A 57,671-nucleotide genomic window follows, 5' to 3' on the forward strand; every position below is an offset into this window, starting at 1 on the left:
CGACCCCAACCCGGCCGAGGTCTCCGAATGCGCCTGGGCCGACCCCGCCGAGCTGCTCGGACATATCTCGACGGCACCCGAGTCCTATACCCCTTGGCTGCGAGGTGTCCTCGAGATCGCCACGCATGCAGCTGATTTCACTCATGTGGGCATCAAGAAGCCCTCAACCAGGGGCTCGGTTGGTGGGTTTCCTGATGGCATAGGCAGCACCAGGAGACGCTGAGATAACGAGCAGCGAGCTCGCCGGAATCCCGACCGAAGCGATGCAATTGCAGAACGCATATGCCCGTACGACCGAAACGCGCGACTGATACCTCCTCCGCCCACCGCCCAGACAGCACCTTGCGGACCACCAACCGAAGTATCGGACGAGAATGCGCTGATGGAGAGGCGCTCTCGACATCTGCCGCCACGATTACATTCTCGACCGATAGCGGCTCGGGGGACACCTTAGTCGGCTTCCGGCCAACTGTCCTCGATGATCAGGTGGCCGGATCGCATTGCCTGCGTGTACTGTTCGGCGACCGCGGGGGTGGGGTAGGTGGGCCAGTAGGAGATGGCGCCGGTGGGTTTGTCGATGACGCAGACCGAACCGCCGATGGTCGGGGGCAGCGGGGGGTTGTGTGGGTCGATACCCGGTGGGGGCGCGAAGATGGCGACGACGGTGAACCCCGCGTCGAATTCGGTGAGCAAATTGCTGATGCCGTCATCGGTGGACAGGTAGTGGTCGGCGAGGCGTTGTGCCTCGGCGAGATCCACGGGGGTGCTCGCCTCGGTGGGGTAGGCGTGGATATCCATGTCAGAGAATTTACGGCCAAAGGCGAACGGGCCGTGGTCATTCGAAGTGGACGGTGGCGATCATCCGGCGGGCCAGGGTTTCGGGATCGGAGCTGTCACCGAGTGTCGAATCCCGTAGTGCTCCTTCGCGCCACAGTGCCGCGAAGCCGTGGACCAGTGACCAGGCGGCGAGGCGGGTGGCTTGTTGCTGCTCAACGGTGTTGTCGGGCTGCATGACCGAGACTCCGGAGCGCAGCGCCGCACCCGCCGCCGTGCGGGCGGCGACCAAACGTTCGTCGTCGGCATGCAGGAGTTCGCGCCGGAACATCACATCGAAATGGCCGGGATGTTCGCGGGCGAAGCGCGTGTAGGCGACCGCGACCTCGCGGAATTCCGGTCCGGCCGCGGCCAGTTGCTCGGCGAGCAGGTCGAAACCTTCGATGGCGAGTGCGGTCAATAGCCCCGCGCGATCACCGAAGTGGTGCGCGGGGGCCGCGTGCGAGACATCGGCCCGGCGGGCCAGCCCGCGCAGGGATACCGCGTCGACGCCGTCGGTCGCGATCTGATCGGCGGCCGCGGCCAGGATGGTGGCCCGCAGATCGCCGTGGTGATAGCTGCTCTTCGCCATGCCTCGATGGTCGCCCATAATCTAGGCATTGACAAGTTTCCCGCTCAGACCTAATTTAGTCACTGTCAAGATTTGGTGCTCGACCCACAGGAGACTCTGATGGCACCGCTGGTTGTACTCATCGTCATCGCCGGACTCGCTCGGTTCATCGGCTGGCTCGGCAACCTCGGTTGGCTCGACTCCTGGCCGCACGCCGCCGCACTCGGGCTCGCCGCGATGTTCGCCCTCACCGCGAGCGCACACTTCGTCGAGCCGAAGCGCGGCGCACTCATCGCCATGGTGCCGCCGCGGCTGCCCAACCCGGCGGGCTGGGTGACTTTCACGGGCTTGCTCGAAATCGGCGGCGCGATCGGTCTTTTGATCCCGCCCGTCGCCAAACTGGCCGCTGCGGGCCTGATCCTGCTGCTGATCGTGATGTTCCCGGCGAATATCCGTGCGGCACGGGCGGATATCGGCATCAAGACCATGCCGCTGCCGCTACGCACCATCGTGCAGGGCATCTTCCTCGGCGCGGGCGCGCTCGTCCTGCTCGGCTGATCCGCGAAACCCGCGTCGGCACACCGAATTCCGATGTGCCGACGCCTGTGGTGCCAGCGCCTCACGGGTTGCGTGTTGCGGTTCTGATCGGCAGCACCGCGAAGGTCCCTTGATACCGACCTGCGACAGCTGCACGCTGGCCGGTTGGGATCGCGACGCTCGAATCTATCGCCGGCCGCTGTGGCACGACCGCACTGCGGTCCCAGAGATCGTGCTGCCCGCCGACGCGCGACACGGTGCGGATTCGATCACCCGGCTGTTCCGCATGACCGTGGAGATCCGCGATGCACTGCCGCACCTCGGTTCCTGCCTCCCGGCCGAGACCCTGCCACCGCACAAGGTTGAATAGGACTGGGAGATAACCGATTACGCACACCGACTGGCACACACCGTGCGTGCCGGAAGGGCTGGCGAACGGCCCGCCGTGGTCGGATCCAGCCTCCGGCCGCCCAGCACGGCACACGATTTCGCCGCCGAACTCCGGCATCTGCTCGGCCCCGCCCGCGCCTGGCCGAAGACCGCGGCGCGATGAAGTTCGCACCGGGTGCCGCGGGCCCGGAACGGCCATAGGCTGTGTCCATGACCTACACGATCGTCTCTCGGCAGTTCGACCTCGATGTGGACGGCTCATCGCTGACCGGTTATCTGGCACGACCGGAGGGCGACAGCACATTTCCGGCCGTCTTGGTCGGCGCCGAGTTGTGGGGACTCACCGAGGACGCGCGCCGGATCGTCGATCGGGTCGCCGAGCTCGGCTATGTGGCCTTCGTGGTGAACGTCTATCACCGCTCGGGTCCGGAAACGGCCGCGGGACTGGCCGAGACCGACGAGAATCGGACGCGTGCCTTCGGCCTGCTCGGCGAGCTCACCCGCGACGGTGTCGAGGCCGACTTCCGGGCCGCCATCGCCTACGCCCGCGAGCACGGCGGCGCCACCGACAAGACCGGTGTGCTCGGCTTCAGCCTCGGCGGCCATCTGGCCTACTTCGCAGCTACCCGACTGGACCTGGATGCCGCGGCAATCTTCTACCCCGGTTGGCTGACCACGGCGGGCACCGCGCTGAGCAGGCCCGAGTCGCTGCTGGCCGCGACCGAGAACATCGCCAAGGGTGATGTGCGGCTGCTGCTGTTTTTCGCCGAACTCGATCACGTCATCGATGCCGAACAGCGCGAACAAGTCGAGGCGGCCTTGAATCAGGCCGGTGTGCGGCACGAATCGGTGGTTTACCCGGGCGCGAAGCATGCTTTCTTCTTCCCCGGCCGGGAACCGTACGACGAAGCCGCCGCCGCGGATTCGTGGCAGCGCACCGCCGACCTGTTCGCCACTGAATTGGGCTGAGCCCGAACCGGATACGACGAGAGCCCGATCGGCCCTGTCTCCCCCTCCGAAGACAGGCCCGATCGGGCTGTAATAAATATTCCTCGGAGAGCTTGACAGGGCCTTAAAGGAGCCTTAATGGAGACGTGGCAGCCGGATCAGTGCCGCTTGGCGCCGAGCTGGGCCAGGAATTCCGCATTGGTCGGAGCCTGTCGCAGGCCCTCCAGCAGCAGATCGGTGGACTGCTGACCGTCCACCGCGGCGAGGGTGCGGCGCAGCAGTTGGGTGGCCGCCAATTCGTGCGGGGTGAGCAGCAATTCGTCCTTGCGGGTGCTGGACTGCGCGATATCGACGGCCGGGAAGACCCGGCGGCTCGCGGTCGCGCGGTCCAGTTTCAGCTCGGCATTGCCGGTGCCCTTGTACTCCTCGAAGATCACGGTGTCGGCTAGCGAACCGGTCTCCACCAGGGTGGTGGCGATAATGGTGAGCGAGCCGCCGTTCTCGAAATTGCGTGCGGCGCCGAGGAATTTCTTCGGCGGCGCGAGCGCCGCGGCATCGACGCCACCGGAAAGTACCCGCCCGGAGGACGGTGCGGCGTTGTTGTACGCGCGGGCGAGGCGAGTCAGCGAATCGAGCAGCACGACGACATCCCTGCCCATTTCGGCTAGGCGCTTGGCATGGTCGATGGCGAGTTCGGCCAACGCGATCTGCTCGCGCGGGGTTTGGTCGAAGGTGGCGGCGGCGACGTCGGCGGGTACCGACCTGGCCAGATCGGTGACCTCCTCGGGACGCTCGCCGACCAGTACGAGCATCAGTTCGCACTCCGGGTGGTTCTTCGCGATACCGTGCGCGATCGCTTGCAGCGCAGAGGTTTTGCCTGCCTTCGGCGGTGCGACGATGAGTGCGCGTTGCCCCTTGCCGATGGGCATGACCAGATCGGTGACCCGGGTGGTCATGGCATGTGGTTCGGTTTCCAGACGCAACCGCTGGTTGGGATAGATGGGGATCAGGTCCTCGAAGTTGGACCGGGCGCGCTCGGGATCCTGACCGTTGACCGATTCGATGCGGACCAGCGGATCGAGCTTGCCGCTACGTGCGGGTTCGGCGGTGCCGATAATGAAATCGCCACGGCGCAAACCGAATTCGCGGATGAGTCGGGGTGGTACGTGCACGTCATGCGGGCCGGGGAGGTAGCCGTCGACCCGGAGGGCGGCGGCGCGATTGTCGGCGATATCGAGGATGCCGCTGACGGATCGTACGGGGTGCTGAACGGTCTCGGCCGCCGCGTCCCCGTCTTGTGATACGGGAAATATGTTGTCTTTCATGGGTTTTCCTTTGCAGGGGGTACGGCGAACGGCCGTGTGAGGCAGCGGCGAGTTGGCGCGCTGCGGTGAATGTCCCTGTGGGCTCCGGGAACGAGGTGGACCACTATCATGGTCGGGAAGTCGAGAAATCTTGCGGGAGTTCGGCTCTGATCGGCCGGGATACCAACATCCACAAGGACAGGGCCGAGGATACATCGTCCAACTGGTGGTACGCAATGGTCACAACTCGGTCACGGCGAACGGAGCAGGTCACGTTTCCGTATCGGTAGCCGCACCCGCGAACGGCTCGGCGGTGTGTCTCGTATCAGTCCATATCCGGCCAGACCGACCGAAGGCAGGAGCTGCAATGGCCGACCTCGAACCGTTCTACCAGCAAGTCCAATCGCACTACGACGTCTCCGACGACTTCTACCGGCTGTTCCTCGACCCGTCGATGACCTACAGCTGCGCCTACTTCGAGCGCGACGATATGACCCTCGAACAAGCCCAACTCGCCAAGATCGATCTCGCGCTCGGCAAACTGGACCTGCGACCAGGGATGACTCTGCTCGATATCGGATGCGGTTGGGGCGCAACGATGTTCCGTGCGGTCGAGCTTTACGGCGTGAAGGTCGTCGGGCTCACGTTGAGCCACAATCAGTACGAGCACGTCCGCTCGGAGATCGGTCGGCGCGGTGTGGCGGGCGTCGAGATCCGGCTGCAGGGCTGGGAGGAGTTCGACGGGGGTGTGGACCGGATCGTCAGCATCGGTGCGTTCGAACATTTCCGCCGCGAGCGGTACCAGGCATTTTTCGAGCGCTGCTACCGCATGCTGCCGCCCGATGGCCGGATGCTGCTGCATACGATCATCGGCCATACCCTCAACGACCTGCGGCGCATGAATATTCCGGTGACCAGGGAGGCCGCGCTTTTCCACATCTTCATCAGGCGCGAGATCTTTCCCGGCGGGCAGCTGCCCCAGCCCGCCGAGGTCACCCGCCTGGCCGGGCAGGCCGGATTCGGCACCGAGTGGATCCAGCCGCTGCGGCTGCATTACGCACGCACGCTGGATCAGTGGGCGCACGCGCTGGCGGACCAGCACGACGAGGCGGTGCGGATCGCCTCGGAGGAGGTCTACGCCAGATATTTGAAATACCTCACCGGATGTGCCCGGTACTTCCGCAGCGGGCACATCGATGTCATGCAGTTCACATTGGCGAAGTGAGGGATCAGAGGACGGCTTGGGTCTGGGTCACCTTGGCGACGAGTTTGTCCGCGTCATCACGGATTTCGGTCTCCACCACGATGAACGACCGTCCCGCGTGCAGCGGTCGCGCCGTCGCGGTCGCATAGCCGGAACGCACGGCCCGCAGGAAATTCGTCTTGGATTCGACCGTCGTCGTGCCCTGCCTGCCCTCGGGCAGATTCAGGAACGCACACACCGCGGCGGTGCCATCGGCGAGAGGCCCTCATAGTGTGCTCAGCTCATCCGGGTCACGACTGCGCCGGGCAGATGCGGCAGCACCACATCGATGAGCCGCCACGGCCATCCCGGAACGCAGGCGCGAATCTTCTCGCGCTCGATCGCCCGCACCATCCCCGCCACGCCCTTCGCCAATGGCGTGACCATGCGTGCGTCACCGGCCTTCGCCGCCATATCGGTGGCGATGAATCCGGGAAGCAGTGTGGTCACCGCGATCGGTGAGTTGGCGAATTCGACGGTGAGCGCCGCACCGAGCGCGGCCAGTCCGGCCTTGCTCGCGGAATACGCGGCCTTCTTGCCCGGCAGTCCGCGCACCGCGCTCATCGACGACACCAGCACCAGATGCCCCGACTCCTGGGCACGAAAGATCTCCAGTGCCGCCTCGGTCTGGGCGAGGGCGCTGACGAAATTGGTGGTGGCCGTCGCGATATTGGCATCCGCGCGGCCGGTGCCGATCCGCGCGCCCTTGCCGATGCCGGCATTGACGATCACCCGATCCACTCCGCCGAGTTCATCGCGCAGTTCCGCGAAAACCCGTGGGACGGCCGCATGGTCATCGACGTCGAGCGCGCGGACCGCGACGGTAATGCCCGGGTGCGCGGCGGTGAGTTCGTCGCGCAGGGCCTCGAGCGCGTCCAGGCGCCGGGCGCATAGAGCGAGGTCACGGCTCATGGCGGCGAAATCTCGCGCCATGGCCGCACCGAGTCCGGCGCTCGCGCCGGTGATCAGGATTTTGCTCCGCGTCATGGTTGCGAACCTAGCGGCTACTGAACGCGAGTCAATATCCCGGGGGTTCGACTCAGCCGCCGAATGAGCCCGTGCTCGGTGGCACCATGTGCCAGGCGCCGCAGTTCACCGTTTTGAAGGCGACATCGGTCGGCGCGATCTCGGCACGGACCGGACGGTTTCTGGTGAAGTCGTTATTGATGATGTAGTGCTGATCGGTGTTATCGCCGTCGACCTTGCGCAGCCGCCGCCAGTCGCAGCCGACCGCCGGGTCGGGGGTGCCCTGGCCCTCCCAGGTACCGGGGAAGATGTCGACGCCGACCAGATAGACACCATCCTCGGTGATGGTGTTGCTGGGCTGGGCGGCCGCGGTGCCGGTGCCCAGCAGTGTCACGGTGGACGCCATTGCCCCCGCGATCACGAGCGTGCTTGCACGCATACTGCTGTCTCCTCGAATTGCGCTCTGGCCGCCACTGGCGGCTGACCTGCGGAAATCCCCGTATCTCCGGGGCAAAGGTCTACCAGACTCGGTGGTCGATTTCGGTGGAATCGCCAGATTCCGCCTCGGGCGTGATTCCACTCGCCCGGATTCCGGCGATATCTCTTATATGAGTGGTATTTGTCCGGTGGTCGATGTCGCGGGCAGGCGGTCGACTTGCGGGGTGGCATGTGCTGGGCTCTGTACCGACGACGGGCTCGCCTCCGTGCTAGCCGCGGACCGGGCGCTACTACATTGGCGCGCCATGCGCGGACTCGGCGATTCGGGCCTCGCCGAACACGCGGTGCAGGAGACGTTGTTGCGAGCTTGGCGCTCGTGCTCGGGGTTCGATGAACGCAAAGGCACGGTGCGCACCTGGCTGCTCGCCATCGAACGCAATGTCATGATCGATATCGCCCGCGCCCGCGCCGCCCGGCCCGCCGATACCGGATGGGATGAGATCACCGAACTCAGCGATGTCCGCTTCGCGAATCCGGACTTCGCCGAACGTCTCGTCGACGGTCTGCTCGTCGCCGATCTACTCGCCAGGCTGCCCGAACTGCAGCGTACGGCCGTGGTGGAGGTGATCCTGCGGGACCGGGCCTATCAAGAGGTGGCCGATGACTTCGGCGTCCCGGTCGGCACGGTCAAGACCCGGGTGCACTATGCGCTGCGGTCGTTGCGCCGCTTGCCGATCGGGGCCTGAGCCGGCATCCGGCTGGCAATTCCCGTTTCACGGCGGTGTAAGCCGAATTTTGGTCGTCTGATCAGGGGTAATGCGCTCGGGCACATCAATAACATTTCGATAACGTAGCTTGCTTTGCTGATGCTGGCGTTGTCAGAGTGAACCACTGGGTTTGGTGTTACTAGTGGGAAGGGAGGGGTGCTCCGTCCCGGGGCACCGACACCGCACATGAAGCCAAGCATCATCAGCACCGGTATCTGCGGCGCCGTCACGGCCGCCGTGGTGGTGACACTGTCGGGGCTGGCCCCGGCCGCGATCGCCGATCCGGCAGCGCCGGATATGTCCACGAAACTCGCAGGCAAGACGATATTCCTGGACCCAGGTCATCAGGGTCCCAACCACGTCGAGAATTTGGCAACGCAAGTGAGCAACGGTCGCGGCGGCACCAAGGACTGCCAGACCACCGGCATGACCACGGTCAACGGCGTGCCGGAGCACACCATCAACTGGAAGGTCGCCGACCTGGTCCGGGCCGCCCTGCAGGATCTGGGCGCCAAGGTGGTACTCAGCCGTCAGGACGACTCCGGATGGGGCGGCTGCGTCGATGAACGCGCGCGGGCCGCCAATGCCTCCGGCGCCGATGTCGCGGTGAGCATCCACGCCGATGGTGCACCGGCGCAGGACCACGGCTTCCATCTGATCGTGCCGCAGCTGCCGATCCCGGATCCGAAGGCCGATCAGGTCCAGTCCGGACTCGGTCTCGCGGCGACGAAGGCGGTGCGCGACGCCTATCTCGAGGCCGGATTCCCGGCCGCGAATTATGCGGGCGCGCAAGACGGTCTGCAGACCCGCGCGGATGTGGCTGGTCCCGCACTGACCACGGTGCCCGATGTTTTCATCGAGATGGGCAATGGCGCCAATGTCGAGGACGCCGCACTGCTGGAGAGTCCGGAGGGTCAGGTCAAACACGCTCTGGCCATAACGACCGGCCTGGTGGGCTACTTGCTCGGCGCACCGCAGCAGGCGACGGCAGCGCAGGGGGCGGTTCCGGTGCAGACCGGGTCGACCGATCAGCCTGCCTCGGCTCCGCAGGCTCCCGCTGCACAGCAGGCTCCTGGTGGAGCGCAGGCTTCGGCTATCCCGCAGTCGCAGGCCGTTCCCGAACCCGCGGTGGCCCCGAATTCCACGGGGACGGTGCCGACCGCACCCGCATCATCGAATCCGCCGCAGGGGTACAGCCAGTCACCGGGCTACGCGCAGGTGCCGAGCTCACCCGATCCGCAGACACCGGGATCGGCGCGGTCGCCCAGTACTCCGCAAGCGGATTCACCACAGGGCTACGGGCTCTCGCCCAACACGCCACAGTCGCAGGGTTTCGGGCTATTGCCGAATAGCCCGCAGTCGCCCGGTTCTCAGTTGTTGCCGGGCCAGACCGTGCCGAGCACGACAGGTACCTTGCCAGCCTTGGTCGGCACGATCATGCAACTGATGCTCCCGCTGGCGAAGTCCCTCGGCATGGACAACACCGTGATCACCTCGGAGCTGATCAACTTCGCCTACACCTTGGCCAGCACCCTGCTCGGCCCGACCAAGTAACACGGCCGCCCGACTGTGGACATAACGCGAGTGGCCCGCATTCGTAACTACCGCGGAGCGAGTCTGACGAGCGATGTTCGCGGCCCGTCTCGCGTCCGAGTCGTCGAAGCGCATGCGCCGCAGGCGCGAGTCTCGGCGGCTCGGACGCGAGGCCGACCCGTCCCCGACCACCACTCCTCAACGAATCGCTCCGCGATGCTGATATTGGGGGCCGCGAACCCGCAGCGCCGCAGGCGCGCCAATAGACTCAGCCGGGTGGCTGAGCGGATTCCTGTTCTCATAGTCGCCGGGTTCCTCGGATCCGGGAAGACGACGCTGCTCAATCATCTGCTGCGCAATAACCGGGGCACCCGGATCGGGGTGGTGGTCAACGACTTCGGGGCCATCAATATCGATTCCATGCTGGTGGCCGGGCAGGTCGATGCGATGGTGTCGCTCGGCAACGGGTGCGTCTGCTGCGCGGTGGACGTGGGCGAACTCGACGACTTGTTCACCAAGCTCGCGCAGCCGCGTGCCAAGATCGACGTGATCGTGGTCGAGGCCAGTGGACTGGCCGAACCGCGCAATCTGATTCGGATGGTGGTGGGCAGCGAGAACCCGCGCATCCGCTATGGCGGTTTGGTCGAGGTGGTCGACGCCGAGCAGTTCCAGGAAAGTCGCGAGCGTCATCCCGAACTGGCCACCCATCTGCGCTTGGCGGATCTGGTGGTGCTCAACAAGGCCGATCGGGTGCCGCAGGATCGGCTGGACGGGGTGCGGCAGGAGATCACCGAGCTGATCGGGCAGGTGCCGGTGTACGCGACCACCCGTGGCCGCATCGATCCCGGCCTGCTCTTCGACGAGCCGCTACGGGAAATCCCGCGGGTCGCCGAACAATTGAGCTTCGACGAACTGCTCCACGACCACGACCACGACCACGACCACCATGACCATGCCGAGAACCGGCATCTACACGACGATTACACCAGCGTGTCCTTCACCAGCGACCGGGAATTGGATCCGCGCCGCCTGGTCGAATTCCTCGAGGATCCACCGCCCGGCCTGTTCCGCGCCAAGGGTTTCGCCGCCTTCGGGGTCGCCGCCGAACGCCGAAAGTTCGTGCTGCACATGGTCGGTCGTCATATCGTCTTCGAACCGGACTCCTGGTCGCGGGGTGAATCGCGCACGACCCGATTGGTGCTGATCGGTGCGGGTCTGCCCGCCGACGCGGCACTGGCGCGGCTGCATGATACCGTGCACACCGCCGCTGAACCGCTGGACCAGCAAGCCATGCTCGGCGTCTGGCGCTACATGCCGCACTGACGCCGGGAAAGTTGGCGCGTTCTGCTCGAAGCTGGCGCGTTCAGTACTTGGCGCGGCGATCGCGCGGACATAGAACTGAGACATTGCCCCGCCGCGCGCGGCATGTGCGCAACGGAGCGAACGTGGCGCTCGCGGTGTCGGTTCGACCCACGAACCGTGATCGACCGTATTTGTCTCTACGACCGATTGGAGAGTTCTGTGTCAGAGACCTGGGAGAGTGCCACCGCGTACGTGGTCGCCGCATTGGAGGCGAAGGGCACCGCGACGCGTGACGATTTCGACGTGCCCGCCATCGTCGCCGCATCCCGAGATATTGTCGACAGCTGGGATTTTCGCACTATCGAGGATGCGACCTTCTGGCGCATCGCGGCGGCCTTCCTGAAGGTCTGACCGCCCGGCGTGACGGTAGCGGATACGGCGCGTGGGGATGCGGCGGATCAGGCCGGTAGTTCCGATCGGTACATGAGCTGGGTCATGGATCGACGACGGGCCGCCCGCCGCATCGAACCCACATCCGAATATCCGAGTAGTTCGGCTTGGCGTGTTCGGCTCAGCACCGCGCCTTCGACGCTCGCCTGCGCGAGCCGGGCATTGCGCGCCCGCTCCAATTCCATCCGCCAAGTGGTGCCCGCCTCCATCAGCCGCCGCTGTAGCGTCCGCGGGCTGGTGGCGAGTCGGCGGGCCACCCGATCCAGCGAAACCGCACCGTCCGCCATTGCCTCGGCCAGCGCGGCCGCTACTCGATCCGGCCATGCTGTCGCCAGCGGCGGCGGTGGCGGCAGGGCGTCGGCGAGCGGCTGCAGCACGGCTGCCAGGACGGGATCGCTGGTGGTCAGTGGCACATTCATATCGTCGGCGCGGAAGGTCATCGCATCGACCGGTGCGCCGAACTCGATTGCGGGGGTGCCGAATACCTCGACAAAGGTGTCGATCTTGGCAGGTGCCTGCTGCCGCAATGCCACCCGCAACGGGACGAGCGGGATCCGGACCACACGCCGTGCCCTGCTGAGCACCGCCGCCAGGCCCCACACCTGAGTGAGATCGCGGCCGCGGCCCTCCCCATCGATCATGTCGAGGTAGAGCGTGACCTCGTGCTCGTTCTCGGCGACCAGTTCGAACCGATGATTGGTGGTCACCGCGCAGACGTAGGGACCGCAGGTCGCCAGTCCCGCGCCGAGTGTCGGCGCGGTGGCGAACAGGTAGTCGTAGAGGCCGAAACTGTTGAGTTTGTAGCGGCTGGCCACATGCAACGCGACATTCGGATCGCCGAGCCCGTGTTCGCCGAGCTCCCAGAGTCGCGAAAAGGTGTGGCTCGGCAGGTGTACGTCCTCGCCGACCATGGTCCATTCGGGAAGGCCGGTCTCTCGGATCAGTCGATCCCGATCCAGCCCCGCATCCGTGAGCTGCGAGATGACGAATCTGTGCAGCAGCACCTGGTCGGTTCCCAATGCGCCCCTCCTACCGCGGATCGACATCCTCGTGCGGGAGAACGCTATCCCGCGCCTATTGAATCGTCACCGAATTCGCGTCACAGTGTTGTCTCGGGTAACAACATCAGGCGCTCACATCGCCGTTATGCACAGGCAATGGGCCTTTACCCGCAGGCGTTCACCCATTCCGAGAGTCCGTCGGCGAAGAGCTGGCGTTTCCAGATCGGCACCTCGTGTTTGATCCGATCCACCAATTCCGCACAGGTGGCGAACGCTTCGGTGCGGTGCGGTGCGGCGACCGCGACGACGATCGCGAGATCGCCGACGGTCAACTGACCGATTCGGTGGACGGCCGCGACCGGAAGTCCGGAGCGCTCGGCGAGTTCCGCACAGCAATTTCGCAGGAACCGTTCTGCTTCCGGATGCGCCGAATATTCCAGAGCGGAAACCGCCTGTCCGCCATCGTGATTGCGCACCTTGCCGGTGAAAACCACTACGGCGCCATGCTCCGGTCCGGTCACCGCCGCCTCGACCACCGCCGGATCCAGTGGCTGATCGCTGATACCGGCCAGGCGTACGGCTGCGAATTCACTTGTTGTCATGGTTGCCGCCTCCGGCTACTTGCGCGAGCAGATGATCCAGCAGCGGCTCGAGCACTGCCATACCGTCTTTGACACCACCGGGAGAGCCGGGCAGATTCACCACCACCGATCGGCCAGCCTGTCCGGCCACGCCGCGACTGAGCGCGGCCAGTGGGAATTTCGCGGTGCCGCGTTGCCGAATCGCCTCTGCGACACCGGGTAATTCGCGATCAAGGACGGCCAGCGTCGCCTCGGGTGTCGCATCGGTGGGGGAGGCGCCGGTGCCGCCGGTGCTGATCACCAGCGACGGCTCGAACCGCAGGGCATCGGCCAGGCCGATGTCGATTTCGGCGTCGGCGTAGATCAGCGGGCCACGCACCGAGAAGCCGAGTCCGCCAAGCCATTGCGCGAGTACGGGACCGGTGGTGTCCGCTCTGGTGCCGATCGCGGCTCCGGTGGAGGCGACCAGGACGACGGCGGTGCGCTGGCCGGAATCCGAGAGCTCTTCCGGTGCAATGTCTTCGGTGGGCTCTGGTTCGTCGGCGAGTGTGGGGATGTCCACGGGTGCCTGCTCTGCGGGCCGCTCCCAATGTCCGTGTTTGCCGCCCTCTTTGGTGAGCAGCCGGATGCCGTTGAGCGTCGCCGCTGGGTCGACCGCCTTGACCATATCGTGCAGGGTGAGCCCGGCCACCGCCACCGCGGTCAGCGCTTCCATCTCGACGCCGGTGGGGCCCTTGGTTTTCGCGCTCGCCTCGATCGTGATGCTGTCCTCGGTGAAGCCGAATTCGACCTTCACCGAGGACAAGGCCAGCTGATGGCACAGCGGAATGAGTTCGGAGGTTTTCTTCGCACCCGTGATACCGGCGATTCGCGCGGTCGAGAGCACATCGGCCTTCGGCATGTCGTCGGCCCGCACCAGCGCGACCACTTCGGCGGTGGTGCGCAGCTCACCGGCCGCGACCGCGATCCGAGTGGTGTCGGACTTCGCGCTCACATCGACCATGCGGGCGCGACCTTCTCGGTCGACATGGGACAACTCACTCATAGCGACCACACTCGCACAGGTGCGCCGACCGGCAGCGAGGTGACCTCGGCGGGCACATCGATCAATACATCCGCCCAGGCCATGCCGACGATGAGATGCGAACCGGGCCCGGAGGCAACCTCGACGGCCGTCGGCCTGCGATGCAATCCCGGCGCCGCGGCATCGTCGCGCACCAGTCGACCGCGCAGGAATTGGCGTCGTCCCTCGGGGGAGCGCACCGGATTGCGCAGCGGCATTTCGTAGATCTCCACCTCGGGCAGACCCGCGATATGGCGCAGCATCGGCCGCGCGAAGACCTCGAACGACACCATGGTGCTCACCGGATTCCCGGGAAAGCTCAGCACCGGAACACCGTTGACGACGGTAAGCCCTTGCGGCCCACCGGGTTGCACCGCGACCGAGCCGAATTCACCGCCCAACGGTTGCAGTACGTCCTTGACCACCTCGAAGTCGCCCTTGGACACCCCGCCGGAGGTGAAGACGATATCTGCGGATTTAGTTGCGGCGGAAAGCAATACGCGAAATCTTGCCGGATCGTCGGTGCTGTGCTCCACCGACACGACGCTGACGTCGTTGGCGCTGAGCGCGGCCGCGAGCGCGATACCGTTGGAGTTGTAGATCTGGCCGGGGCGCAACGGTGTTCCGGCGGCGACCAATTCGTCACCGGTGGTGATGACCGCGGCCCGAATCGGTTGGAATACCGGCACATTCGGCAGTCCGACCGCCGCCAGCGCGGCGATGTGGCGGGGTGCCAGCAGGGTACCCGCGCGGGCCAGCAGCTCACCGGTGCGCACATCGGTGCCTGGTTCGCGCACGAACTCACCCGCGGTGCGGCCCCGCTCGACGGTCACCGTCGCGTCATCGCTGTGCACATCCTCCACCGGCACCACACAATCGGCGCCGGGCGGAATCGGCGCACCGGTCATCACCTTCATCGCGCACCCCGCCGGAAGGGGGGTTTGTCCTGCCGCGCCTGCCGCGACCACACCGACCAGCGGCAGCGTCACCGGAGTGACCACCACCGATGCGGCACGCACCGCATAGCCGTCCATCGCCGAATTGCGGAACACCGGCAGGTCGACCGGCGCGTGGATATCGCCGGCCAGCTGTCGGCCCAGCGCCGCAGGCACCGCGACGGATTCGACCGCGCGGGCGGCCAGCGGGCGCAGCAGCGCCTCGATGGTGTCCCGGTAGGCGTCGACGGACCGGGCGGTGGCGGGCGGGCTGGGCCGGTGGCCACCGGAGGTGTCGGCACGCGAGGTCATACAGTCAGCCTAATCGCCCAGCGGTAGCGAGTTCTCTTGTCGTATCGCACGAACGCTCACCCCCTGAACTCGGAGTTTGTGAGCCCAGAATGGTGCGGTCCGCCCATGGGCATAGCGTGCGGACCGGTCATAATGGACTTGTGACGCTGGTCGAGATGGGGATTCCCGCCGTGCGGTCCAGGCTGCCCTCGCTCGACGGACGGCCGGACACGCCGTACCTGGTCGATCGATTCGGGCGTACCGCGCGCGATCTGCGCGTATCGATCACCGAGAAGTGTTCGCTGCGATGTACCTACTGCATGCCCGAAGAGGGCCTGCCCGCGATTCCGCAGGACGAACTGCTGACGGTCGAGGAGATTGTGCGACTCGTCACGCTCGCGGTACGCGAGTTGGGGGTGCGTGAGGTCAGGTTCACCGGCGGTGAGCCGCTGCTGCGCCGCGATCTCGAGCGGATCGTCGCGGGCTGTCATGAGCGGGTGCCCGGGGTTCCGCTGTCGATGACGACAAATGGCGTCGGACTCGCCCATCGGGCCCGCGGTCTCGCGGCCGCCGGGCTGAGCCGGGTGAATGTCTCGCTGGATACTGTGGATCGGCTCGGCTTCGCCCGTCTGACCCGTCGCGATCGGCTCGAATCGGTCTTCGCGGGCATCCGCGCGGCCAGGGATGCCGGACTGGCGCCGATGAAGATCAATGCCGTTCTGATGCGCGACACCCTCGCCGGTGCGCCGGATCTGCTGCGCTGGTGTCTGGACGAGGGCTGCGAACTGCGGTTCATCGAGGAGATGCCGCTGGACGCCGATCACGAATGGGCTCGCGCCAATATGGTGACCGCGGCCGAATTGCTCGACGTGCTCGGTACCCGGTTCACGCTGACCGAGGTCGGCCGGTCCGATCCCGCCGCCCCGGCGGAGAAATGGCTTGTCGACGGTGGTCCGGCCGCGGTCGGCATCATCGCGACGGTGACCCGCAAATTCTGCGACACCTGCGATCGGACCCGGCTCACCGCCGACGGCATGCTGCGATCGTGCTTGTTCAGCGATCAGGAATTCGATGTGCGCCAAGCACTGCGGTCGGGCGCGGGCGACGAGGAGATCGCGACCATCTGGCGTGGCGCCATGTGGAACAAATGGGCGGGACACGGGATCGATGCCGAGGATTTCGTCCCGCCGGAACGCACGATGGGAGCCATCGGTGGTTGAGATCCGCTACTTCGCCGCGATTGCCGACGTCGTCGGCAAGGACCGGGAAACCCTGGACTTTCCGGCCGACGCCACCGTCGCCGACCTGCGCACCACCCTCGCCGAGTGCTACGGTCCCGACCTCGACAAGATGCTCGCCGTCTGTGCCTACCTGGTCGGCGACGAACTCACCCGTGACCCGTCGGTCGCGCTGACTCCGCGCGTCGATGTCCTCCCACCCTTCGCAGGCGGCTGACGTGTGCGTGGGCGTGTAGGCGCTCGTCGACCGGGTTAGCATCTGCGCCAATGCAGTTCGCCGGATCGGATCAGGAGTCGATATGTCCCAGCCGTCGAATCAGGTACCTGCGCGGCATCCAGCGGTGGTGCGGTTCCACGAGGTGCGAGGCGAGAGTCTGCAACTGCGGGTGGCGGACTGGATCACGAAGTTCGCCGGGTCGATGCGGTTCGTCTACATCCACGCCATCGGTTTCGCGATCTGGATGATCTGGGCCGAACAGAGTCCATGGCCGACGCTGACCCTGGTCGTCTCCCTGGAGGCGATATTCCTGTCCACCTTCGTGATGATCGGCCAGAATCGGCAGGCCGAGTTCCAGCAGATGAAGGCCGATCACGACTTCAACGAGCAGGAGTTGGAGCTCAAGACCAATACCGAGCTGACCAGGGCCATCCACGAGATGACCAAGGAACTGCACCGCAGGCTGCTGGAGACCCCGGATCCGAAGTAGTCAGCGCCACCAGGTGTCGAGCGGCGTGACCGGGACGGTGCGCTTGTGGCGGGTGTTCAGGAAGATCGTCTCGAGCTTCCGGGCGACCTCCGGCGTGACGTCCTTGCCCTCCAGATAGTCATCGATCTCGCTGTAGCGCAGGCCGAGCGCCTCCTCGTCGGGCAGGGCCGGGCGGTCGTCCTCGAGATCAGCGGTCGGCACCTTGGACCAGATGCTCGCCGGCGCACCGAGTTCCTGCAGCAGCGCCGCGCCCTGGCGCTTGGTGAGGCCGGTCAGCGGGGTGATGTCGACGCCGCCGTCGCCGAATTTGGTGAAGAAGCCGGTGACCGCCTCGGCCGCGTGATCGGTGCCGACGACGAGCATATTTTCCTGACCGGCGATGGCGTACTGGGTGACCATGCGTTCACGGGCCTTGATATTGCCGCGCACGAAATCGCGCAGCTTGTCCACCCGCAACGCCGAGGCGACTTCGGCGGCAACGGCGTTGGCGCCGGGGCGGATATTGACCACCACCGAGCGGTCGGGCTGGATGAACCGCAGCGCGATTCGCGCATCGGCCTCGTCGGCCTGCACACCGTAGGGCAGTCGCACCGCGATGAAGGCGGCATCCGCGTCGTCGGCACGTAGTTCCTCGACTGCGAGCTGGCACAGTCGTCCGGTCAGCGCGCTGTCCTGACCACCGCTGATGCCGAGTACGAAACCTCGTGCGGGACTTGCGCTCAGATAGTCCTTGAGAAAATCGACTCGACGCCGAACCTCGAGCTTCGGTTCGATATTCGATTGGACGCCCAACTCGGCGATGATCTGTTCACGCAGGTTCCCCATGAGGCATCACTCTACTGGCCGCGCCGAGACGACCACCCGCCGAACGAACGCCTCCCAGTTGTCGCCGATCTGGCATCGGTCGTAACCGAGGACATGCATCTGATGCATCACCAGTGCGGCGCCGAGCAGGCCGAGCAGACCATCGGCGACCAGTACGACATCGCCGTCGACCCGCGCCTGCCGCAGCAGCATCGTCACGTGCGCGCGCAGCAGTCCGTAGGGCGGGCCGGTGAAGCGGTCGCCCGCCTCACCGATTTCCGCGGCGCGATGCAGTTCGCCCGCGACCGCGATATCGAGTAGCCGGGCCCGGCCGAAGGCGACCAGTCGCTCCACCGCCGGTGCGCCGGGCCCCATCGGCGGCGGTCCGAACATGAACTCTTCCTGGAACTTTCGCTCGGCGTGGTCCAAGAGCGCGCGCAGCAGCCCCGACCTGCTGCCGAACCGTCGGAAGACGGTGCCCTTGCCGACGCCTGCCCGCTTGGCGAGCGCGTCCATCGTCAGGCTGTCCACACCTTGTTCGCGCACGATCTCCTGTGCCGCGTCCAGGAGTAGCTGGCGGTTGCGCGCGGCATCGGCGCGTTCGTGATTTCCGGGCAGGGGCGCACCGATGCCGAGCAGCGGTCGCTCGGGCATCATTCCGTCCGGCATGGATGTGCTGTAGCTCACAGGCCTCTCGCGGTTCTCCCGGGAATGGATTCGGACCGTGGTCCGGTTAGTGTTGGCAAAAGAACGGACACCACATTCAGTACACCAGGAGAAAACATGAGCGCGACCCGGATTCTCACTCTTGTCGGCAGCCTTCGCGCCGCCTCGATCAATCGCAGGCTCGCCGAGGCCGCGGCGCAGACCGCGCCGGCGGGTGTGGAGCTCACCATCTACGACGGTCTCGCCGACATCCCGTTCTACAACGAGGATCTCGACGTGCCCGGCTCCGTACCCGCCGCGGCGCAGGCGCTGCGTGACGCGGTCGCCGCATCCGACGGTCTGCTCCTGGTGACGCCCGAATACAACGGCAGCATCCCCGCCGTACTGAAGAACGCCATCGACTGGGCTTCGCGCCCGTATGGTGCCGGCGCGCTCGTGGATCGGCCGGTCGCGGTGGTCAGCGGTTCGATCAGTCAGAATGCGGCCAAGTGGGCGCACGGCGATGTGGTCAAGGCGCTCGGTGTGGCGGGCGCCCGGGTAGTCGAGACCGCTCACCTGCACTTCGCCGGATTCGGCGAGCGGTTCGCCGCGTCGCATCCGCGCGAGGATGCCGAGACGCTGACGCAGCTCGGCGCGACCGTGCACGAACTGGTTCAGGCGACCGGTGAACTGGTGTCCGCCTGAGCGTCGAGTCATGCCGTCAGGGTCGCCCCCGGCTCCATTCGTGGAGTGCGGGGGCGACCTCTTTTCGTTCGCCGAAAGAAGTTTGCTGGAAGAGCGCTACGGTACGAAATTGTGATCTGCGCCACTGTTGTGTCGGGTTGCGAATCGAGCGGCCAGGTACTTACCGCGTGGGAATTTCATCTTTGTGACTCGCAACATATCGTGTTTTGTGACTCTGTCGGCCACTAGGTGTAGTGTCTTCGGTACTGGAAGAGGGATGAGATCAGATTCGGTCGCGAGCGGCTGAGCAGCGGTTTCAGCTACCGATCCAGGAGTTTGCGCAGCGTACGTCGGATCAAAGCACTGCATACGGATCACAGGCTGTGGATCAGGCATAGGAGAGAGGGACATCATTGACCATCACCGTGTACACCAAGCCCGCTTGCGTCCAGTGCAATGCCACCTACAAGGCGCTCGACAAGGCCGGGGTGGACTACGAAGTCGTCGACATCTCCGAGAACGACGAGGCGCGTGACTACGTCATGGCGCTGGGCTACCTGCAGGCTCCGGTCGTCGTCGCCGGTGCGGACCACTGGTCCGGCTTCCGGCCCGACCGCATCAAGTCGCTCGCGACCGTGGCGGCCTGATCGAATTCTGCTTTCCGGTGTATCCGATGGAAGGGGGACGAGGTAGCCATGTCCACAGCGACAGCGCTGGTCTACTTCTCCAGCGCCTCGGAGAATACGCACCGCTTCGTCGAGAAGCTGGGACTCCCGGCGACTCGCATACCACTGCACACCGCTGACTCGCTGCGCGTAGACGAACCATACGTGCTGATCGTCCCCACCTACGGGGGCGGTCGGCACGTACTGGGGGGAAATCGATCCGATAAGGATTTCGTGCCGCGGCAGGTCGCCAAGTTCCTCAACGATCCGCACAACCGTGCGCTGCTGCGCGGCGTCGTCGCGGCCGGCAACACGAACTTCGGCGATACCTATTGCTATGCGGGCGAGGTGATCTCGCGTAAGTGCGGGGTGCCCTACCTGTATCGCTTCGAACTCATGGGAACCGCTGAGGACGTCGAGCGCGTCCGAGAGGGATTGGGATTGTTTTGGCAACAACAACGACAGCACCGACCGGCAAAACGGCTCGCTTAGAGCAGCCACCGGTCCGTACCGCCGAGGCGGGCGAGGTCATGGACTACCACGCCCTCAACGCGATGCTGAACCTGTACGGCGCCGACGGCAAGATCCAGTTCGACAAGGACCGTGAGGCCGCGCACCAGTACTTCCTGCAGCACGTCAACCAGAACACCGTCTTCTTCCACAATCTGGACGAGAAGCTGGACTACCTGGTCGACGAGAACTATTACGAGGCAGAGGTTCTCGAGCAGTACAGCCGCGGGTTCATCAAGACGCTGTTCCAACAGGCCTACGCCAAGAAGTTCCGGTTCCCGACCTTCCTCGGCGCGTTCAAGTACTACACCTCCTACACGCTCAAGACCTTCGACGGCAAGCGCTACCTGGAGCGGTTCGAGGACCGGGTTTGCATGGTGGCGCTGACGCTGGCGGGCGGTGACGAGGTGCTCGCGAGCAAGCTGGTCGACGAGATCATCGACGGGCGCTTTCAGCCCGCCACCCCGACCTTCCTCAACTCGGGTAAGAAGCAGCGCGGCGAACCGGTGTCCTGCTTCCTGCTGCGCATCGAGGACAACATGGAGTCGATCGGGCGCTCCATCAACTCGGCGCTGCAGCTGTCCAAGCGCGGTGGCGGAGTTGCCCTGCTGCTCACCAATATTCGTGAGCACGGTGCGCCGATCAAGAAGATCGAGAACCAGAGCTCGGGTGTCATCCCGATCATGAAGCTGCTCGAGGATTCGTTCTCCTACGCCAACCAGCTCGGTGCGCGGCAGGGTGCGGGCGCGGTGTATCTGCACGCGCACCACCCGGACATCTACCGGTTCCTGGACACCAAGCGGGAGAACGCGGACGAGAAGATCCGCATCAAGACACTGTCCCTGGGGGTGGTGATCCCGGACATCACCTTCGAACTGGCGAAGAAGAACGAGGATATGTACCTCTTCTCGCCGTACGACGTGGAGCGCATCTACGGGGTGCCGTTCGCCGATATCAATGTCACCGAGAAGTACTACGAGATGGTCGACGACAAGCGCATCCGCAAGTCGAAGATCAAGGCGCGCGAGTTCTTCCAGACCATTGCCGAGCTGCAGTTCGAATCCGGCTACCCGTACATCATGTTCGAGGACACGGTGAACCGGGCCAATCCGATCGCGGGCAAGATCACGCACTCGAATCTGTGCTCGGAGATCCTGCAGGTGTCGACGCCGTCGCTGTTCAACGACGATCTTTCCTATGCCGAGGTGGGCAAGGACATTTCGTGCAATCTCGGCTCGTTGAACATCGCCAAGACGATGGATTCACCCGACTTCGCGCGCACCATCGAGGTGGCGATCCGGGCGCTGACCGCGGTGTCGGATCAGACGCATATCTATTCGGTGCCCTCGATCGAGCAGGGCAACAACGAATCCCACGCGATCGGCCTCGGCCAGATGAACCTGCACGGGTATCTGGCCCGCGAGCGGGTGCACTACGGGTCCGAAGAGGGTATCGACTTCACCAATATCTACTTCTATACCGTCGTGTACCACGCGATCCGGGCCTCGAACCTGATCGCGAAGGAGCGCGGCGCCTATTTCGGCGGCTTCCCCGAGTCCAAGTACGCCTCCGGTGAGTACTTCGACAAGTACACCGATCAGGTGTGGGAGCCGAAGACCGAACGGGTCGCGCAGCTGTTCGCCGATGCGGGCGTGCACATTCCGACCCAGGACGATTGGCGTGAGCTGAAGACCTCGGTCATGGAGCACGGCATCTACAACCAGAACCTGCAGGCCGTCCCGCCGACCGGTTCGATCTCCTACATCAACCACTCCACCAGCTCGATCCACCCGGTGGCGTCGAAGATCGAGATCCGCAAGGAAGGCAAGATCGGCCGCGTCTACTACCCGGCGCCCTACCTCGACAACGACAACCTCGAGTACTACGACGACGCCTACGAAATCGGCTACGAGAAGATCATCGACACCTACGCCGCCGCCACCCAGCACGTGGACCAGGGCCTGTCGCTGACCCTCTTCTTCAAGGACACCGCCACCACCCGCGACCTCAACCGCGCCCAGATCTACGCCTGGCGCAAGGGCATCAAAACCCTCTACTACATCCGCCTGCGCCAAATGGCTTTGGAGGGAACCGAAGTCGAGGGCTGCGTTTCCTGCATGCTGTAGTCGATGTCCGAAAGGGCCGGTCGGGCGTTGCACGGCCGACCGGCGTTGAGCGACATCGAAACGAGCGGTTACCGCAGGGCCGGTGCTGTTTCGCGTTCGAACAGGTCGATGCCGCTGGTGTCGTAGGCGGCTTCGGGGAAGTTGAAGATGGCGTAGCCGAGGCCGAGTTCGCGGACGGCGGACAGGCGCTCGGTGATCTGTTCCGGGGTGCCGACGGCGGGGGAGGTGCGGAGCATGCCGTCGACGAAGGATTTGGCCTGGTCGTCGCCGATCACCGTGGCCAGGCGGGTCTGCAGGGCCGAAAGGCGTTGCTCTACTTCGGCTTCGGTGGATCCGATGACGGCGTTGAAGTTCGAGGAGCGCACAATGGCATCGAAATCGGTGCCCACCTCGGCGCAGTGCGCACGCAGGATCTCGGACTTGTGGGTGAATTCCTCCGGTGCGCCACTGAAGTTGGTGTACCGGGCGTACTTTGCCGCGATTCGCAGCGTCTTCTTCTCACCACCGCCCGCGACCCAGATCGGAATACCGCCCTCCTGCAATGGAAGTGGCCGCACGATCGCACCGTCGACCCGGTAGTATTTGCCGTCCAGTGTGGCCTTGCCCTCGGTCCAGGCTTGGCGGAAGATCTGAACGCCCTCGTCGAGCCGCCCGAGCCGCTCACCCGCCGACGGAAACCCGTAACCGTAAGCGCGCCACTCGTGTTCGTACCAGCCGCCGCCGATACCCATCTCGACCCGGCCGCCGGAGATCAGATCCGTGGTCGCGGCGACCTTGGCCAGATATGCCGGATTGCGGTAGCTGATCGCGGTACACATCTGCCCCAGCCGAATACGCGATGTGGTGGCCGCGAACGCCGCCATCAGCGTCCACGCCTCGTGTGTCGCCTCCTCGGTCGGCACCGGCACCGTGTGGAAGTGGTCGTACACCCATAGCGATTCCCAGGTATCTCCGGCATCCGCCCGCTGGGCGAGATCGCGCATCACCCCCCACTGCGCTGCCGGGTCGATATCGACCAAATCCAGCCGCCATCCCTGTGGAATGAAGATGCCGAAGCGCACAGATCTCTCCTTCATGTGTTTTCACCGAACCTAGAGGACGGCAGCCGCCCGCGCCGGCGGGGTGGGTAAGTACCGCCGCAACGATCCTCGCGGGCCTCCGATGATTGGTGCAGAGTTCGGCTCGGCCTGCGTCGAATCTCCTACTGGCCGGAAATTCGCTGGCGGCGCGGGTGCGGTCCAGGTCATGCTGAAGGTCGATGAACAAAGAAAGAAAACAGCGACTCGGCGTCGACTTCGGTCGGGTCATCCACGGGGCGGCCTTCGCGGCGGGTGCTGCGGACACCGTTTTTCTGTCCGGGGGAATCGAGCAGGCGCTGGCATCCCCGCCGAGTGCCGACGCGTTCCAGGTATTGGCGCGGCTGGTGCGTCGGTTCGACGGCCAGGCATGGGTCATCTCGAAATGCGGGCCCCGGGTTCAGGAGCGCACCCTGCAGTGGCTCGACCACCACGAGTTCTACGACCGGACGGGCGTGCCGAAGGACAACGTGCGGTTCTGCCGGGCAAGGGCGGATAAGGCGAAGCACTGCGCGGAATTGGGGATCACGCACATGATCGACGACCGCGTGGAGGTGCATCAGGCCCTGCGCGATCTGGTACCGAATCTGTATCTGTTCGGTGTACAGGACGGGCCGGTACCGGAGTGGGTGGAGCACACGCCGACCTGGCCCGATGTCGAGATCGCCGTCGGCGCCACCTTGTCATCCTGACACCGGATGTGGGTCCGGTCATATTGGAGCGAGATATCGTCGATCTTTACGCGATTCGATTGTGAACACCGGCGTCACCGCATGTATCCTTCAACCGGAAGCTGTGCGGTCGGCCCGATCCGGGCGTCGCATTCGAGAAATCCGCAGTGGTGACGGCCCTGTGGTGGCATTGAGGAGGTGGGGTTGCGATGCGCAGCGAACCTCCCAGTCGAAGGCCGCGCGGCGCCGCCCCTTCGTAAAACCGTCCTGTAGTAGTCGGTCCCGGGGTTGGTGCCCGCGGTGTGACTTCGTTCTTTCGATTCACTCGCTTATCTCGCCGTGTGCTGAGGACCTCCCATGTCGCAGACCGATCTCATCGAAGCACGTCCGACGCTGTCCGCATCCCTGCAGGACATCGTGGACACCCATCGTGTCGACGCCGCACTCGACTGGCTCGACAATCAGCAGCCGCATGTCATAGCGGACGAACTCGCACGCATGGACGCCGTCAAGGCGGGCGTCGCCTTCCGTCTCCTCGACAAGGATCTGGCGCTCGCCGTCTTCGAGGAGCTCGAACCCGTTGACCAGCAACAGATTCTGGAGGGTCTGCGCGATCAGAGCTTCCGCGATCTGGTCGAGGCAATGGATCCCGACGACCGCGCCAGGATGCTGCGCGAGGCGCCGGCGAAGGTCGCCAAGAAGGTGCTGGCCGGACTGAGCGCCCGCGAACGCCGGATGACCGCCGCACTGCTCGGCTATCCGGAAGGTTCGGTCGGGCTGTACATGACGCCGGAAGTCGTTGCGCTGCCGCGCAATCTGAGCGTGCCCGACGCTCTGCAGACGGTACGGATCAAGGGCATCAATGCCGAAACGGTGTACACGCTGCCCGTCGTCGACTCCGGTCGCCGGCTCACCGGGATTGTCGAATTGCGTGAGCTGGTGCTGAGCCGTCCCGAGACCATGGTGTCGGATCTGGTCGTCACCGAGCCGACTTTCGTGCGCGCGACCGACTCCGCCGAGAAGGCGGCGCGGCTGATGCGCGAAACCAATGTCATCAACCTGCCGGTCGTCGACAGTGAGGACCGGCTGGTCGGACTGCTCACCATCGATGACGCCGTGGAAGTTATCGAGGCCGCCGACAGCGAGGACGTCGCCAAGCAGGCGGGTTCGGCACCGTGGGAGGGCCACTACATGGCGGCCAAGGTGTTCCAGCTGGCCCGCTATCGCGCACTGTGGTTGCTGCTGTTGCTGTTCGCGGCCACTCTGACGGTCAGCGTCACCGACTTCTTCGAGGGCACCCTGCAGCAGGCGGCGCACCTGGCGCTGTTCATCCCGCTGCTCATCGGCGCGGGCGGGAATGCGGGTGCGCAGGCGGCGACCGCATGTGTGCGTGCGGTCGCCGTCGGTGAGGTGCGCGGCTCCGACCTGTTCAAGGTGATCTGGCGCGAATGCCGCGTCGGCCTGGTGCTCGGCACCATGCTGGCCACCGCGGGCTTCGCCATCGGCGCGCTGTTCGTCGATCCGGGCACGGCACTGGTCGTCGGCATCACCCTGGTCATCATCTGCGGCTGGGCCGCGACCATCGGTGGCACCATGCCATTGCTCGCGAAGCGATTCCACATCGATCCGGCGGTCGTCTCGGCCCCGATGGTCACCACCCTCGTCGACGCCACCGGCCTGATCATCTACTTCACCACCGCCAAACTGGTCCTCGGCATCTGAGGCGAAGACCGGAAATCCGGCTCGGTCCCTGCGGACCGAGCCGGATTTCATTGTGGGCGTGGGGGTTTCAGAACTCCCAGTCTTCGTCTTCGGTATTGACGGCCTTGCCGATGACGTAGCTGGAGCCGGAGCCGGAGAAGAAGTCGTGGTTCTCGTCGGCGTTGGGGGACAGGGCCGAGAGGATGGCCGGATTGACGTCGGTTTCGTCCTTGGGGAACAGGCCTTCGTAGCCGAGGTTCATCAGTGCCTTGTTGGCGTTGTAGCGCAGGAACTTCTTGACGTCCTCGGTCAGGCCGACCTCGTCGTAGAGATCCTGGGTGTATTCGACCTCGTTGTCGTAGAGCTCGAAAAGCAGCTCGAAGGTGTAGTTCTTGAGGTCGTCGCGTTCGGCCTGGCCGAGCAGTTCGAGACCCTTCTGGTACTTGTAACCGATGTAGTAGCCGTGCACCGCTTCGTCGCGGATGATCAGGCGGATAAGGTCGGCGGTGTTGGTGAGTTTGGCCCGCGAGGACCAGTACATCGGCAGGTAGAAGCCGGAGTAGAACAGGAAACTCTCCAGCAGGGTGGAGGCCACCTTGCGCTTGAGCGGATCATCGCCGCGGTAGTACTCCAGCACGATCTCGGCCTTGCGTTGCAGGTTTCGGTTCTCCTCCGACCAGCGGAACGCGTCATCGATCTCGCGGGTGGAGCACAGCGTGGAGAAGATCGAGCTGTAGCTCTTGGCGTGCACCGACTCCATGAACGCGATATTGGTGAGCACCGCCTCCTCGTGCGGCGTCGCGGCGTCCGGAATCAGGCTCACCGCGCCGACCGTGCCCTGGATCGTGTCCAGCAGCGTCAGGCCGGTGAAGACCCGCATGGTCAGTTGCTTCTCGTCGGCGGTGAGGGTGTTCCACGACGGGATGTCGTTGGACACCGGCACCTTCTCGGGCAGCCAGAAGTTGCCGGTCAGGCGATCCCAGACCTCGGCATCTTTCTCGTCGGGCACCCGATTCCAGTTGATGGCCGACACCCGATCGATCAGTTTCATCCTGCCTCCACACCCTTCCCGAGCACGCTGCCTCACGGAATTGCTACGCCCTGGACACTACTCCTTGGGGGTGACAAGTCCGTGCAGCACAACACCTTGTGTCACAGCAGTGTCTTTCGCGATGGCGCAGATGCGCCGGTGCCCACTGCCCGCGGCACCCATTGTGCGGCACGCGGTGCGAAATCCGTGCATCGCGCCGGATGGGCACAGCGTCACATTTTCACTCGCGGATGGGGAGCCCGGCAGTAGCATGGTTCGACCGTGTGGCGGCAACCGAGGGGCCCGATGTCCGCACCGACCGATCCGGATATGTCCGATCTGCTCGGCCGACTCGCGCGTGTGCCGAGTGGCCGTCGGAGCAAATGGGTGGTGCTCGGCGTCTGGATCATCGCCCTGCTGGCACTGGGCACCTTCGCCGGAAAGCTCACCGGGGGCACATGTCGCGGGTGCACGAGGAGGCGCTCGAGCATCGCACGAAGGCGGGCGCGCTCATCGGCTTGGCCGCAACGGGTGGCGTGATCACTTCGGCCGGATTGGTCCTGGCAGGCACATTCGCGGTATTCGCGACCATGCCGGTGGTGACCTTCGCCGAAATGGGCATCGTCATCGCCGTCGGCGTGCTGCTCGATACCTTGATCGTGCGTTCGATCCTGGTCACCGCCCTGACGCTGGATATCGGCGACTGGATCTGGTGGCCGAGCGCATTGGCTCGGCCCAGGGTGGCCGCCGAACGCGAGCCGGAGACCAGTCTCAGTAGGTGACCCGCCGCCGCATTGCCGTATTTCGGCTGCGGCGAGGGTTACGTTGTGGCCGTCGGTTTACCACGCGTTTCGCCAAGGAGGGTGTGTTATGACCAGTCCCGGCCCGACCAAAACCGGACCCGCGCTCAATGACATGACGATCTTCGCGGGCATATTGATTCTGATCACCGGCATACTGCATCTGCTCGCCGCCATAGCGGCCATCGCCAAGCGTGACTTGTTCGTCTTGACCGAGGATCAGGTCTTCCAGGTGAATGTCTCGGCCTGGGGCTGGGTTCACCTGGTGATCGCGGTGTTGATCATTATCGCGGGCATCGGCATTGTCACCGGACAGACCTGGGGTTATCTGGCGGGTATCGTGATGGCCTCGATCAGCCTGCTGGACAACTTCCTGTTCGCGCCGATGTATCCGTTCTGGTCGTTGGTGATGATCGCGCTCGACGTACTCATCATCTGGGCGCTGGCGCGGCAGATCGGCGCTGAAAACGGAGTCGCGCGATAGGTCCTGGGAGCAAGTGGTGGTCATGTGCCCGGTTCCGGCGTCGGCGCCGCCGCGAGGTGCTCATCGAGTACCGGCGCGATGATCGAGAGTGCGTGCGGCGAGGTCAGGTCGTTGTGGGTGAGGTCGATATCGTGGTTGACGACCCGGCCGGAGGCGTAGGGCCGCCAGCCGTCCGGCCCGACCATATCGGAGCTGTCCACGGTGGCGCTGAAATAGAGCAGGTCGCCCCGGTAGACCGGGCGGTGGTAGCCGGTGCGGGTGCGCGCGGCCGCGTTGTAGGAAGCCGCCATTCGCTCGATGATCTCGGCGTCGATGAGTTCCATACCGAGTCGGGCCTCGATGAGTTCGGCGGCCTCCTGGGCACTGGCCTCGGCGGGAACGTCTTCGATGCCGAAGATCGCGCCGAAGGTATTGACGAATGCGCCCGCGGAAAGCTGTTCGATGGAATCGCTGTCGATATCGGCATGGTCGCTGTCCAGAAGTGCCACGACACCGACGGTTTCGCCCGCCGCATGCAGTTTCGCCGCCATGGCGTGTGCGATGAGGCCACCGAAGGACCAGCCGAGCAGGTGGTACGGCCCGTTCGGCTGGACGGCGCGGATTTCGCGGATGTACCGGTCGGCGGACTCCTCGATGGAGCGCGCCGCCGGTTCGCGGCCGCTGAGTTCCGGGGCCTGTAGCCCGTAGATCGGGCGGCCCGGCCGCAGCCGTTCCGCGAATCCCAAGTAACTCCAGGACATTCCGGACGACGAGTGAATGCAGAACAATGCGGGCTCGGTGCCGCCGAGCCGAATCGGCAGCAGCACCTCGAGACCGAGTCCGCCCGGCGCGGCGGCGGTTTCGCGTGCCGCGACCTGTGCGGCTATCGTCACGGCTTCCTCGTCGGCCGCGCGCTGCGCCGCCGGGGTATGCGCGAAATGGGCTGCCGCACTGAGAATCTCGTACCACAGGCGGGACAACTCGGCGATCTCGGAGCGGTCCACGAGTGGTTCCGGGAAGCGGAGATCCGCGTGTAACCGATCGTCGATGACGACCGCGCTGATCTCGATCGCGGACGCGACCGGCAGTTCGGGATGCTCATCGGCGCGCAGGTCACCGAATTCGTCGGTGGCGGACCAGCCGAGCCCTTCGAGTCCGGCGGGAATATCGACATCCGAGTGCCGACCGAGGTATTCGAAGCTGATCCGGCCCGGCAGTCGAGTCGGAAGTTGTTCTGCTGCACTGGGATCGAGGTAGCGCAGCATCCCGTATCCGATGCCCTTGTCCGGCACCGCTAGCAGCTGGTGTTTGATCGCGCGGATCGCCGCGCCCATCGTCGCACCGCCCGCGCAGGCATCATCGATATCGATCGCGGACAGATCCAGCCGCGCCGGGTAGATACTGGTGAACCAGCCGAGTGTCCGATTCAGATTCGCACCCGGGATCGCATCCCGCCTGCTGTCGCTCGTCAAGCGCAGCAGGGCCGTCGGCTCGTCCGCATCCCGCCACCGCACCAGCGCCAATGTCAGCGTGGTGAGCAGAGCATCGGTGACCGCGCCCTGGAACAGTTCCGGCAGTGTGGCGAGCAGTGCGGTGGTGACCTCCTCGGATACCTCGAATCCGACCGTGCGCAGTGTGTGCGCCTGATCGATCGCCGGATCGAGCTCACGGGAGCCGATCAGCGGATCGGGACTGGCGATCACGTCCTGCCAGTACTCGAGTTCGGCGCCGCGCCGTTCGGTCCGCGCCTCCTCGACGAGGGCATGCGACCACCGACGCATCGACGTACCGACGTCGGCGAGCACAGGTGTGTTCCCGACCGAAACCTGCGCCCACGCGGCGATCAAGTCCGCCACCAGAATTCGCCACGACGCACTGTCGACGGCGAGTCGGTGCGCCAGCACGATCAGGCGGCCCGATCGCGTCCTTGCTCCGGCATCGCCGACCGGATCGAGCCAGACAGTTTGCAGCACAATGCCATTCGCCAGGGAGAGCCGATCTGCCGCGGAATCCAGCTCGGTGGCGGCATATTCGCGCAGATCGAGCGCGTCGGCTCCGGCATCGTATTCGATGCGGTGCACCAGCGTGTCCGCATCGACCGAGCCCGGTTCGTCGACCCGCCACTGCCAGCCGTCCTCGGCTCGCCAGAGCCGCGAGCGCAGTATGTCGTGGCGATCGACCACCGCGGCGAGTGTCGCGACGAGTTGCGCACGCTCGACGCCGACCGGAAGTTCCAACGCCGCGGACTGCGCGCAGCGGTCGATCTCGCCGCCACGCTCGACCAGCTCGTGCACGCTCGGAGTGAGTGGCAGCTCGCCGATTCCGCCGCCGGGCAGTTCGTCGAGCGTCACGACCGGCCCGGCCACCACAGCGGCCAATGCGGCGACCGTGCGATGTTCGAAGACCTGCAGCGGCGTGCACTGGATGCCGTGCATTTTCGCGCGGGAAACCAGTTTGATCGCCATGATGCTGTCGCCACCGAGCGCGAAGAACGAATCGTCGACGCCGACCTTGTTGCGGTCGAGCAGCTCAGCGTAGATCCGCGCCAGGATTTCCTCCGTGGGAGTCGTCGGAGCGCGGTACTCGGTCTCCTCGACGACGAACTCCGGTTCCGGCAATGCTTTTCGATCGAGCTTGCCCACGGCGTTGAGCGGGATGGCATCCAGGACCACGAATGCGGCGGGCACCATATACGCGGGCAAGGTATCGGCGGCGAACGCGCGCACGCGGGCGATATCGAGTTCGATACCGGGCTTGCGCACGAGATACGCGGCGAGCGCCGTGGATCCGGTGGGACCGGGAACGCCGAGGGTGACCGCGAAGTCGACCCCGTCCGCGCGCCCGAGAACCGCGTCGATCTCACCCAGCTCGATGCGCTGACCGCGCACCTTGACCTGGAAGTCGGTGCGGCCGATGTATTCCAGCTCCAACCCGGCCGCCCGAATCCAGCGCACCAGGTCGCCGGTGCGGTACATGAGTTCGCCGGGACCGCCGAAGGGATTCGCGATGAAGCGCGCGGCGGTCAGGCTCGGCCGGGCGTGATAGCAGCGGGCCAGCGCGGAGCCCGCGAGGTACAACTCGCCCGCGACACCGACGGGCACCGGACGCAGCCGATCATCCAGGACCAGTACGGCAGCACCGCGAATCGGCGCACCGATGGTGACCGGCGTACCCGCGGCGAGGGGCGCGGAACCTGTTGCCCAGATGGTGAATTCGGTCGGACCGTACAGATTCACCATGCTCCGGCCTTCGCACCAGCGTTCGACCAATTCGGCGCCGACCGCCTCGCCCGCCACCGCGAGCACCCGCACACTCGACACCTCTGCGGGATCAATGGTGGCCAGTGCCGACGGCGTGATCACCATATGCGTGACCTGCTCGGCGGCAATCAATTCGGCGAGCGCACTACCGCCGAACACCTCCGGCGGCGCAACCACCGACGCGCCGCCGGAGCCGAATGCCATCAGCGCCTCGAAGACCGATGCGTCGAAACTCGGTGAGGCGACCTGCAATACCCGCGAGTGCTCGTCGACGCCGAGCGATTCCCGTTGTGCCGCAATGAGGTCGGCGATACCGCGATGGGAGACAGTGACGCCCTTGGGTGTTCCGGTCGAACCGGAGGTGTAGATCATCCAGGCGGGGTTGTCCGGACGGATCGATTGCGACGACAACGCTACGTCACTTGCCGCCTGTCGGCGGCCGCTGAACTCGGCATCGTCGAGCACCAGCCATTCGGTGCTGTCGGGCAGCAGTGGCCGATAGGCGGCGAGGGTGAGGCCCACCCGCGCACCGGAATCGGTGAGCATGTGATCGATGCGATCCACCGGATGTTTCGGATCGACCGGAAGGAAGGCGGCACCGGCCTTCGCGGCCGCCCACATGCCGATCAGGAGTTCGGCGGAGCGGGGCAGGCCAAGAGCCACCACGGTTTCCGTGCCGACGCCCGTTTCGAGCAGGACACGAGCCAACCGGTTCGACTGCGCGTCGAGTTCACGGTAGGTCGTCGTGCGTCCGTCGGCGACCAAAGCCGGGCGGTCCGAATAGGATGCGGCGGATGCGGCGAGCGCGTCGGTGAGGGTCGTGGTCCCCGCGGTCTCGGTGCCGCGCACCGGAACCAGTTCGATGCGTTCGGATTCGGCGAGGATATCGATATCGGCCAGGCGGATATCGATGTCCGAGACGATCGCGGCGAGCACGCGACGCCATCGATCGACGAAAATCGCCACCGTGGCTTCGTCGAAAAGGTCTGTCGCGTAGGTCAATACACCCTCGACGCCGTCAGGGCCGTCTGCGGTGAAACGTTCACGCAGATCGAGCGTCAGGTCGAATTGCGAGGCGCCGCGATCGAAATCCTCCACCTCGAACCGCAATCCGGGCAGTTCCAGGACCGGTTCGACGAAGTTCTGCAGTGACAGCGACACCTGGAATATCGGATGGTGTGCGGTCGATCTGGTCGGATTGAGCACCTGGACGAGCCGTTCGAACGGGACATCGGTATTGCCGAAGGCATCCAGATCCGCGGCCCGCACGGTCGCGAGGAACTGCCGGAAGCCGGTTGCCGGATCGACCGGCGTGCGCAGGGCCAGCGTATTGACGAACATGCCGACGAGTTCGTCGAGTGCCTCCTCACCACGGCCTGCGACGGGCGTGCCGATCACGACATCGTCGGTACCGCCGAGCCGGGCCAGCAGCACCGCGAGCGCGGCGTGCACGACCATGAATACGCTGACATTGTTCGCGGCCGCGAATTCGATGATGGCGCTGTGCAATTGCGCGTTCAGCGTGAAATCGACGTCGGCGCTGCGCATCGACTGTACCGCCGGGCGCGGGCGATCGGCGGGCAGCTCCAACACATCCGGCGCACCGCCGAGGATATCGGACCAGTACCGGATCTGCCGTGCCGCAAGCGATTCCGGATCCGACTCGTCACCGAGCAACTCCCGATGCCATAGCGCGAAATCGGCGTACTGCACGCCGAGCGGCACGCGGGTCGTGTCGGCACCGCTGGTCCGCTCCGAGTACGCAGCCACCAGATCGGCCGCCAAAGGTGCCATGGAGGCGCCGTCGGCGCTGATGTGATGGACCACGAGCACGACGACATGCACCGAGGGCGGCTCGACCACAACTGGCGCTTCGGCCACGAGGGGACCCGACGACACCGGCGGAACATCCATCGAAGCGTGCGACGACACCGGCGGAACGCCCGCGCCGGCGCCGGAGGACACGGGCACCGATCCCTTGCCGTTCGCACCGGTACCGTCGCCGATCCGGAAGATGCCGACCCGCAGCGGCGGCTCCTTGGTGATATCGAATCCGGTGCCCGCCAAGGCATTGATCCGATGGCGCAGGGCCCCGGTATCTCCGGTGTCGATCACGGTCAACTCCGGCGCGGCGGCCGCCGTACCGATCACCACCTGACGGGGTCCCTCCGCATCGGCGGGGTAGATGGTGCGCAGGCTCTCGTGCCGCTCGACCACATCGGCGAGCGCATGTTGCATCGCCGCCACATCGAGGTTTCCGGTGAGCCGCAAGGCGACCGCGATGTTGTATGCGGGCGAGGCCGGGTCCATTCGATTGAGGACCCACATGCGCTGCTGGGCCGGGGACAACGGAATTCGGTCCGGACGGATCCGTGGTGCGAGCGTGAACCGGCCCGGCTTGCCGTCGGTGGCCGGGATGACCCGCGCGGACAGTTGGGCAACGGTCGGCGCGTCGAACAGATCGCGCAGCGCGATGGTGGAGCCGAGGGACGAATTGATCCGGGCGACAACCTTGGTCGCGCTGAGTGAATTCCCGCCGAGTTCGAAGAACGACTCGTCGGCGCTCACCTGCTCGCTGCCGAGCACCTCGCCGAATACCTCGGCGACCGCTCGTTCGACCCGTGTCCGCGGCGCGAGATACGGCCGCTTTTCCGCCGAGAAGTCCGGCACCGGAAGGGCTTTGCGATCCAGCTTGCCGACCGGGGTCAGCGGAATGTCGTCGAGCACGACCAGGTATCCGGGCACCATATAGCTGGGCAGTTCGGCCGCCACCTGCTCCCGCAGGCGCTCGGGATCGAGTTCGGTGCCCGTGGTCGGCAGGACATACGAGACCAGCACGGTCGCGCCCGCCGGACCGGTGAGGCCGATGGTCACCGCGTATTCGACCTGTTCGTCGCGTGCCAGCACGGCATCGATTTCGCCGAGTTCGATCCGCAGACCACGGATCTTGACCTGGAAGTCGCTGCGGCCCAGATACTCGAGCTCGAGCGCGTTATCGGCACCGGTGACCCATCGGACCATATCGCCGGTCCGATACATCCTTTCCCCGGCCGCGCCGTACGGATTCGCGATGAAGCGCGCCGCGGTCATCTCGAACCGATTGAAGTAGCCGCGTGCCAGCGCCGGACCGGCCAGGTACAGCTCACCGGCGATGCCCACCGGTACCGGGCGCAGCCAGGTATCGAGCACCAGATTCGACGCGCCGCGGATCGGCCCGCCGATGGTGATCGGTTTCCCCGGTAGCAGTTCGGCGGCGCTGGTCGCGCAGATGCTGAATTCGGTGGGGCCGTACAGATTCACCATCCGCCGCCCGACCGCCCAGCGGTCCACGAGTTCGGGTGAGACGGCCTCGCCCCCGACCCCGAGCACCCGCAGGTCGGCAAGGTCGGTCGGTTCCATCGTGGCCAGCGCCGACGGCGTGATCACGGCGTGGGTGATCCGCTCGGCACGTAGCAGCTGTTCGAGATCGTTGCCGCCGTAGACATCCGGTGGTGATACCACCAGGCGGCCACCGGTCGAATGTGCTACCAGCAGCTCGAGGACCGATGCGTCGAAACTCGGCGACGCCACCTGTAGCGAACTGAGAGAGGGATCGAGTTCGAGTTCCTCGCGCTGTGCGGTGGCCACATTCGCGATGCCGCGATGGCTGACCAGGACCGCCTTGGGCTTACCGGTGGAGCCCGAGGTGTAGATCAGGTAGGCGGTCTGGTCGATATTGATGGGGCCGCCGCGCTCTTCGTCGGTAATGGGTGCGTCGGAGACGAGCATGACCCGTCGAATCGTGTTCAGGTCGTCCAGCAGCAGCCAGTCGATGGTGCCGGGCAGCGTCTCACCGATCGCCGTGACGGTCACGCCGATCGGGGCCTTCGAATCGGTGAGCATATGCTCGATCCGCTCCACCGGATAGCTCGGATCCAGCGGCAGGAAGGCCGCGCCGGATTTGGCGAGCGCCCAGACGGCCACCACGGATTCCAGTGATCGGGTGAGTGCGAGGATGACGAAGATCTCCCGACCGACACCGCGGCCGAGCAGCACCCGGGCGAAGCGGTTGGACCAGGCGTCGAGTTCGCCATAGCTCATGGTGAGATCACCCGCGGTGATCGCGATGGCATCCGGATCAATGCGCGCGCCCGCCGACAGGATGTCCGGAAGTGTCTGCGGCGGAACCGATTCCGCGCCACGCATGGGCGCCAGGGTGGCCAGTTCGGCGTCGTCGCAGTATTGCAGTTGGGAGACCAGGGCATTCGGGTTGTCGGCGAGTTGGGTCAGTAGCCGGACGAAGCGATCCAGCAGTGGTTGTGCCGCCGCGCGATCGAGCTGGTCGGCCATGAATTTCAGGTTGATGCGCAGTGTGTCGTGCCCGTCTTCGCCGTGCACCGGAATGACCATGAGGCCCAACGGGTAGGGCGTCGCGTCGGTGCCCGCGATATCGAGCACCCGCATCCCCGCGATATCGAGCGCCTGCGACAGCGCCTCCCGGTCGATCGGATACGACTCGAATACGGTGAGCGTGTCGAAGAGTTCGGCGAGGCCGACGGCCCGGTGGATGGCGGCCAGCCCCACATGCTGGTGGTCCAACAGGCGCGCCTGCTCGGCCTGGATGCGGGTCAGCAGGTCGGCGACCTTCTCCGCGGGATCGAGCTGGACCCGTACCGGGAGCGTATTGATGAACAGTCCGACCATCTCTTCGACACCGGGCAGCTCCGGTGGCCTACCGGATACGGTGCCGCCGAACACTACATCCGTGCGCCCGGTCGACATGGCGAGCAGCATTGCCCATGCGGCCTGCACCACCGTGTTCACCGTCGCGCCGGATTCACGTGCGGTGGTCTCCAGCCGCTCGACCGTGGCCCGGGTCAGATCGTGCGTGATCATTCCGGCCTCGGTCGATTCGATCCCGGCCAGCGACGGGACCGCGCGCGTCGGCGAATCCACGCCGGCCAGCGATTGCGTCCACGCGGCGAGCGCGGCCTCGTTGTCCTGCTCGTCGAGCCACGCCAGGAACTCCCGGTACGAGCGCGCGGGCGGCAGTGCGGAGGTGTCGCCCCTGGTGACGTAGAGCGTAAGCAGCTCGCGCACCAGCAGTGGCGTCGACCAGCCGTCAAGCACCAGATGGTGATTGGTCATGACCAGCCGATAGGTATCGGCCCCGGTGCGGATCAGGGTGAAGCGGATCAGCGGTGGGCGGTCGAGCTCGAATCGGGTGCGGGCATCGACGGCGATGAGGCGGTCGAGTTCGCGGTCGAGTTCGTCGGCGTCGGCAATATCGGTGAGATCGATATCGTGCCAGCGGATTTCGCCGCCGGTGAGAACGAGCTGGCGCGGACCGTCGTCGGTTTCGGCGAAGGCGACGCGCAGGTTCTCGTGCCGCTCCAGCAAGGCCTGTGCCGCACTGCGCAAGCGGGCGGCGTCGACGGTGCCCGCCAGGGTGAGCAGTGATTGGACGGTGTAGTCGTCGGCGGTATCGGTGTCGTAGAGCGCATGAAAGAGCAGACCGTACTGCAACGGCGAAAGCGGCCAGACGTCGACGAGATTCGGGTAGGTGCGTTCCCAGCTCTCGATCTGCTGTTGCCGCACCGGGACCAGTTCGAAGTCGGACGGGGTGCGTCCGCCCGCGCCCGGCGAGCCTGCGTGCGCCGCGAGCGCGCGCAGCGCTTGCGACCACAGCTCGGCGAGCTGAGCGACATCCGCCTCGTCGAGCAGCCGCGCGGCGTAGGCCCAGGTGACCTCCAAGCCGACATCGGTGAGCACGGCATTGATATCGACGACCGCGGCCAGCGGCGCCGACTCGTTGTGCGTCGCCGCGAAACGCTGTGGCAGCCACGCTCCCGCGTGCCCGCCGGTGAGCGCACGGCCGAGATAGTTGAAGCTGAGCTGCGGGATCGGCGCGTCCGCGAGGGCGGCGGCGGACTCCGGATGCTGATAGCGCAGCATGCCGTAGCCGATGCCCTTGTCCGGCACCGCACGCAGCTGTTCTTTGACCTTCTTGATCGCGGTGCCCGCCGCGGTACCACCGGCGAACGCGTCGTCGAGATCGATGCCGGTCACATCGATGGCCACCGGGTAGATGCTGGTGAACCAGCCTGCCGTGCGTGCGATATCGGCGCCGGGCAGCAGCGTCTCGGAGCGGCCGTGGCCTTCCAGGGTGAGCAGTGCGGTATTGCGATCGCGCCAGCGGCTCACCGCGAGGACGAGTCCGGTGAGCAGGAGATCATCCGCGCCGCAATGGAATTGGTCGGGAAGCGTGGCCAGTACGGTGTTGGCGATATCCGGGTCGACGGTGGTCCGGCACTGGCCCATGGTGGCGACGACGTCGACCGCGGGATCCAGTGCTGCCGAGCCGATGACCGGATCCGGGGTGGCCAGCATTTGTTGCCAGAGTGGCAGTTCGGCCACCCGATCGGGCGCCTGTTCGGCTTGACCGTATGCCCACCGCCGGAACGAAGTGCCGACGGGGGCGAGTGCGCCGCCCGCCGCCGCGATCGCCAGGTCCGGCAGCAGGATTCGCCAGGAGACGCCGTCGGTCACCAGATGGTGCAGCACCAGCCAGCACAGTGGATCGGCCCCCGCCCGCTCGATCAGCACGAAGCGCGCGACGACACCCGCCTCGGGATCGAGCAGATCCGCCGCCTGTTGTAATTCGCGTTCGTAGCTGCCATCGGAGTCCGCGTCGACCGCGACTACCTCGATCAAATCATCGGCGGTTGTCGAATCACGCTCGGCGACAACCCATTCCCAGCCCTGCTCGGTATGCCGCAGGGTGGAGCGAAGCACATCGTGATGGTCGATGAGCGCTTGGACCGCGGCGCTGAGCTGGTCACGGCCGAAAGCCTCCGGGAGACCGATCAAGACGGCCTGACCGAAGCGGTTCCAGGTCGGTCCCTGCTCCACCATGGCGTGCACGATCGGCGTGAGCTCCACGGAGCCGACCCCGCCGCCGGGCAGTTCGGCGACCGTCTGCGCGCGCACATCGGTCGCGATCGCGGCCAGCGCGGCAACGGTCTTGCGCTCGAACACATCTCGTGCACTGAAGCCGATCCCGGCGGCCTTCGCTCGCGATACCAGCTGGATGGAGACGATACTGTCACCGCCGAGCGCGAAGAAGCTGTCGTCGACACCGACCGTGTCGAGTCCGAGGACATCGGCGAACAAGTCGGCCAGCGCCGCTTCGCGCGGCGTCGACGGTGCCCGGCTCGCGACGGCTCGGACACTGAAATCCGGTGCGGGCAGGGCCCTGCGGTCCACCTTGCCGAGCGGTGTCAGCGGAATGCTGTCGAGCACCATGACGACCGAGGGGACCATATAGGCCGGCAGCGCTTCGCCGGCAGCGGCTTTCAGTGCCTCCGGGTGAATCTCGGTGCCGGGCTTGCCGAGCACATACGCCACCAGTGCGGTCACTCCGGTGGGAGTCTTCGCGCCGATGGTGAGTGCGAAGTCGACATCGGGCTGCCGTTGCAGCGCGGCATCGATCTCGCCGAGTTCGATGCGGAACCCGCGCACCTTGACCTGGAAGTCGCTGCGGCCCTGGTACTCCAGTTCGTCGTCTGCGGTCCACCGCACGAGATCGCCGGTGCGGTACATCCGCTCACCCAGCGCGTACGGGTTGGCGACGAAACGGCTGGCGGTCAGCCCGTTGCGCTGGTGATAGCCGCGCGCGACGCCCGCGCCGGCCAGATACAGCTCACCGACCGCGCCGCGGGCCACCGGCCGCAGCCACGGGTCGAGCACGACAGCGGTGACGCCGAGCGCGATGCTGCCGATGGTCACCGGCCCGCCGGGCCGCAACGGCCCGCTCAAGGTCACGGTGACGGTGGTTTCGGTGGGCCCGTAGCCGTTCAACAGCGTCCGACCGGACCAGGTGGTCACCAACTCCGGCGGACACGCGTCACCACCGACGACGATCGTCCGCAGATCCGGCAGCGTCGCCGGGTCCAGCGAGCCCACCACCGTCGGAGTGACATTGAGATGGGTGACCCGGTGCGCGCGTAGAACTTCGGCCATCTCCTCACCCGCATACGCCGACGGCGGCACGACGGCGAGCGTCGCACCCGCCGCGAGGGTGACCAGGATCTCCTCGACGGAAATATCGAAACTCGGCGAAACCGCGTGGGCCACTACCGAATCGGCGTCGACACCGAATCCGGCGCCGGAACCGGTGACCAAATTCGCCAGGCCGCGATGCGACACCAGCACACCCTTGGGCAGTCCCGTCGATCCGGAGGTATAGATGATGTAGGCGATCTGATCCAGGCGTACCGGTCCACGGCGGTCGGCATCGGTGATCGCCGCCGAATCTTGCGCCGCCACCGTTTCGGCCGTCGCGTCGTCGAGCAGTAGCCAATTCACGCGGTCCGGCAAGGACTTTCGCGCCGGGTGCACGGTCAAGCCCGCGACGACCCCGCTGTCGCCGACCATATGCTCGATCCGGTCGGCGGGGTAGGTCGGGTCGATGGGGACGAATGCCGCACCGGACTTCGCCACCGCGAGCGTGGCGAGGACGGATTCGGCCGAACGCGGAATCGAAATCGCGACGGTGCGTTCGGGTCCGGCGCCCGCCGCGATCAGCACGCGGGCCAGGCGGTTGGTGTACTCGTCGACCTGACGGTAGGTCATGCTGGTGTCACCGCTGCGCAGCGCCACCGCCGCCGGATCGAGTGCGGCACCGGCCGCGATGATTTCGGGAAGGGTGCGCGGTGTGACCGCCCCGGGTCCGCGCGCGGGCACCAGCCGATCCTGCTCCTGCGGGGAGACGACCTGGACGGTACTCAGCGGCGCATCCGGTCCGGCGGCCAGAAACGCGTGCAGGAACCTCGAGAAGCGAGCATGGTGTGCCGCCAATTCATCGGTGCTGTACAGGTTTCCGTTGCCCTGCAGATCGATGTGGGTGCTCTCGCCGCCGACGCCCGGATACAGGTTGAAGAACACGTCATCGATCAATCCGGATGTCAGCACGTGCAGTCGTCCGGTGACCGAGCCGAGCTGAATCCTGGTGTCCACCATCATCAAATTGACGGCCGGACCGAACGACGAAGCCTCGTCCATCGACCAGCCGAGATCACGGACGATGTCCTCCTGCCGGTAACGCTGTCTGCGCAGCGCCCCGGTCAGCTCGCTTTGCGCTGCCCGGATCACGTCACCGACCGTCGTGGTCGGTGACAACATCAGGCGCATCGGAACGACATTGGCGACCATGCCGCCGGAGCGGCGAAGTGCCGCCGTGGTGCGCCCCGAAACCGGCAGGCTCAGCACCACTTCGGGCGCACCGGTCATCGCGGCGAGATAGGCGCCGAAGGCGGCGACGATGGTCGGCGCGGCGTTCGAGCCGGCCGCCTTCGCCACGGTATCGAGCAATTCGGCCGTCGCGGCGGGCAGTGCGCCCGAGACCCGGCTCGGCGGCGCGTCGACATCGGCCTCGCGACCCGCGAGATTGACCGGGTCGGCCATTCCGGCGAGATGCTCGCGCCAGTACTCGCGGTCGGCGTCGAATCGGTCCGAGCCGCGGTAGGCCAGATCGGCTTCGGCTATTTTCTGCAGTGGTTCGGCCTTGGCGGGCGGTGCCTCGCTGCCCTCGATGGCTGCGTTGTAGATCTCGCCGGTGCGCTGTACCAGTGCGAGCGCACCCATTCCGTCCAGCACGATGTGGTGCATGCGCGAGTACCAGAACCAGTGATCATCGGCCAGTCGCAGCATGGCCACCGCGACCAGTCGGTCGTGCATCAGATCCAGCGGCGCCGAGTACTCCGCGCGCATCCAGACATGTGCCGCTGCCTCGGGATCGGGTTTATCGCGCAGGTCGATGACGGTGAGTTCGTCGGCAATGGTGGTGTCGACGAGCTGGTACGGCTGACCCTCGACATCGAGCAGCCGGACATATCCGGTCCCGAACTCGCGCCCGGTTTGCTTGGCAGCCGCGGTGAGTGCGTCGAGATCGAGTTCGCCGATCAGTTCGACGTACTGTGCGATCGAGATAGGCGTATCGCCCGCGATGTGCTGGGCGAACCAGATGCCGCGCTGAGCTGCCGACAGCGGGAACGCGCTGTCGGGCGGTGCGGTGCCTACTTTTTCGTTCGAGGACGATGGCTGTTGCATAAAGCACACCTGCGTTCTGACGTCTGGAGCGGTGGTTTACCGCTGGTCCCGACCGTCGCGTAGTAGCAAGTTCATTTTGGACCGGCGCCGAGCCGACCGAAGGCGTATTGACAACACTGTGTTCGATCGACGGCGTCCCAGGGGGTTAGGTGGTCGCGCGGCGCTGCCGCATTTGGGCCTGGCACACGCGCCGCAGCGCGCCCGAACTCCGTGGGTTCGGGCGCGCAGGCTGAATGGCAGGTCAGGCGGACTTCCGCTCGGTCAGCCGATCGGCATCGGCGATCGGGGCGTCGGAGCTGACCAGGTAGCGCTGCAGCGTCGAGCGGTCGTCCAGGATCAGCCAGTCGATGGCATCGTTGAGCTCAGGGCGGCGGGCTTTGGTGGTGATGCCGATGTAAGCGCCGGAGACAGCGGTCGCGTCCTCGGCCACCGATGCCGGAGTCGCGCCGAGCTTGACAACGGCGGATGCGGCAACCGTGGCTTCGATCTGCGGGTCGATCGCCAGCGCGATTCGCGTGTTCACGGCGGCGCCGCGGTTGATCAGCACTCGGGCCAGCCGGTTCGCCCACCGATCCAGTTCGACGTTGGCGAGCGTCCCGGAGTCGTTCGGGACCGCACACAGCTCGAGCTCGGCCGCCTTCCGCAGGCGCGGCTGCAGCTGGATGACGTTGGTGGCGGGCGCTTCGACCAGAGTGCTCATTGTGATCCCCTCATAGATTTCCGTCTTTGTTCTCGGTGCCCTTCTAATCTCGCTGCCGGGAGGGATTGGCGACAGCTACCCAAGCGCTGGTGGGAGCACTCCAAGGGTGAGCGAATCCATACCCAAGGTGTGTTGGACCGGACCGACGGAGCAACCCACAACCACAACGGAGCGGTCTTAGGAGGCCTGTTCGCGGTCGGTTTCGCGTGTGAGTTGTGGAAGCGTGTGTGCCGCAGGTGGGGGCTTCGATCGTGCGGCGCGTGCGCATTGGTGCTGAATGATTCGCTGTTGGTGGCTGCGTTGGAGGGGGTCTTAGGAGGGCTGTTCGCGGTCGGTTTCGCGTGTGAGTTGTGGAAGCGCATGTGCCGCAGGCGAGGGATTCGACCATTCGATGCAAGTGCATCAGGTACTGAACGATCCGCCGTCAGTAACCACCACGGAGCGAGTCCTACGAGCGACCGTTCGCGGCCCGTCTCGCGTCCGAGCGGCCGAAGCGCATGCGACGAAGTCGCGAGTCTCGGCCGCTCGGACGCGAGACACCCGGGGGCCGCGAACCCGCCGCGGCCACGCGGCCAAAGATTCAGTCGGTGACGAAACCGTTCAAACTGGTGCGCAGGTCGGCGAGCAGTGCGCGGGCCGCGGTGAGGCCGTCGCCGTGCCACACGGTGTCTTCGACCGCGAAGACGCGCTTATCGGCGGAGGCGCCGAGATCCTTCCAGGCATCGCTGCGCAGCACCGACTTACCGTGCGCTGCACCGGCCTCGCCCGCGAAGACGACGTAGATGATGTCGCCCTCGACCTTGGTCAGGTCCTGCTCGGTCACGTCGAAGGAGGTGCCGCGCTGCGCGGTCGGCCGCTGTACGCCGACATCGGCGAGGACCTGTCCCGCGAAGCTGTTGCTGCCCTGGACCTGGTCGTGATCGGCGGTGAAGCGGACCACCGAGGCCTGGGACTGGCTGGCGGCCAAGGCATTACCGGTTTCGCGCGCCTCGGTGCGGTAGTTCTCCAATGCCGTTGTCGCGGCAGTGCGACGGCCGAGACCCGCTGCAAGCGTGCTGAATTCGGTCTGCCAGCCGCTGCCGGGATCGGCGAGTACGGTCGGCGCGATCGCCTGCAATGCGGCGAAACCGCCTGGGCCGCTCGACATATCGCCGATGATCAGGTCGGGATGCAGGGCCGCGATCTGCCCGAGATCGGGTTGTGCCGCCGAACCGACGCCGGGAATCTTCAGCACGCCGTAGCCGAGATACATGGGCTGCGAGCGGGGCCCGTCGATCGGAACCGCGCCGACGACCCGCTCCCACAGGCCGACCGCGCAGGTGGCGTCCAGCGCTGAGGTGGACAGCACCACGACGCGCTGTGGATCGGCGGGCACTTCCGAGGTGCCCGCGGCGTGGGTGACGGTGCGGGTCTTGCCGTTCGACGGATCCGGTGCGCTCGGCAGCGGGCAGGCCTTCGAGGTGTCGCGCTCCAGGCCGACCACACCGGCACCCGCGATATTCGTCGTGGTGCGAATGATCGAGCTGGCGTCGTCCTTCTGACTGCAGCCCGCGACGAGCAATGCGGCGCAGAGCAGGGCGACCGCGCTGCCCCCGTGCCGTACCGCGCGATTCCTGGCGGTGCCGTATCGGGGGGAGTCCGTGCGGTTTCGGGTGCGAACAGGGGCGCTCACCGGCATGCGGGTGAGGGTACCGCGTGGCGTGGGTGCCGGGACGCGAAGGCCACCGCCGCGTGCGCCTCGCATCCGGACCACGTTCGCGACCGCGCGGAATCCCGCTGTCGTACAGGGGATTCCGCGCGGTCGTCGGATCGGCTACGTGGCGTTGCCGCCGATGCCGAACCGTGCCCCGGTCGGATCGGCGACCTGTGCGATCCGGCCGTAGGGGGTGTTCTCGGGCTGGGCCAGCACGGTGCCGCCCAGTTCGACGACCTTCGCGACAGCCGCGTCGACGTCATCGGCGCCGAAGTACACGGTCCAGCCCGCCGGTACGCCCTCGGGCAGGAAGGCCGAGGCATCCATGACACCGCCGAGCATGGGGGTGGTGGCATGGATGGTGGTGTAGCGGAACTCCGGGGAGTCGGAAATGGCGAAGGTATCGCTCCAGCCGAAGACGTCGCGGTAGAAGTCGAGCGAGCGGGCGTAGTCACGGGTGTGCAGTTCGAACCAGGACGGGATGCCGACGTGGTCGCTCCAGGTGCCGCCCGAGGCGATGCCGATGGTCTCGAATCCGCCGAAGGTGCCGGTCTGCCAGATGCCGACGCCCGCGCCGCCGACATCGCCGAGCACGGCCATCGCGCCGAGATCGCCCACATCCATGGGCGCCACGACGACCGCGCCGCCGTGCTCGGTGGCCGCGTCGGCGGTGGCCTCGGCATCGGGCGAGGCGAGGTAGACCGTCCATTGATCGGGTCCCTCGGCCCCGTCCGCGGTCTTGCCCATGCCGCCCGCGACGGCCTTACCGTCCTTGCGGAAGGTGATGTAGCCGCCGAACTCCTCGTCCGCGCGGTCGGCGGTCCAGCCGAACAACTGGCCGTAGAAGGCGATGGCCCGGTCTGGATCAGAGGTGTAGATGTCGACCCAGCAGGGATCGCCGGTCTTGGGTGCGGGCCCACCCGTCGCCCGACCGCCGCCTCTCATCGAATCGCTACGCGATGCAGTACTCATCAAAGGTCTCCTTGCGAGAGTGGATCACTGTCACCGATAGAGACGTCGGCTGCCTGGGAAAGTCATCGCTAGCGTCTGCTTGCAGGTCGCTCGAAATGGTCGGCGCACAAGGTGCGGGATTTCATGATCGCCGGATCAGTGGGTTGACGTCGCCCATACCGCGAAATACGACACAGAGTAGGACCCGTGCGGATGGCTGTCGCAGCACGGTTTACGATCTCAGGAGCGCAAGCGAACTCCTCGTCTGTCCCCGGTAGTGGGGCGGATGCGAGCAGCGGAGCCTGCGGAGCGACCTAAAGGCACCTTCAGGAGGATCAGTGACTGCCGTAGAGCCAAAGCCAGTCCCTCAGTTGGAAGCGACTCGGCCGTATCCGGCTCGGACCGGGCCGAAGGGCTCGTTCATCGTCAAGATGGTCACCACCACCGACCCCAAGGTCCTCGGTGTCATGTACCTGACCACCTCGATGGCGTTCTTCCTCATCGGTGGTCTGATGGCCCTGCTGATGCGTGGTGAGCTGGCCCGGCCGGGCCTGCAGTTCCTGTCCCCCGAGCAGTTCAACCAGCTGTTCACCATGCACGGCACGATCATGCTGCTGTTCTACGCGACCGCGATCGTGTTCGGCTTCGCCAATATCGTCCTGCCGCTGCAGATCGGCGCGCCCGACGTCGCCTTCCCGCGACTGAACGCCTTCAGCTACTGGCTGTACGCATTCGGCGCGACCATGGCGACCGCGGGCTTCATCACCCCCGGTGGCGCCGCGGACTTCGGTTGGACGGCGTACGTCCCGCTGACCGACATCCTGCACTCGCCCGGCGTCGGCACCGACCTGTGGATCCTCGGCCTCGCGGTCTCCGGTCTGGGCACCATCCTCGGTGGCGTCAACATGCTGACCACCGTGGTCTGCCTGCGTGCCCCCGGTATGACCATGTTCCGTATGCCGATCTTCACCTGGAACATCGCTGTCACCAGCGTGCTCGTGCTGCTCGCCTTCCCGCTGCTGACCGCCGCGCTGTTCGGCCTGGCCTACGACCGCCACCTCGGTGGGCACATCTACGATCCGGCCACCGGCGGCATCCTGCTCTACCAGCACCTGTTCTGGTTCTTCGGCCACCCCGAGGTGTACATCATCGCGCTGCCGTTCTTCGGGATCGTCTCGGAGATCTTCCCGGTCTTCTCGCGTAAGCCGATCTTCGGTTACACCACGCTGGTCTACGCGACCCTCGGTATCGCGGCGCTGTCGATCGCGGTGTGGGCGCACCACATGTACGCCACCGGCGCCGTGCTGCTCCCGTACTTCTCGTTCATGACCTTCCTGATCGCGGTGCCGACCGGTGTGAAGTTCTTCAACTGGATCGGCACCATGTGGCGCGGCCAGCTGACCTTCGAATCGCCGATGCTGTTCTCCCTCGGCTTCCTGGTCACCTTCCTCTTCGGTGGTCTGTCCGGTGTCATCCTGGCCTCGCCGCCGCTGGACTTCCACGTCACCGACTCGTACTTCGTCGTCGCCCATTTCCATTACGTGCTCTTCGGCACCATCGTGTTCGCCACCTACGCCGGCATCTATTTCTGGTTCCCGAAGATCACCGGACGCATGCTGGACGAGCGCCTCGGCAAGTGGCACTTCTGGACCACCTTCATCGGCTTCCACACCACCTTCCTGGTGCAGCACTGGCTGGGCGCCGAAGGCATGCCGCGCCGCTACGCCGACTACCTGCCCAGCGACGGATTCACAACGCTGAACACCATTTCCACGATCGGCGCCTTCATCCTGGGCGCGTCGATGCTGCCGTTCATCTGGAATGTCTTCAAGAGCTACCGCTACGGCGAAGTGGTCACCGTGGATGATCCGTGGGGTTACGGCAACTCGTTGGAGTGGGCCACCACCTGCCCGCCGCCGCGGCACAACTTCTACGAACTGCCCCGCATCCGGTCCGAACGACCGGCATTCGAGCTGCACTACCCGCACATGGTCGAGCGGATGCGGGCCGAGGCGCATGTGGGCTGGGGTTCGGGCAAACATGCCACCGAGGTGCACGAAGGCGCCTTGGCAAAGCACTAGGCGGTGGCCGGGCATTCGTCCGTCCAAACGCGCAGAGAGTGAGCCCACCGGGTGAGTGAGCAACTACATTGTCCGGCAGAGAGGTACCCGGCAATGCAGTAGCGTCGCCATGATGAGTGTGCACCTACTGATCATCAGTGGGTGCACACTCATTTGTGGGACCAGCATTGACCGCAGCGTTGCGACATCGGGGTCCAGCACAGCTACGGCAAACAACTAACTTGGAGCACCTCAGTTGGCCGACACCATCGTCCTCGTCACCGTCACCGGACCCGACCGGCCCGGTGTGACCTCCGTGCTGCTCGCGGCGATGTCGCGGCATCACGTGAGCCTGCTGGATGTGGAGCAGGTCGTCATCCGCGGCCGACTGACCCTCGGCGTGCTGGTCACCTGCCCGAGCGATCCGGAGGCGCTGCAGGACGAGCTCGAAGAGGCGATGAATACCGTCGGCATGCATGTCGACGTCGAGGTCGACGCGCAGATCGGCAGGCAGCCCATGTCCACCCATGCGGTGGTCATCCTCGGCGCGCCGGTGACCGCGCGCGCATTCAGTTCGGTCTCCCGTCAGCTCGCCGCGCTCGGCGCCAATATCGACACCATCCGCGGCATTGCCGACTACCCGGTGACCGGCATGGAGCTCCTGGTCACCGCGACCGACACCGGCCCCGATTCCGATGCCCGACTGCGCACGGCGCTGGCCGAGGCCGCGGTCGCCGAACAGGTGGACGTGGCGGTGGAGCGGGCCGGATTGGCCCGCCGTGGCAAGCGGCTCATCGTCTTCGACGTCGATTCGACCCTGATCCAGGGCGAGGTCATCGAGATGCTCGCCGCGCACGCCGGGGTGGAGGATCAGGTCCGCGAGGTCACCGAGGCGGCCATGCGCGGCGAAATCGACTTCGCCGAATCGCTGCGTCAGCGGGTGGCGACCCTCGAGGGGCTGGACGAATCGGTGATCGAGGAGGTCGCCGACCGGATCGAGCTGACCCCGGGCGCGCGCACCACCATTCGAACCCTGCGCCGCATCGGATTCCGCTGCGGTGTGGTGTCGGGCGGCTTCCGTCAGGTGATCGAACCGCTCGCGCACGAACTGGAATTGGACTTCGTGCAGGCGAATACGCTCGAGGTCGTGGACGGCAAGCTGACCGGCCGGGTGGTCGGCGAGATCGTCGACCGCGCCTTCAAAGCCACCGCGCTGCGCAAATTCGCGGCGGAGGCGGGCGTGCCGATGGAGCAGACCGTGGCCGTCGGCGACGGCGCCAACGACATCGACATGCTCAATGCGGCCGGACTCGGCGTCGCCTTCAATGCCAAGCCCGCGTTGCGCGAGGTCGCCGATGCGGCCCTGTCGCATCCTTACCTGGACGCGGTCCTGTTCATCCTCGGCGTGACCCGCGATGAGGTGGAGGCCGCCGATGCCCGCGACGGCGGAATCCGTCGCGTCCCGCTCGTCGGCAGCTGATCCGTCAGTGGCTGGACCGGCCACTTCGAGTCGGTAGGCGCGCTGGGAGTTGATCATCGGCGAACGGCGCGAGTCCGCTAAACCCCTAATCGGGAATGCGGCGGGCCTCACGAAACTTGCACTCATACGTCCGGCGGCCGAAGGTCGGAGCCGACCCCGCACAAATGGTTTCATCGACGATCAAGGTGGAGTGATGGCGAGTTTCCCGGAGGGCACTGCCGGAGTCCGGGACAGCGGTGACGCGGCGGAGGCCGAATTGTCCACGGGCATTGCGGGATTCCGCATTCGGCATGCGGAGCTGGCTCGCGGCTACGGCGGTCTCGGCGATCCCGAGGATCCCGCCATGGTGCAGGCCATGCAGATGGTGCTGCACATTCCGAAGATCGATCCGCCTCGGCGCGCTGCGCTGCTGGAGGCCGCGGCGGCGGCCACGGTGGCGCTGTGCCTGGATGAGCGGGTCGGGCCCGACAGGGAGTGGGAGCAGCGGTTCCTGGCCTGGAAGCGCTCGCGGATCCGCAAGGTGGCGCGGCGGGCGCGCGGTGCGCAGTGGCTGGCCGCCAACGAGGTGGACGGGGTGACCGTCGAGGTGGACGGTGCGCAGGCGCGGGCATTCGTGCCGGGGCCGGTGGGCGAGGTCGATCCGCGGATCAGGCGGCTGCAGATCAACGGCACCGACCTCGAACACGACGATCCCGGACCCGCCGATCCCGATCTGCCGGTGCTGTGGGTGAATGCGAAGCTCGGTATGACGCTCGGCAAGGCCGCCGCCCAGGTCGGTCACGCCAGCATGTTGCTAGCCGGTATGCTCACCGTGGACGAGGCACGGCGGTGGTCGCAGCGTGAGTTCCGATGCGCGGTGCGCGAATCCGGACCGGAGCAGTGGGCGTCGCTGTGCGAGCAGGTGTCTCGTGGGCGGGCGGTCGCGGTGCGCGACGCCGGTTTCACCGAGGTCGCTCCGGGGTCGATGACTGTGATCGCGGTGCCCGGACAATACTGATCGGCTGGGGGTGAATTGCCTCGCATTCGATTTACACCGCAGGTCCCGCAAGCGATTACGCAGTGTAGATGTTTCGCTGTTCGGCGCTGAGGGGATTCACCCGAGCTCGATCTGGGTACGTTCGACGCAATAGGACCGCCGCACACCACTCGCCGGAGGCCATTATGATGACGACGCTGTTGGTGATACTCGCCGTTTGGGCAGGTTGTTCGATTCCGCTGGCGCTGATCGTCGCGCGGATGTTCCGCTTCACTGATGAGCCGCCGAAAACTCCGCCGGGAGCGGTGCGCGCACCGTCCGCGCAGACACGTCGTGGCGAGCGAATGGCCACGTCGTGGCTACCGGCATGGGTCGGTCGTACGAACACAGCGCATTTGAGCCAAGATGGAGCCCGTGCCGCAACCGGATCCCGATCTGCTCATTGATTTCACCGACGTGACCATCCGACGCTCGGGTCACACCCTCGTCGGCCCGGTCACCTGGCAGGTCGAGCTCGACGAACGCTGGGTTGTCCTCGGACCCAACGGCGCGGGCAAGACCTCGCTGCTCCGTATGGCCGCCGCCGAAGTGCATCCGACCTCGGGCATCGCCCACCTGCTCGGTGAAGTCATCGGCAAAACCGATGTCAGCGAGCTACGTCCGCGCATCGGCTGGTCCTCGGCCGCGGTGGCCAGCCGGATTCCGCGCGACGAGAAGGTCAGCGATCTGGTGGTTTCCGCCGGTTACGCGGTCCTCGGTCGCTGGCGCGAGCGTTACGACGATGTCGATACCGACCGCGCCATCGATATGCTCGAAAGCCTCGGCGCCGAACATCTTTCCGATCGCACCTACGGGACGTTGTCCGAGGGGGAGCGCAAGCGGGTGCTGATCGCCCGCGCGATGATGACCGATCCGGAGCTGCTGCTGCTCGACGAGCCCGCCGCCGGTCTGGATCTGGGCGGCCGTGAGGAATTGGTGGAACGCCTCGGTGATCTGGCCTCGGATCCCGATTCCCCGGCCATGGTCCTGGTGACCCACCATGTCGAGGAGATTCCGCCGGGCTTCACCCATGGCCTGCTGCTGAACGAGGGCGCGGTCATCGCGCAGGGATTGCTGCCGGATGTGCTCACCGCCGAGAACTTGAGTGAGGCCTTCCGTCAGTCGATCGCGCTGAATCGCGTCGATGGCCGGTACTTCGCGCGGCGCGCGCGTCGCTTGGGGCGGCACCGTTCGCGCTGAGCCCGTGATGGGATTACGGCGTAAAACAAGCAGGCGTTAGGGTGCAGGTGTGAGTGAGACGAACGCGCAGGAGCCCATTCCGCCGCTCGAGGACGCGTCGACGGTGATGTTGGTGCGTGACGGTGCCACCGGGCCCGAGGTGTTCCTGCAGCGCCGGGTCGGGGCGATGGCCTTCGCCGCCGGCATGACCGTTTTCCCGGGCGGCCGTGTCGATCCATCGGACGGAACCGCCGATATCGAATGGGCCGGACCCGAACCCGCTTGGTGGGCGGCGAAATACGGCACCACCGAGTCGAGGGCCAAGGCGCTCGTCGCCGCCGCAGTGCGCGAAACCTTCGAGGAGTGCGGGGTACTGCTGGCCGGGCCGACGGCCGACACCGTCGTCTCCGATACCACGGGCTACCACGATGCCCGGGGTCGACTGGAGCGGCGCGAAGTGTCGCTGGCCGACTTCCTCGCCGAAGAGAAATTGGTGCTGCGCGCGGATCTGCTGCGGCCGTGGGCGAATTGGATCACCCCGGTGATCGAGCCGCGGCGCTATGACACCCGGTTCTTCGTCGCGGTGCTGCCGCACGGGCAGTTGGCCGACGGTGCCACCACCGAGGCGGCCGAGGTGCAATGGCGCACCGTGGCGGACGAACTCGACCGCTGGCGGGCGGGCACCGATGTGCTGTTGCCGCCGACCTGGTCGCAGCTCGATGCCATTGCCGAATTCGCTTCCACGGCGGAGATTCTGGCCATCGACCGGGTGATCGAACCGATCATGCCGGTGCTCACCGGTGACAGCGGGCGGCAGGTGCTTCAGTTCCCGGACAACCAGCGCTATTTCGCCGCACTGCCGGATACCAGCAGGCTCAGGGGATCCGCGCGTCCGTGAAGCAGTAGGTTTCCTGCCATGGCCGAATTCGTGACCCTGGAGTTGCCCGAGGATCCCGCCGTCCGTGGCGTTGCCGTCCTCCGGATCGACCGTCCGCCGCTGAACCTGTTGAATGCGCAGCTGGTCCGTGAGGTGGCCGAGGCGGCGGCGGTTGTCGCCACACACCCTGGGGTCGCGGCATTGGTCGTCTACGGCGACGAGCGGGTCTTCTGCGCGGGCGACGACCTCGCCGAACTGTCCGGGCTCGGCCCGGATCAGGCCGAAGCCATGGCCGCTGATCTGCAGGCGGCACTGGGCTGCCTGGCCAAGGTGCCCCAGCCCACGGTCGCCGCGATCAGCGGCTACTGCCTCGGCGGCGGCCTGGAACTGGCCCTCGCCGCCGACCGCCGCATCATCGGCGACAACGTCAAACTAGGCCTGCCCCAAATCGAAGCTGGCCTCATTCCCCTCGCAGGCATCCGCCGCCTATCGCTGCTGATCGGCCCCGGCCCCGCCAAAGATCTCGTCTACACCGGCCGCTTCGTCGACGCCGAGGAAGCGCGCACCCTCGGTCTGGTGGAAGAGGTCGTCGCCCCCGACGACGTCTACACCGCCGCCATCCGCTGGGCGCGACAATTCACCGACGGCCCCACCCGCGCCCTCGCCGCCGCGAAAGCCGTCTTCGAAGCGGGCCCCCACGGCCTGGACCGCGCCCGCACCGAATGGGCCACCCTCTTCACCACCGAAGACCGCCGCATCGGCACCGATTCCTACCTGGCCGACGGCCCGGGTTCGGCGACTTTCGTCGGGCGCTGAGGGGCACACGGCTCGGCCGCGTCGGTGGCGTTGAGGTTCTCGGTCGATCTGCCCGGGCAGGTCTGATGGGCTCGCATCGAATGGATCGTGCTCTTCGCCACCGACGGCCGCCGCATCGGCACCGATTCCTACCTGGCCGACGGCCCGGGTTCGGCGACTTTCGTCGGGCGCTGAGGGGCACACGGCTCGGCCGCGTCGGTGGCGTTGAGGTTCTCGGTCGATCTGCCCGGGCAGGTCTGACGGGCTCGCATCGAATGGATCGTGCTCTTCGCCACCGACGGCCGCCGCATTGGCACCGAGTCGAACCTGGCCAACGGTCCGGGTTCGGCGACTTCGTCGGGCGTCGACGGGGCGGACGGCTCGGCCGCGTCGGTGGCGTCGAGGCTCTCGGTCGATCTGCCCGGACAGGTCTGATGGGCTCGCATCGAATGGACCGTGCTCTTCGCCACCGACAGCCGCCGCATTGGCACCGAGTCGAACCTGGCCAACGGTCCAGGTTCGGCAACCGCAGTCGGACGCTGACGGGCACCGACGCAACCAGCTGAGGGGTCGGTTCGGCCTGCTTGTAGTTACTGGCCGGTAGTCAGGACCTGCGGTGCCGCGGTCGGTCGGGTCGGGGTTTTGGTGATCGGAGTGCCGATGCGGACCATAAACAGGAACGCGTTCCTGGTCGGTGAGCGGTGTGATTTTCGCGGCGCTCGATGATCGTGAGTCCCACTCGAGCCCCAGGTTGCTGACCGCATCTGGGAAGCGTGGCGGTGCGGGCGTAGATCGCCGGTCAGGTTCAGAACCAGAACGAGTCTCGGGGGACGGTGCGGCGGGGCGAAATCACGTCCTACGCACTGGTCCGCTGCACACATGCGGCGCGGGGTTGGCTAGGCTAGCCCACCATGACGGTCCATCCCGATGACCCGGCGCCGAACCCGCATGCCACCGAGGCCGAGGTCGAAGCAGCGCTGAAGGATACGAAGCTCGCCCAGGTGCTCTATCACGACTGGGAAGCCGAGACCTATGACGACAAGTGGTCGATTTCCTATGACGAGCGCTGTATCGACTATGCACGCGGCCGGTTCGACGCCGCGGTCGGCCCCGCGCCGCTGCCGTACGAGCGCGCGCTGGAACTGGGCTGTGGCACCGGCTTCTTCCTGTTGAACCTCATGCAGGGCGGCGTCGCGAAGTCCGGCTCGGTCACCGACCTGTCGCCGGGCATGGTGAAGGTCGCACTGCGCAATGCCGAGAACCTCGGGCTCGATGTCGACGGTCGGGTCGCCGACGCCGAGACCATTCCGTACGAGGACGACACCTTCGACCTCGTCGTCGGGCACGCGGTGCTGCACCACATCCCGGACGTGGAACTGGCGCTGAAGGAGTGCCTGCGCGTGCTGAAGCCGGGCGGGCGTTTCGTTTTCGCCGGTGAACCGACCACCGCGGGCAACTTCTACGCTCGCTGGCTCGGCCGCATCACCTGGAAGGCCGCCACTACCGTGACCAAGCTGCCCGCACTGTCGGGTTGGCGGCGTCCGCAGGCCGAACTGGACGAGTCCTCGCGCGCCGCGGCGCTGGAGGCGGTCGTCGACCTGCACACCTTCGATCCGAGCGACCTCGAGGCGATGGCCCGGCGCGCCGGCGCCACCGAGGTCGAGGCGAGCACCGAGGAGTTCGCGGCGGCGCTGTGGGGCTGGCCGGTGCGCACCTTCGAGGCGGCCGTCCCGGACGAGAAACTCACCATGGGCTACCGGATGGCCATGTACCGCGCGTGGCTGCGGCTGAGCTGGTTGGACGAGAACGTCATGCGCCGCGTGGTGCCGCGCCAGTTCTTCTACAACGCCATGATCACCGGCGTGAAGCCGGGCGCTGCCGCCAAGTAGTGGGTTACCGCTTCGGCCGCGAGGATGTCGTCTTCCTCGGCAGCGCGGCGGGTTGCGCCGCGCTGGCCGAGGTGGATCGGCTGGAACTGACTCCCGCGACGCACCTGCGCGATTTGGAGCGGGTGCGTCGCGAATTCGGCGAGCGGTCGGCCGCGCTGGTGGAAACTGTGCGCCTGCGCCGTCGTGCCGCGGCCAAACTCGTCGATACCGAACAGTGGCTGTTCACCGATGACGCGCTGCAACAGGCGACACCGACGCTGGTCGCCCGCCACCGCGCCGCGCGCCTTTCCGGACGTGCCGTACACGATGTGACCTGCTCGATCGGCGCGGAACTCGCCGAACTGGCCCGCACCTGCCCCGCCGTGCTCGGCAGCGACCTCGACGACGTGCGCCTGTCCATGGCCGCACACAATCTCGCCGCATCCCGAAATGTCCTGCTGGCCAAGGCAGATGCCCTCGTCCCGACCAGCACCGGCACCGTCGTCGTCGCCGATCCGGCCCGCCGCGCGGACGGTCGCCGCACCCACGATCCAGCCGGACTGCAACCCCCGCTCCCGGATCTGCTTGCCGCCTATCCCGGCCGCGACCTGGCCGTAAAGTGCGCTCCCGGACTGGATTTCGACCGCCTGGACTGGCCGGGCGAGATCGAGGTCGTCTCCCTCGACGGCGCGGTCCGCGAGGCATGCCTGTGGTCGCCGGGCCTTTCCGACAGCGACGTCACCCGCCGCGCGACAGTCCTCACCTCACGCGGCGAATCCGTCACCTACACCGACGCCGCCCCCGACGAGATTCCGGAACAGCCCCCCGGCGAGTGGATCATCGACCCCGATGGCGCCATCGTCCGCGCAGGCCTGGTGCGCCATTACGCCGCCGAACACGGCCTGTGGCAACTGGACTCGCAGATCGCCTACCTGACCGGCAACACCGTCCCCCACGGCGTCCGCGGCTTCCGCATCGTCGACCGCCTGGAATTCCGCGAAAAAGCCCTCCGCCAAGAACTGTCCCGCCGCAACTGCGGCCCCCTCGAAATCCGCATCCGCGGCCTAGACATAGACCCCGACACCCTCCGCAAACGCCTCAAACTCCGCGGCACCCACCCTTACACCCTCATCCTCACCCGCCTCTCCCGCACCGCCGCCGCCTTCCTCTGCACCACCCCACCCACCCCCTGAACCCGAAAACGCAACGCCGCTGCCCCGCACCCGCCGAAGTCGAGAATGCCATGGTTGCGGTCTGCTCTCGATGTTTGCCGCCATAGATGCATGCTGATCACGGATTGCCCGCAGCCCCGGCGCGCACGCCGAAGGCGAGAAGGCGATGGGGGATTGCTCGCCGCTATAGGTGCGTGGTGGGCGAGAGTTCAGGATGGGGCTGCGGTCCGGCCGCATACGGATTTGTGGGCTCGCCTCTGCATTCCGCTTCTGACCTGCGGTGGTCCGATGTCTGGCGCCGACGGGGGCCGACTATCTAGTGCTCGGGTTTGAAGGTGAAGACTTCGCCTATGCGGGTGGCGAGGACTACCTCGCCCTCGGAGCCGATGGAGGTGCCGGTGGTGGTGCCCTTGGCAGCCGGGAGGACGTCCGAGTCGACGGTCGCACCGGTCTTGGTGTCGAAGGTGATCAGGTTGATGCCGTCGCCGATGGCGGCGGCGGTGTAGCCGGTGTCGCCAGCGGTCTGGACGGGGATCCCGCGCAGGGCGAGATCCTTACGCTCCCAGGCGATTTCGGCGGCATCGCCCTTGTCGCGCAGGGCGAGCAGGTGGCCGTCGTCGCCGGCGGGGATGATCAGGCCGTCGCCGGAGACCGAAATGCCGCCGCGCGGCGCCCAATCCAGCGGCTGCACCCATTTGGTCCGGCCGTCGGCGGTGTCGACGGCGATGAGGCGCTTGGAATTGTCGCCGACGTATACGGTCCGGCCGTCGGCGGACAGCGTCGGGCTGGTCGCGCTGCCGTCGGTGAGCAGGTCCGCGCTCCATTCCTGCTGAATCTTATTGTCGGCGTAGCGCAATGCGACCAGTGCGGCGATCGGCTTGCCCGGCTTCCACAGCGTGACGAAGAAGCGGCCGCTGGACACCTCGATCGGCGAGATATTGGCGACCGGGCACTGCGGCCCGCCGATCGCGCAGTCGTCGAGCCCCTGTCCGGACGCGGGTCGGGTGAGATCGGGATACTCCAGGAAGTCGGGATCGCCCAGCAGTTGGGCGGTGCTGACGACGCGCTCACCGGTCTGGCGGCTCAGCACATCCAGCTGACCGGACTGGGTGACCGTCAGGATATTCCCGTCGCCGGTGAACTGCGCCGAAACCGGTACGCCCGCAACGGGAGTCCGCCAGCGCGGCTGCCCGATGGAGTTGAACGCACTGACCCCGCTGTCGTCGCCGACGTAGACATTGGTGCCGCTGTCGACCACCGAGGGTGCGGAGATCGCGTTCGGTCCCAGCGCATTACAGAAGCGCTTGCGACCGGTCGGCATCTGCAGCGAGAGAATGGTGCAGTTGCTCGGGGTCAGGGTGGTGACGAACATTTGCCCGTCCGGGCCGAGCGTCACGGGTTCCTCGATCGGCCCACCGACCGGCCGCGACCAGCTCAGCGATAGTTTGCGCGAGCCGGTGACCGGGCTGAAGCCACTGTTGCGGCCGTCGTGGTGCGCGGTGGTCCAGCCCTTGCCCGATCCGACGGTGATGTCGTCGACATCGGTACCGCAGCCGGTCAACACCAGTGCGCCGATGGCCGCCGCCGCGCCCAGTCGGGACAGGGTGAGCCCGCGCGCCGGGTTGGCCAGTACGCCGCCGCTTCGCACCTGCTGCACTCCTGTCGTCGTTGCCCGCTGGGGACGTGACCGAAAGCGTGTCGACCCCCGGTACGCGCACCACCGCCCGCGTGGAGGTTCGCCGCCGCCGTCGGCGGCGCAGCGATCACTGTACGGGAGGGTCCGCCGACGTTGTGCGGGTCCCGGCGGTGTTTCCGACGGGATAAGCTCTAGCCGTCGCGACCGGGACGGTCGCCATGTCAAGGACCACGACAGGAGATGACTTCGTGACGAGCATGTGGGGCGCACCGTTGCGCTCGCGGTGGCGCGGCTCGCGCCGCCGGGATCCGCAGCAAGCGCGATTTCTGACGCTGGCGTCGCTGCGCTGGGTGCTCGCGAACAAGGCGTACACGCCTTGGTATCTGGTGCGGTACTACCGGCTGTTCAAATTCAAGGCGGCCAATCCGCATATCGTGCTGCGCGGCATGGTCTTCCTCGGCAAGCGCGTCGAAATCCACGCGACCCCCGAATTGGGTCGGATGGAAATCGGCCGCTGGGTGCATATCGGTGACGGCAATGCCATTCGCTGCCACGAGGGTTCGCTGCGCATCGGCGACAAGGTCGTCTTCGGCAAGGACAATGTCGTCAACACCTACCTCGATATCGAGATCGGTGAATCCAC

Annotated in this window: 46 protein-coding genes and 3 pseudogenes (2 of these 49 cut by a window edge); 30 read left to right on the forward strand and 19 right to left on the reverse strand. The window is 66.1% G+C overall.

Going from position 1 to position 57,671, the window contains the following annotated elements; genetic code table 11:
* Window positions 1-223: the 3' end of an isopentenyl-diphosphate Delta-isomerase gene (gene idi / locus ACQPXH_RS09230; protein ID WP_433601889.1), read on the forward strand. The gene continues 413 nt to the left of window position 1, outside the view; the window shows 223 of its 636 coding nt (coding positions 414-636); its start codon lies off the left edge, out of view; the stop codon is at window positions 221-223.
* 227 nt (window positions 224-450) lie between these two features.
* Here the strand turns inward: idi and ACQPXH_RS09235 are convergent, their stop codons facing one another.
* Window positions 451-798, reverse strand: coding sequence for a hypothetical protein (locus ACQPXH_RS09235; protein WP_433601891.1), 348 nt, complete (start codon window positions 796-798; stop codon window positions 451-453).
* Between the two features lie 37 nt (window positions 799-835).
* Window positions 836-1,405 carry a TetR/AcrR family transcriptional regulator gene (locus tag ACQPXH_RS09240; protein ID WP_433601893.1) on the reverse strand — a complete coding sequence of 190 codons (570 nt, stop codon included), beginning with the start codon at window positions 1,403-1,405 and terminating at the stop codon, window positions 836-838.
* 99 nt (window positions 1,406-1,504) lie between these two features.
* Between ACQPXH_RS09240 and ACQPXH_RS09245 the strand changes: the two genes are divergently transcribed.
* From ACQPXH_RS09245 to ACQPXH_RS09255, 3 genes are all read left to right on the forward strand, one after another.
* Window positions 1,505-1,942, forward strand: coding sequence for a DoxX family protein (locus ACQPXH_RS09245; protein WP_433601895.1), 438 nt, complete (start codon window positions 1,505-1,507; stop codon window positions 1,940-1,942).
* Between the two features lie 109 nt (window positions 1,943-2,051).
* A complete protein-coding gene (locus ACQPXH_RS09250; RefSeq protein WP_433601897.1) occupies window positions 2,052-2,291 on the forward strand; it encodes a DUF6545 domain-containing protein in 240 nt (79 codons plus the stop codon).
* Window positions 2,292-2,521: 230 nt separating this feature from the next.
* The gene (locus ACQPXH_RS09255; RefSeq protein WP_433601899.1) at window positions 2,522-3,280 is read left to right on the forward strand and encodes a dienelactone hydrolase family protein; all 759 of its coding nucleotides are present in this window, start codon (window positions 2,522-2,524) and stop codon (window positions 3,278-3,280) included.
* 137 nt (window positions 3,281-3,417) lie between these two features.
* Here ACQPXH_RS09255 and ACQPXH_RS09260 read toward each other — a convergent pair.
* Window positions 3,418-4,551, reverse strand: a pseudogene (locus ACQPXH_RS09260) (transcription termination factor Rho, short form); the annotation flags it as partial.
* A gap of 379 nt (window positions 4,552-4,930) precedes the next feature.
* Between ACQPXH_RS09260 and ACQPXH_RS09265 the strand changes: the two are divergent.
* Window positions 4,931-5,788: a cyclopropane mycolic acid synthase family methyltransferase gene (locus tag ACQPXH_RS09265; protein ID WP_433601901.1), complete on the forward strand. Its 858-nt coding sequence runs from the start codon at window positions 4,931-4,933 to the stop codon at window positions 5,786-5,788.
* Window positions 5,789-5,792: 4 nt separating this feature from the next.
* Here the strand turns inward: ACQPXH_RS09265 and ACQPXH_RS09270 are convergent.
* The 3 genes and pseudogenes from ACQPXH_RS09270 to ACQPXH_RS09280 form a co-directional block, all read right to left on the reverse strand.
* Window positions 5,793-6,026: pseudogene (locus tag ACQPXH_RS09270) on the reverse strand (PaaI family thioesterase); the annotation flags it as partial.
* A 17-nt stretch (window positions 6,027-6,043) separates the two neighbouring features.
* Window positions 6,044-6,793 carry an SDR family oxidoreductase gene (locus ACQPXH_RS09275; protein WP_433601903.1) on the reverse strand — a complete coding sequence of 250 codons (750 nt, stop codon included), beginning with the start codon at window positions 6,791-6,793 and terminating at the stop codon, window positions 6,044-6,046.
* A 52-nt stretch (window positions 6,794-6,845) separates the two neighbouring features.
* The gene (locus ACQPXH_RS09280; protein ID WP_433601905.1) at window positions 6,846-7,211 is read right to left on the reverse strand and encodes a hypothetical protein; all 366 of its coding nucleotides are present in this window, start codon (window positions 7,209-7,211) and stop codon (window positions 6,846-6,848) included.
* A gap of 265 nt (window positions 7,212-7,476) precedes the next feature.
* Between ACQPXH_RS09280 and ACQPXH_RS09285 the strand changes: the two genes are divergently transcribed.
* The 4 genes from ACQPXH_RS09285 to ACQPXH_RS09300 all read left to right on the forward strand — a co-directional run bounded on the left by ACQPXH_RS09285 (window position 7,477) and on the right by ACQPXH_RS09300 (window position 11,223).
* Window positions 7,477-7,956 (forward strand): sigma-70 family RNA polymerase sigma factor, encoded by a 480-nt coding sequence (locus ACQPXH_RS09285; protein WP_433601907.1) that lies wholly within the window; start codon window positions 7,477-7,479, stop codon window positions 7,954-7,956.
* Between the two features lie 207 nt (window positions 7,957-8,163).
* Complete coding sequence (locus ACQPXH_RS09290) at window positions 8,164-9,531, forward strand: N-acetylmuramoyl-L-alanine amidase (protein WP_433601909.1); 1,368 nt, start codon at window positions 8,164-8,166, stop codon at window positions 9,529-9,531.
* A gap of 255 nt (window positions 9,532-9,786) precedes the next feature.
* Window positions 9,787-10,833: a CobW family GTP-binding protein gene (locus tag ACQPXH_RS09295; RefSeq protein WP_433601911.1), complete on the forward strand. Its 1,047-nt coding sequence runs from the start codon at window positions 9,787-9,789 to the stop codon at window positions 10,831-10,833.
* A 198-nt stretch (window positions 10,834-11,031) separates the two neighbouring features.
* A complete protein-coding gene (locus ACQPXH_RS09300; protein ID WP_433601913.1) occupies window positions 11,032-11,223 on the forward strand; it encodes a hypothetical protein in 192 nt (63 codons plus the stop codon).
* Between the two features lie 47 nt (window positions 11,224-11,270).
* On the opposite strand, the gene ACQPXH_RS09305 is transcribed toward ACQPXH_RS09300, so the two are convergent.
* The 4 genes from ACQPXH_RS09305 to ACQPXH_RS09320 all read right to left on the reverse strand — a co-directional run bounded on the left by ACQPXH_RS09305 (window position 11,271) and on the right by ACQPXH_RS09320 (window position 15,154).
* Window positions 11,271-12,281, reverse strand: a complete 1,011-nt coding sequence (locus ACQPXH_RS09305; RefSeq protein WP_433601915.1) for an AraC family transcriptional regulator ligand-binding domain-containing protein — start codon at window positions 12,279-12,281, stop codon at window positions 11,271-11,273.
* Between the two features lie 146 nt (window positions 12,282-12,427).
* The gene (locus ACQPXH_RS09310) at window positions 12,428-12,865 is read right to left on the reverse strand and encodes a molybdenum cofactor biosynthesis protein MoaE (RefSeq protein WP_433601916.1); all 438 of its coding nucleotides are present in this window, start codon (window positions 12,863-12,865) and stop codon (window positions 12,428-12,430) included.
* Window positions 12,852-13,889, reverse strand: a complete 1,038-nt coding sequence (gene moaCB / locus ACQPXH_RS09315) for a bifunctional molybdenum cofactor biosynthesis protein MoaC/MoaB (RefSeq protein WP_433601917.1) — start codon at window positions 13,887-13,889, stop codon at window positions 12,852-12,854. The genes ACQPXH_RS09310 and moaCB overlap by 14 nt, the downstream gene beginning before the upstream one ends.
* Window positions 13,886-15,154: a molybdopterin molybdotransferase MoeA gene (locus ACQPXH_RS09320; protein ID WP_433601918.1), complete on the reverse strand. Its 1,269-nt coding sequence runs from the start codon at window positions 15,152-15,154 to the stop codon at window positions 13,886-13,888. Before ACQPXH_RS09320 ends, moaCB begins: the two co-directional genes overlap by 4 nt.
* 140 nt (window positions 15,155-15,294) lie before the next feature.
* Between ACQPXH_RS09320 and moaA the strand changes: the two genes are divergently transcribed.
* The 3 genes from moaA to ACQPXH_RS09335 all read left to right on the forward strand — a co-directional run bounded on the left by moaA (window position 15,295) and on the right by ACQPXH_RS09335 (window position 17,078).
* Complete coding sequence (gene moaA / locus ACQPXH_RS09325; RefSeq protein ID WP_433601919.1) at window positions 15,295-16,353, forward strand: GTP 3',8-cyclase MoaA; 1,059 nt, start codon at window positions 15,295-15,297, stop codon at window positions 16,351-16,353.
* On the forward strand, window positions 16,346-16,588 hold the full coding sequence (locus ACQPXH_RS09330; RefSeq protein ID WP_040693948.1) for a MoaD/ThiS family protein: 243 nt from the start codon (window positions 16,346-16,348) through the stop codon (window positions 16,586-16,588). The genes moaA and ACQPXH_RS09330 overlap by 8 nt, the downstream gene beginning before the upstream one ends.
* A gap of 82 nt (window positions 16,589-16,670) precedes the next feature.
* Complete coding sequence (locus ACQPXH_RS09335) at window positions 16,671-17,078, forward strand: DUF1003 domain-containing protein (protein WP_433601920.1); 408 nt, start codon at window positions 16,671-16,673, stop codon at window positions 17,076-17,078.
* Here the strand turns inward: ACQPXH_RS09335 and nadE are convergent, their stop codons facing one another.
* Together nadE and ACQPXH_RS09345 are read right to left on the reverse strand one after the other, a co-directional pair.
* Entirely contained in the window at window positions 17,079-17,903 is an 825-nt protein-coding gene (gene nadE, locus ACQPXH_RS09340) for an ammonia-dependent NAD(+) synthetase (protein WP_433601921.1), read from the reverse strand.
* 6 nt (window positions 17,904-17,909) lie between these two features.
* Window positions 17,910-18,536, reverse strand: a complete 627-nt coding sequence (locus ACQPXH_RS09345; RefSeq protein ID WP_433603385.1) for a TetR/AcrR family transcriptional regulator — start codon at window positions 18,534-18,536, stop codon at window positions 17,910-17,912.
* A gap of 129 nt (window positions 18,537-18,665) precedes the next feature.
* On the opposite strand from ACQPXH_RS09345, the gene ACQPXH_RS09350 reads away from it, so the two are divergent.
* The 4 genes from ACQPXH_RS09350 (at window position 18,666) to nrdE (ending at window position 22,512) form a co-directional block, all read left to right on the forward strand.
* The gene (locus tag ACQPXH_RS09350; protein ID WP_433601922.1) at window positions 18,666-19,232 is read left to right on the forward strand and encodes an NAD(P)H-dependent oxidoreductase; all 567 of its coding nucleotides are present in this window, start codon (window positions 18,666-18,668) and stop codon (window positions 19,230-19,232) included.
* A 392-nt stretch (window positions 19,233-19,624) separates the two neighbouring features.
* Window positions 19,625-19,858, forward strand: a complete 234-nt coding sequence (nrdH, locus tag ACQPXH_RS09355; protein ID WP_433601923.1) for a glutaredoxin-like protein NrdH — start codon at window positions 19,625-19,627, stop codon at window positions 19,856-19,858.
* A gap of 48 nt (window positions 19,859-19,906) precedes the next feature.
* Window positions 19,907-20,368 (forward strand): class Ib ribonucleoside-diphosphate reductase assembly flavoprotein NrdI, encoded by a 462-nt coding sequence (gene nrdI, locus ACQPXH_RS09360; RefSeq protein ID WP_063046323.1) that lies wholly within the window; start codon window positions 19,907-19,909, stop codon window positions 20,366-20,368.
* Between the two features lie 38 nt (window positions 20,369-20,406).
* Window positions 20,407-22,512 (forward strand): class 1b ribonucleoside-diphosphate reductase subunit alpha, encoded by a 2,106-nt coding sequence (gene nrdE, locus ACQPXH_RS09365; protein ID WP_433601924.1) that lies wholly within the window; start codon window positions 20,407-20,409, stop codon window positions 22,510-22,512.
* A gap of 68 nt (window positions 22,513-22,580) precedes the next feature.
* Here the strand turns inward: nrdE and ACQPXH_RS09370 are convergent, their stop codons facing one another.
* Complete coding sequence (locus tag ACQPXH_RS09370; protein WP_433603386.1) at window positions 22,581-23,573, reverse strand: LLM class F420-dependent oxidoreductase; 993 nt, start codon at window positions 23,571-23,573, stop codon at window positions 22,581-22,583.
* A gap of 197 nt (window positions 23,574-23,770) precedes the next feature.
* On the opposite strand from ACQPXH_RS09370, the gene ACQPXH_RS09375 reads away from it, so the two are divergent.
* Both ACQPXH_RS09375 and mgtE read left to right on the forward strand, forming a co-directional pair.
* Window positions 23,771-24,280 carry a hypothetical protein gene (locus ACQPXH_RS09375; RefSeq protein WP_433601925.1) on the forward strand — a complete coding sequence of 170 codons (510 nt, stop codon included), beginning with the start codon at window positions 23,771-23,773 and terminating at the stop codon, window positions 24,278-24,280.
* Window positions 24,281-24,616: 336 nt separating this feature from the next.
* Window positions 24,617-25,981 (forward strand): magnesium transporter, encoded by a 1,365-nt coding sequence (gene mgtE / locus ACQPXH_RS09380; RefSeq protein ID WP_433601926.1) that lies wholly within the window; start codon window positions 24,617-24,619, stop codon window positions 25,979-25,981.
* A gap of 67 nt (window positions 25,982-26,048) precedes the next feature.
* Here mgtE and nrdF read toward each other — a convergent pair whose 3' ends face one another.
* The gene (nrdF, locus tag ACQPXH_RS09385; protein WP_387289513.1) at window positions 26,049-27,011 is read right to left on the reverse strand and encodes a class 1b ribonucleoside-diphosphate reductase subunit beta; all 963 of its coding nucleotides are present in this window, start codon (window positions 27,009-27,011) and stop codon (window positions 26,049-26,051) included.
* 437 nt (window positions 27,012-27,448) lie between these two features.
* Here nrdF and ACQPXH_RS09390 point away from each other — a divergent pair.
* Together ACQPXH_RS09390 and ACQPXH_RS09395 are read left to right on the forward strand one after the other, a co-directional pair.
* Window positions 27,449-27,772: pseudogene (locus tag ACQPXH_RS09390) on the forward strand (MMPL family transporter); the annotation flags it as partial.
* A gap of 88 nt (window positions 27,773-27,860) precedes the next feature.
* Window positions 27,861-28,274 (forward strand): DUF7144 family membrane protein, encoded by a 414-nt coding sequence (locus ACQPXH_RS09395; protein WP_433601927.1) that lies wholly within the window; start codon window positions 27,861-27,863, stop codon window positions 28,272-28,274.
* 20 nt (window positions 28,275-28,294) lie between these two features.
* Here the strand turns inward: ACQPXH_RS09395 and ACQPXH_RS09400 are convergent, their stop codons facing one another.
* From ACQPXH_RS09400 to ACQPXH_RS09415, 4 genes are all read right to left on the reverse strand, one after another.
* On the reverse strand, window positions 28,295-41,602 hold the full coding sequence (locus tag ACQPXH_RS09400) for an amino acid adenylation domain-containing protein (RefSeq protein ID WP_433601928.1): 13,308 nt from the start codon (window positions 41,600-41,602) through the stop codon (window positions 28,295-28,297).
* Between the two features lie 241 nt (window positions 41,603-41,843).
* Window positions 41,844-42,302 carry an AMP-binding protein gene (locus ACQPXH_RS09405; protein WP_433601929.1) on the reverse strand — a complete coding sequence of 153 codons (459 nt, stop codon included), beginning with the start codon at window positions 42,300-42,302 and terminating at the stop codon, window positions 41,844-41,846.
* A gap of 580 nt (window positions 42,303-42,882) precedes the next feature.
* A complete protein-coding gene (locus ACQPXH_RS09410) occupies window positions 42,883-43,980 on the reverse strand; it encodes an ABC transporter substrate-binding protein (RefSeq protein WP_433603387.1) in 1,098 nt (365 codons plus the stop codon).
* 135 nt (window positions 43,981-44,115) lie between these two features.
* Window positions 44,116-44,940 carry a VOC family protein gene (locus ACQPXH_RS09415; protein ID WP_433603388.1) on the reverse strand — a complete coding sequence of 275 codons (825 nt, stop codon included), beginning with the start codon at window positions 44,938-44,940 and terminating at the stop codon, window positions 44,116-44,118.
* A gap of 344 nt (window positions 44,941-45,284) precedes the next feature.
* Here ACQPXH_RS09415 and ctaD point away from each other — a divergent pair, with 344 nt between their 5' ends.
* From ctaD to ACQPXH_RS09460, 9 genes are all read left to right on the forward strand, one after another.
* On the forward strand, window positions 45,285-47,027 hold the full coding sequence (gene ctaD, locus ACQPXH_RS09420; RefSeq protein ID WP_063046341.1) for an aa3-type cytochrome oxidase subunit I: 1,743 nt from the start codon (window positions 45,285-45,287) through the stop codon (window positions 47,025-47,027).
* 235 nt (window positions 47,028-47,262) lie between these two features.
* Window positions 47,263-48,486: a phosphoserine phosphatase SerB gene (serB, locus tag ACQPXH_RS09425; RefSeq protein WP_433601930.1), complete on the forward strand. Its 1,224-nt coding sequence runs from the start codon at window positions 47,263-47,265 to the stop codon at window positions 48,484-48,486.
* Between the two features lie 193 nt (window positions 48,487-48,679).
* Window positions 48,680-49,483 (forward strand): peptidyl-tRNA hydrolase, encoded by an 804-nt coding sequence (locus ACQPXH_RS09430; protein WP_433601931.1) that lies wholly within the window; start codon window positions 48,680-48,682, stop codon window positions 49,481-49,483.
* A gap of 384 nt (window positions 49,484-49,867) precedes the next feature.
* Window positions 49,868-50,701 (forward strand): ABC transporter ATP-binding protein, encoded by an 834-nt coding sequence (locus ACQPXH_RS09435; RefSeq protein ID WP_433601932.1) that lies wholly within the window; start codon window positions 49,868-49,870, stop codon window positions 50,699-50,701.
* 106 nt (window positions 50,702-50,807) lie between these two features.
* A complete protein-coding gene (locus tag ACQPXH_RS09440; protein ID WP_433603389.1) occupies window positions 50,808-51,578 on the forward strand; it encodes an NUDIX hydrolase in 771 nt (256 codons plus the stop codon).
* A gap of 18 nt (window positions 51,579-51,596) precedes the next feature.
* Window positions 51,597-52,373, forward strand: a complete 777-nt coding sequence (locus tag ACQPXH_RS09445; RefSeq protein ID WP_433601933.1) for an enoyl-CoA hydratase-related protein — start codon at window positions 51,597-51,599, stop codon at window positions 52,371-52,373.
* 261 nt (window positions 52,374-52,634) lie between these two features.
* On the forward strand, window positions 52,635-52,787 hold the full coding sequence (locus tag ACQPXH_RS09450) for a hypothetical protein (RefSeq protein WP_433601934.1): 153 nt from the start codon (window positions 52,635-52,637) through the stop codon (window positions 52,785-52,787).
* A 476-nt stretch (window positions 52,788-53,263) separates the two neighbouring features.
* Entirely contained in the window at window positions 53,264-54,241 is a 978-nt protein-coding gene (locus tag ACQPXH_RS09455; RefSeq protein ID WP_433601935.1) for a class I SAM-dependent methyltransferase, read from the forward strand.
* Window positions 54,241-55,413, forward strand: a complete 1,173-nt coding sequence (locus tag ACQPXH_RS09460) for a THUMP-like domain-containing protein (RefSeq protein ID WP_433601936.1) — start codon at window positions 54,241-54,243, stop codon at window positions 55,411-55,413. Before ACQPXH_RS09455 ends, ACQPXH_RS09460 begins: the two co-directional genes overlap by 1 nt.
* 295 nt (window positions 55,414-55,708) lie before the next feature.
* On the opposite strand, the gene ACQPXH_RS09465 is transcribed toward ACQPXH_RS09460, so the two are convergent.
* Window positions 55,709-57,040 carry a PQQ-binding-like beta-propeller repeat protein gene (locus tag ACQPXH_RS09465; RefSeq protein WP_433601937.1) on the reverse strand — a complete coding sequence of 444 codons (1,332 nt, stop codon included), beginning with the start codon at window positions 57,038-57,040 and terminating at the stop codon, window positions 55,709-55,711.
* Window positions 57,041-57,276: 236 nt separating this feature from the next.
* On the opposite strand from ACQPXH_RS09465, the gene ACQPXH_RS09470 reads away from it, so the two are divergent.
* Window positions 57,277-57,671: the 5' portion of an acyltransferase gene (locus ACQPXH_RS09470; RefSeq protein WP_433601938.1), read on the forward strand. Its footprint extends 355 nt past the window's final position; only the first 395 of its 750 coding nucleotides appear in the window; the start codon lies at window positions 57,277-57,279; the stop codon falls past the right edge of the window.

The sequence above is a fragment of the Nocardia sp. CA-135953 genome, from assembly GCF_050955735.1.
Classification (GTDB): Bacteria; Actinomycetota; Actinomycetes; order Mycobacteriales; family Mycobacteriaceae; genus Nocardia.

Bases quoted from the DNA above. Each gene is read 5' to 3' on its own strand.
- ACQPXH_RS09405 (WP_433601929.1), bottom strand. From the start codon at position 42,302: ATGAGCACTCTGGTCGAAGCGCCCGCCACCAACGTCATCCAGCTGCAG.
- ACQPXH_RS09290 (WP_433601909.1), top strand. From the start codon at position 8,164: ATGAAGCCAAGCATCATCAGCACCGGTATCTGCGGCGCCGTCACGGCC.
- ACQPXH_RS09375 (WP_433601925.1), top strand. From the start codon at position 23,771: ATGAACAAAGAAAGAAAACAGCGACTCGGCGTCGACTTCGGTCGGGTC.
- ACQPXH_RS09400 (WP_433601928.1), bottom strand. From the start codon at position 41,602: ATGCAACAGCCATCGTCCTCGAACGAAAAAGTAGGCACCGCACCGCCC.
- ACQPXH_RS09235 (WP_433601891.1), bottom strand. From the start codon at position 798: ATGGATATCCACGCCTACCCCACCGAGGCGAGCACCCCCGTGGATCTC.
- ACQPXH_RS09415 (WP_433603388.1), bottom strand. From the start codon at position 44,940: ATGAGAGGCGGCGGTCGGGCGACGGGTGGGCCCGCACCCAAGACCGGC.
- ACQPXH_RS09430 (WP_433601931.1), top strand. From the start codon at position 48,680: ATGGCGAGTTTCCCGGAGGGCACTGCCGGAGTCCGGGACAGCGGTGAC.
- ACQPXH_RS09310 (WP_433601916.1), bottom strand. From the start codon at position 12,865: ATGACAACAAGTGAATTCGCAGCCGTACGCCTGGCCGGTATCAGCGAT.
- moaCB (WP_433601917.1), bottom strand. From the start codon at position 13,889: ATGAGTGAGTTGTCCCATGTCGACCGAGAAGGTCGCGCCCGCATGGTC.
- ACQPXH_RS09410 (WP_433603387.1), bottom strand. From the start codon at position 43,980: ATGCCGGTGAGCGCCCCTGTTCGCACCCGAAACCGCACGGACTCCCCC.
- nrdE (WP_433601924.1), top strand. From the start codon at position 20,407: ATGGACTACCACGCCCTCAACGCGATGCTGAACCTGTACGGCGCCGAC.
- ACQPXH_RS09255 (WP_433601899.1), top strand. From the start codon at position 2,522: ATGACCTACACGATCGTCTCTCGGCAGTTCGACCTCGATGTGGACGGC.
- ACQPXH_RS09320 (WP_433601918.1), bottom strand. From the start codon at position 15,154: ATGACCTCGCGTGCCGACACCTCCGGTGGCCACCGGCCCAGCCCGCCC.
- ACQPXH_RS09350 (WP_433601922.1), top strand. From the start codon at position 18,666: ATGAGCGCGACCCGGATTCTCACTCTTGTCGGCAGCCTTCGCGCCGCC.
- ACQPXH_RS09275 (WP_433601903.1), bottom strand. From the start codon at position 6,793: ATGACGCGGAGCAAAATCCTGATCACCGGCGCGAGCGCCGGACTCGGT.
- ACQPXH_RS09335 (WP_433601920.1), top strand. From the start codon at position 16,671: ATGTCCCAGCCGTCGAATCAGGTACCTGCGCGGCATCCAGCGGTGGTG.
- ACQPXH_RS09265 (WP_433601901.1), top strand. From the start codon at position 4,931: ATGGCCGACCTCGAACCGTTCTACCAGCAAGTCCAATCGCACTACGAC.
- ACQPXH_RS09280 (WP_433601905.1), bottom strand. From the start codon at position 7,211: ATGCGTGCAAGCACGCTCGTGATCGCGGGGGCAATGGCGTCCACCGTG.
- ACQPXH_RS09440 (WP_433603389.1), top strand. From the start codon at position 50,808: ATGTTGGTGCGTGACGGTGCCACCGGGCCCGAGGTGTTCCTGCAGCGC.
- nadE (WP_433601921.1), bottom strand. From the start codon at position 17,903: ATGGGGAACCTGCGTGAACAGATCATCGCCGAGTTGGGCGTCCAATCG.
- ACQPXH_RS09245 (WP_433601895.1), top strand. From the start codon at position 1,505: ATGGCACCGCTGGTTGTACTCATCGTCATCGCCGGACTCGCTCGGTTC.
- ACQPXH_RS09345 (WP_433603385.1), bottom strand. From the start codon at position 18,536: ATGCCCGAGCGACCGCTGCTCGGCATCGGTGCGCCCCTGCCCGGAAAT.
- ACQPXH_RS09445 (WP_433601933.1), top strand. From the start codon at position 51,597: ATGGCCGAATTCGTGACCCTGGAGTTGCCCGAGGATCCCGCCGTCCGT.
- nrdF (WP_387289513.1), bottom strand. From the start codon at position 27,011: ATGAAACTGATCGATCGGGTGTCGGCCATCAACTGGAATCGGGTGCCC.
- nrdI (WP_063046323.1), top strand. From the start codon at position 19,907: ATGTCCACAGCGACAGCGCTGGTCTACTTCTCCAGCGCCTCGGAGAAT.
- ACQPXH_RS09455 (WP_433601935.1), top strand. From the start codon at position 53,264: ATGACGGTCCATCCCGATGACCCGGCGCCGAACCCGCATGCCACCGAG.
- mgtE (WP_433601926.1), top strand. From the start codon at position 24,617: ATGTCGCAGACCGATCTCATCGAAGCACGTCCGACGCTGTCCGCATCC.
- ACQPXH_RS09240 (WP_433601893.1), bottom strand. From the start codon at position 1,405: ATGGCGAAGAGCAGCTATCACCACGGCGATCTGCGGGCCACCATCCTG.
- ACQPXH_RS09395 (WP_433601927.1), top strand. From the start codon at position 27,861: ATGACCAGTCCCGGCCCGACCAAAACCGGACCCGCGCTCAATGACATG.
- ACQPXH_RS09435 (WP_433601932.1), top strand. From the start codon at position 49,868: ATGGAGCCCGTGCCGCAACCGGATCCCGATCTGCTCATTGATTTCACC.